At 42.9% G+C, this 57671-nt stretch carries 56 protein-coding genes and 1 riboswitch (2 of these 57 running past the window's edge); of the genes, 27 read left to right on the top strand and 29 right to left on the bottom strand.

From position 1 onward, the window contains the following. From AACS92_RS18545 to sanA, 4 genes are all read left to right on the top strand, one after another. A protein-coding gene (locus AACS92_RS18545; protein ID WP_099109167.1) for a CidB/LrgB family autolysis modulator crosses the window boundary here: on the top strand, positions 1-93 show its 3' end. The gene continues 603 nt to the left of window position 1, outside the view; 93 of the gene's 696 nt are visible here — the last part of the coding sequence; its start codon lies off the left edge, out of view; its stop codon occupies positions 91-93. A gap of 160 nt (positions 94-253) precedes the next feature. After that, positions 254-1138 (top strand): cytidine deaminase, encoded by an 885-nt coding sequence (gene cdd / locus AACS92_RS18540; protein ID WP_099109166.1) that lies wholly within the window; start codon positions 254-256, stop codon positions 1136-1138. Positions 1139-1386: 248 nt separating this feature from the next. Further along, entirely contained in the window at positions 1387-3084 is a 1698-nt protein-coding gene (locus tag AACS92_RS18535; protein WP_099109165.1) for an NAD-dependent malic enzyme, read from the top strand. Positions 3085-3230: 146 nt separating this feature from the next. Continuing rightward, positions 3231-3953, top strand: coding sequence for an outer membrane permeability protein SanA (gene sanA, locus AACS92_RS18530; protein WP_099109164.1), 723 nt, complete (start codon positions 3231-3233; stop codon positions 3951-3953). A 33-nt stretch (positions 3954-3986) separates the two neighbouring features. Here the strand turns inward: sanA and yeiB are convergent, their stop codons facing one another. The 3 genes from yeiB to AACS92_RS18515 all read right to left on the bottom strand — a co-directional run bounded on the left by yeiB (position 3987) and on the right by AACS92_RS18515 (position 7181). Then, positions 3987-5150, bottom strand: a complete 1164-nt coding sequence (gene yeiB, locus AACS92_RS18525) for a DUF418 domain-containing protein YeiB (protein ID WP_099109163.1) — start codon at positions 5148-5150, stop codon at positions 3987-3989. A gap of 15 nt (positions 5151-5165) precedes the next feature. Beyond that, entirely contained in the window at positions 5166-5834 is a 669-nt protein-coding gene (folE, locus tag AACS92_RS18520) for a GTP cyclohydrolase I FolE (RefSeq protein WP_099109162.1), read from the bottom strand. 207 nt (positions 5835-6041) lie between these two features. Next, on the bottom strand, positions 6042-7181 hold the full coding sequence (locus tag AACS92_RS18515; RefSeq protein ID WP_193756890.1) for a YbfB/YjiJ family MFS transporter: 1140 nt from the start codon (positions 7179-7181) through the stop codon (positions 6042-6044). 252 nt (positions 7182-7433) lie between these two features. Here AACS92_RS18515 and moeA point away from each other — a divergent pair, with 252 nt between their 5' ends. Both moeA and moeB read left to right on the top strand, forming a co-directional pair. Continuing rightward, entirely contained in the window at positions 7434-8675 is a 1242-nt protein-coding gene (moeA, locus tag AACS92_RS18510; RefSeq protein WP_099109160.1) for a molybdopterin molybdotransferase MoeA, read from the top strand. Positions 8676-8687: 12 nt separating this feature from the next. After that, positions 8688-9443 (top strand): molybdopterin-synthase adenylyltransferase MoeB, encoded by a 756-nt coding sequence (gene moeB / locus AACS92_RS18505; RefSeq protein WP_099109193.1) that lies wholly within the window; start codon positions 8688-8690, stop codon positions 9441-9443. 39 nt (positions 9444-9482) lie between these two features. Here moeB and AACS92_RS18500 read toward each other — a convergent pair whose 3' ends face one another. Further along, a complete protein-coding gene (locus tag AACS92_RS18500) occupies positions 9483-11078 on the bottom strand; it encodes an ABC-F family ATPase (protein WP_099109159.1) in 1596 nt (531 codons plus the stop codon). 276 nt (positions 11079-11354) lie between these two features. Between AACS92_RS18500 and AACS92_RS18495 the strand changes: the two genes are divergently transcribed. Together AACS92_RS18495 and AACS92_RS18490 are read left to right on the top strand one after the other, a co-directional pair. After that, a complete protein-coding gene (locus tag AACS92_RS18495) occupies positions 11355-11498 on the top strand; it encodes a hypothetical protein (protein ID WP_241537907.1) in 144 nt (47 codons plus the stop codon). A 31-nt stretch (positions 11499-11529) separates the two neighbouring features. Then, the gene (locus tag AACS92_RS18490) at positions 11530-12147 is read left to right on the top strand and encodes a short chain dehydrogenase (RefSeq protein ID WP_099109158.1); all 618 of its coding nucleotides are present in this window, start codon (positions 11530-11532) and stop codon (positions 12145-12147) included. 77 nt (positions 12148-12224) lie between these two features. Here AACS92_RS18490 and AACS92_RS18485 read toward each other — a convergent pair whose 3' ends face one another. The 4 genes from AACS92_RS18485 to AACS92_RS18470 form a co-directional block, all read right to left on the bottom strand. Continuing rightward, positions 12225-13442, bottom strand: a complete 1218-nt coding sequence (locus tag AACS92_RS18485; protein ID WP_099109157.1) for an MFS transporter — start codon at positions 13440-13442, stop codon at positions 12225-12227. A gap of 330 nt (positions 13443-13772) precedes the next feature. Further along, the gene (locus AACS92_RS18480) at positions 13773-14057 is read right to left on the bottom strand and encodes a GNAT family N-acetyltransferase (RefSeq protein ID WP_241537906.1); all 285 of its coding nucleotides are present in this window, start codon (positions 14055-14057) and stop codon (positions 13773-13775) included. Next, positions 14050-14241 (bottom strand): hypothetical protein, encoded by a 192-nt coding sequence (locus AACS92_RS18475; RefSeq protein WP_241537905.1) that lies wholly within the window; start codon positions 14239-14241, stop codon positions 14050-14052. The genes AACS92_RS18480 and AACS92_RS18475 overlap by 8 nt, the downstream gene beginning before the upstream one ends. A gap of 14 nt (positions 14242-14255) precedes the next feature. Beyond that, positions 14256-14720 carry a GNAT family N-acetyltransferase gene (locus AACS92_RS18470; protein WP_099109156.1) on the bottom strand — a complete coding sequence of 155 codons (465 nt, stop codon included), beginning with the start codon at positions 14718-14720 and terminating at the stop codon, positions 14256-14258. Between the two features lie 274 nt (positions 14721-14994). Between AACS92_RS18470 and rhtA the strand changes: the two genes are divergently transcribed. The 3 genes from rhtA (at position 14995) to AACS92_RS18455 (ending at position 17094) form a co-directional block, all read left to right on the top strand. Continuing rightward, a complete protein-coding gene (gene rhtA, locus AACS92_RS18465; RefSeq protein WP_099109155.1) occupies positions 14995-15885 on the top strand; it encodes a threonine/homoserine exporter RhtA in 891 nt (296 codons plus the stop codon). Between the two features lie 197 nt (positions 15886-16082). Further along, positions 16083-16589, top strand: coding sequence for a DNA starvation/stationary phase protection protein Dps (dps, locus tag AACS92_RS18460; protein WP_099109154.1), 507 nt, complete (start codon positions 16083-16085; stop codon positions 16587-16589). A gap of 283 nt (positions 16590-16872) precedes the next feature. After that, a complete protein-coding gene (locus tag AACS92_RS18455; RefSeq protein WP_045969765.1) occupies positions 16873-17094 on the top strand; it encodes an alkylphosphonate utilization protein in 222 nt (73 codons plus the stop codon). A 58-nt stretch (positions 17095-17152) separates the two neighbouring features. On the opposite strand, the gene dinG is transcribed toward AACS92_RS18455, so the two are convergent. After that, positions 17153-19285, bottom strand: coding sequence for an ATP-dependent DNA helicase DinG (gene dinG / locus AACS92_RS18450; protein ID WP_099109192.1), 2133 nt, complete (start codon positions 19283-19285; stop codon positions 17153-17155). Between the two features lie 264 nt (positions 19286-19549). Between dinG and AACS92_RS18445 the strand changes: the two genes are divergently transcribed. Further along, positions 19550-19720 carry a hypothetical protein gene (locus AACS92_RS18445; RefSeq protein WP_169926606.1) on the top strand — a complete coding sequence of 57 codons (171 nt, stop codon included), beginning with the start codon at positions 19550-19552 and terminating at the stop codon, positions 19718-19720. A gap of 79 nt (positions 19721-19799) precedes the next feature. Further along, positions 19800-20642, top strand: coding sequence for a 3-mercaptopyruvate sulfurtransferase (gene sseA / locus AACS92_RS18440; RefSeq protein WP_099109191.1), 843 nt, complete (start codon positions 19800-19802; stop codon positions 20640-20642). 281 nt (positions 20643-20923) lie between these two features. On the opposite strand, the gene AACS92_RS18435 is transcribed toward sseA, so the two are convergent. From AACS92_RS18435 to rhlE, 4 genes are all read right to left on the bottom strand, one after another. After that, positions 20924-21172 (bottom strand): GlsB/YeaQ/YmgE family stress response membrane protein, encoded by a 249-nt coding sequence (locus AACS92_RS18435; protein WP_099109153.1) that lies wholly within the window; start codon positions 21170-21172, stop codon positions 20924-20926. Between the two features lie 648 nt (positions 21173-21820). Next, positions 21821-23095, bottom strand: a complete 1275-nt coding sequence (locus AACS92_RS18430; RefSeq protein ID WP_099109152.1) for a bifunctional O-acetylhomoserine aminocarboxypropyltransferase/cysteine synthase — start codon at positions 23093-23095, stop codon at positions 21821-21823. A gap of 420 nt (positions 23096-23515) precedes the next feature. Continuing rightward, positions 23516-24487, bottom strand: a complete 972-nt coding sequence (gene dusC / locus AACS92_RS18425) for a tRNA dihydrouridine(16) synthase DusC (protein ID WP_099109151.1) — start codon at positions 24485-24487, stop codon at positions 23516-23518. A 4-nt stretch (positions 24488-24491) separates the two neighbouring features. Continuing rightward, positions 24492-25826, bottom strand: coding sequence for an ATP-dependent RNA helicase RhlE (gene rhlE, locus AACS92_RS18420; RefSeq protein ID WP_099109150.1), 1335 nt, complete (start codon positions 25824-25826; stop codon positions 24492-24494). A 271-nt stretch (positions 25827-26097) separates the two neighbouring features. Between rhlE and cecR the strand changes: the two genes are divergently transcribed. The 6 genes from cecR to AACS92_RS18390 all read left to right on the top strand — a co-directional run bounded on the left by cecR (position 26098) and on the right by AACS92_RS18390 (position 33141). Then, positions 26098-26775 (top strand): transcriptional regulator CecR, encoded by a 678-nt coding sequence (gene cecR, locus AACS92_RS18415; RefSeq protein WP_099109149.1) that lies wholly within the window; start codon positions 26098-26100, stop codon positions 26773-26775. A gap of 49 nt (positions 26776-26824) precedes the next feature. Next, a complete protein-coding gene (gene hlyD / locus AACS92_RS18410) occupies positions 26825-27814 on the top strand; it encodes a secretion protein HlyD (protein ID WP_099109148.1) in 990 nt (329 codons plus the stop codon). Between the two features lie 9 nt (positions 27815-27823). Continuing rightward, positions 27824-29560, top strand: a complete 1737-nt coding sequence (locus tag AACS92_RS18405; RefSeq protein ID WP_099109147.1) for an ATP-binding cassette domain-containing protein — start codon at positions 27824-27826, stop codon at positions 29558-29560. After that, on the top strand, positions 29557-30735 hold the full coding sequence (locus AACS92_RS18400) for an ABC transporter permease (protein ID WP_099109146.1): 1179 nt from the start codon (positions 29557-29559) through the stop codon (positions 30733-30735). Before AACS92_RS18405 ends, AACS92_RS18400 begins: the two co-directional genes overlap by 4 nt. Before the next feature lie 12 nt (positions 30736-30747). Then, the gene (locus tag AACS92_RS18395; RefSeq protein ID WP_099109145.1) at positions 30748-31854 is read left to right on the top strand and encodes an ABC transporter permease; all 1107 of its coding nucleotides are present in this window, start codon (positions 30748-30750) and stop codon (positions 31852-31854) included. 276 nt (positions 31855-32130) lie between these two features. Beyond that, entirely contained in the window at positions 32131-33141 is a 1011-nt protein-coding gene (locus AACS92_RS18390; protein WP_099109144.1) for a hypothetical protein, read from the top strand. 331 nt (positions 33142-33472) lie between these two features. On the opposite strand, the gene AACS92_RS18385 is transcribed toward AACS92_RS18390, so the two are convergent. From AACS92_RS18385 to moaA, 6 genes are all read right to left on the bottom strand, one after another. Next, positions 33473-33958, bottom strand: a complete 486-nt coding sequence (locus tag AACS92_RS18385; protein WP_099109143.1) for an NUDIX domain-containing protein — start codon at positions 33956-33958, stop codon at positions 33473-33475. A 92-nt stretch (positions 33959-34050) separates the two neighbouring features. Beyond that, positions 34051-34761, bottom strand: a complete 711-nt coding sequence (locus AACS92_RS18380) for a Bax inhibitor-1/YccA family protein (RefSeq protein ID WP_099109142.1) — start codon at positions 34759-34761, stop codon at positions 34051-34053. 203 nt (positions 34762-34964) lie between these two features. Next, the gene (gene moaE, locus AACS92_RS18375) at positions 34965-35423 is read right to left on the bottom strand and encodes a molybdopterin synthase catalytic subunit MoaE (protein ID WP_099109141.1); all 459 of its coding nucleotides are present in this window, start codon (positions 35421-35423) and stop codon (positions 34965-34967) included. A 2-nt stretch (positions 35424-35425) separates the two neighbouring features. Then, positions 35426-35671 carry a molybdopterin synthase sulfur carrier subunit gene (moaD, locus tag AACS92_RS18370; protein ID WP_099109140.1) on the bottom strand — a complete coding sequence of 82 codons (246 nt, stop codon included), beginning with the start codon at positions 35669-35671 and terminating at the stop codon, positions 35426-35428. Continuing rightward, positions 35668-36147 carry a cyclic pyranopterin monophosphate synthase MoaC gene (moaC, locus tag AACS92_RS18365; RefSeq protein WP_099109139.1) on the bottom strand — a complete coding sequence of 160 codons (480 nt, stop codon included), beginning with the start codon at positions 36145-36147 and terminating at the stop codon, positions 35668-35670. The genes moaD and moaC overlap by 4 nt, the downstream gene beginning before the upstream one ends. A 33-nt stretch (positions 36148-36180) precedes the next feature. Beyond that, positions 36181-37173 (bottom strand): GTP 3',8-cyclase MoaA, encoded by a 993-nt coding sequence (moaA, locus tag AACS92_RS18360; RefSeq protein WP_193756889.1) that lies wholly within the window; start codon positions 37171-37173, stop codon positions 36181-36183. Continuing rightward, positions 37160-37355, bottom strand: a riboswitch (molybdenum cofactor riboswitch). It overlaps the preceding gene by 14 nt. Positions 37356-37636: 281 nt before the next feature. Between moaA and yvcK the strand changes: the two genes are divergently transcribed. After that, positions 37637-38545, top strand: coding sequence for a uridine diphosphate-N-acetylglucosamine-binding protein YvcK (gene yvcK, locus AACS92_RS18355; protein WP_099109137.1), 909 nt, complete (start codon positions 37637-37639; stop codon positions 38543-38545). Between the two features lie 95 nt (positions 38546-38640). Here yvcK and uvrB read toward each other — a convergent pair whose 3' ends face one another. From uvrB to bioB, 5 genes are all read right to left on the bottom strand, one after another. Then, positions 38641-40674, bottom strand: a complete 2034-nt coding sequence (gene uvrB, locus AACS92_RS18350) for an excinuclease ABC subunit UvrB (RefSeq protein ID WP_099109136.1) — start codon at positions 40672-40674, stop codon at positions 38641-38643. A 692-nt stretch (positions 40675-41366) separates the two neighbouring features. Then, the gene (gene bioD, locus AACS92_RS18345; RefSeq protein ID WP_099109135.1) at positions 41367-42053 is read right to left on the bottom strand and encodes a dethiobiotin synthase; all 687 of its coding nucleotides are present in this window, start codon (positions 42051-42053) and stop codon (positions 41367-41369) included. After that, positions 42043-42846 (bottom strand): malonyl-ACP O-methyltransferase BioC, encoded by an 804-nt coding sequence (gene bioC / locus AACS92_RS18340; RefSeq protein WP_241537904.1) that lies wholly within the window; start codon positions 42844-42846, stop codon positions 42043-42045. Before bioC ends, bioD begins: the two co-directional genes overlap by 11 nt. Then, positions 42830-43984 (bottom strand): 8-amino-7-oxononanoate synthase, encoded by a 1155-nt coding sequence (bioF, locus tag AACS92_RS18335; RefSeq protein WP_099109190.1) that lies wholly within the window; start codon positions 43982-43984, stop codon positions 42830-42832. The genes bioC and bioF overlap by 17 nt, the downstream gene beginning before the upstream one ends. Beyond that, a complete protein-coding gene (gene bioB / locus AACS92_RS18330) occupies positions 43984-45024 on the bottom strand; it encodes a biotin synthase BioB (RefSeq protein ID WP_099109133.1) in 1041 nt (346 codons plus the stop codon). Before bioB ends, bioF begins: the two co-directional genes overlap by 1 nt. Positions 45025-45133: 109 nt before the next feature. On the opposite strand from bioB, the gene bioA reads away from it, so the two are divergent. Together bioA and AACS92_RS18320 are read left to right on the top strand one after the other, a co-directional pair. Beyond that, complete coding sequence (gene bioA, locus AACS92_RS18325) at positions 45134-46414, top strand: adenosylmethionine--8-amino-7-oxononanoate transaminase (RefSeq protein ID WP_099109132.1); 1281 nt, start codon at positions 45134-45136, stop codon at positions 46412-46414. Between the two features lie 189 nt (positions 46415-46603). After that, positions 46604-47182, top strand: a complete 579-nt coding sequence (locus tag AACS92_RS18320) for a hypothetical protein (RefSeq protein WP_099109131.1) — start codon at positions 46604-46606, stop codon at positions 47180-47182. A gap of 86 nt (positions 47183-47268) precedes the next feature. Here AACS92_RS18320 and pgl read toward each other — a convergent pair whose 3' ends face one another. Then, positions 47269-48255, bottom strand: coding sequence for a 6-phosphogluconolactonase (gene pgl, locus AACS92_RS18315; RefSeq protein WP_099109130.1), 987 nt, complete (start codon positions 48253-48255; stop codon positions 47269-47271). A gap of 273 nt (positions 48256-48528) precedes the next feature. Here pgl and AACS92_RS18310 point away from each other — a divergent pair, with 273 nt between their 5' ends. Next, positions 48529-49344, top strand: a complete 816-nt coding sequence (locus tag AACS92_RS18310) for a pyridoxal phosphatase (protein ID WP_099109129.1) — start codon at positions 48529-48531, stop codon at positions 49342-49344. Between the two features lie 61 nt (positions 49345-49405). Here the strand turns inward: AACS92_RS18310 and modC are convergent, their stop codons facing one another. From modC to modA, 3 genes are read right to left on the bottom strand one after another with little or no spacing between them, the layout of a single operon-like run. Continuing rightward, on the bottom strand, positions 49406-50470 hold the full coding sequence (gene modC / locus AACS92_RS18305; RefSeq protein WP_193756887.1) for a molybdenum ABC transporter ATP-binding protein ModC: 1065 nt from the start codon (positions 50468-50470) through the stop codon (positions 49406-49408). Further along, positions 50464-51156: a molybdate ABC transporter permease subunit gene (modB, locus tag AACS92_RS18300; RefSeq protein ID WP_099109127.1), complete on the bottom strand. Its 693-nt coding sequence runs from the start codon at positions 51154-51156 to the stop codon at positions 50464-50466. The genes modC and modB overlap by 7 nt, the downstream gene beginning before the upstream one ends. A 17-nt stretch (positions 51157-51173) precedes the next feature. After that, on the bottom strand, positions 51174-51956 hold the full coding sequence (modA, locus tag AACS92_RS18295) for a molybdate ABC transporter substrate-binding protein (RefSeq protein ID WP_099109126.1): 783 nt from the start codon (positions 51954-51956) through the stop codon (positions 51174-51176). Positions 51957-52324: 368 nt separating this feature from the next. On the opposite strand from modA, the gene AACS92_RS18290 reads away from it, so the two are divergent. Further along, a complete protein-coding gene (locus AACS92_RS18290; RefSeq protein ID WP_304440761.1) occupies positions 52325-53548 on the top strand; it encodes an MFS transporter in 1224 nt (407 codons plus the stop codon). A 113-nt stretch (positions 53549-53661) separates the two neighbouring features. On the opposite strand, the gene AACS92_RS18285 is transcribed toward AACS92_RS18290, so the two are convergent. Next, a complete protein-coding gene (locus AACS92_RS18285; protein WP_099109125.1) occupies positions 53662-53802 on the bottom strand; it encodes an AcrZ family multidrug efflux pump-associated protein in 141 nt (46 codons plus the stop codon). A gap of 229 nt (positions 53803-54031) precedes the next feature. Between AACS92_RS18285 and modE the strand changes: the two genes are divergently transcribed. From modE to AACS92_RS18270, 3 genes are all read left to right on the top strand, one after another. Next, entirely contained in the window at positions 54032-54868 is an 837-nt protein-coding gene (gene modE, locus AACS92_RS18280) for a molybdenum-dependent transcriptional regulator (RefSeq protein WP_099109124.1), read from the top strand. Between the two features lie 297 nt (positions 54869-55165). Then, entirely contained in the window at positions 55166-56650 is a 1485-nt protein-coding gene (modF, locus tag AACS92_RS18275) for a molybdate ABC transporter ATP-binding protein ModF (protein ID WP_099109123.1), read from the top strand. 234 nt (positions 56651-56884) lie between these two features. Further along, positions 56885-57671, top strand: the 5' portion of a protein-coding gene (locus AACS92_RS18270) for a CPBP family intramembrane glutamic endopeptidase (protein WP_099109122.1). 44 nt of this gene lie beyond the right edge of the window; only the first 787 of its 831 coding nucleotides appear in the window; its start codon is at positions 56885-56887; its stop codon lies off the right edge, out of view.

Genomic DNA, 57671 nt, shown 5'->3' with positions numbered 1-57671 from the left:
GCATATAGTTCACTGGCACTGATGACTTGCGGAGTTATTACTTCGCTGGTGGCACCGTTTTTGTTTCCTGTGCTACTACACCTGTTTAGCTAGTAATAATCATCAGAAAACTCGTTCAGATAGTAAAAATTTGACATAAGTTACTAAAATAATATTTTTGTTACAGAAATTTCATGAATTATATGGCATGCATCACATTACAAACCTGAGCACTCATCCTAGAATAACCTTTAATTAATTTGGAGATTATTTTATGCAAGCTCGTTTTCATGCTATCTGGTCAGAAATCACGCCTGAATTGCAAAAGGCGTTATTGCCCTATATTGGTAATGACGATTTTCCAGCTATGCTGACAGCAGAGCAGGTGGAGTCAATTAAGCAGACCTGTGGCCTTGATGATCATGCACTGGCACTGGCCCTGCTACCACTCGCTGCGGCCTGTGCCATTTCCCCTATCTCAAACTTTCATGTTGGTGCTATCGCACGGGGAGAGAGCGGCAACCTCTATTTTGGCGCAAATATGGAATTTACAGGTGTTGCATTGCAGCAAACTGTTCATGCCGAACAATCAGCCATCACTCATGCCTGGTTACGTGGCGAGAAGAAACTGGTATCCATCACCATTAATTACTCTCCCTGTGGTCACTGCCGACAGTTTATGAATGAATTAAACAGCGGAACACAGCTGGAAATCTGTTTACCTGATCGCCCACGCCTGACACTGGCCGATTATCTGCCAGAAGCATTTGGCCCACGTGATTTATCTGTCACTCAATTTCTGCTGGATAACACTCACCACGGCTACCAGCTCGATGCTGAAGATGAACTCGTTCTGACTGCATTAAATGCAGCGAATCAGAGCCATGCACCCTATAGCCAGTCCCACTCCGGTGTTGCCCTGATAGATGAACAAGATCGTGTTTATACTGGTCGCTATGCAGAAAATGCGGCATTTAATCCAAGCTTGCCACCTTTACAGGCAGCGCTAATATTAATGAATATGTCAGGAAGTGATTGCCATTCGATCAAGCGGGCAATACTTGTTGAGGGGCAAAATGGTCACCTGTCCCAGTGGAATGCAACCGAAGCTACTTTAAATTACCTCGGCTGCAAACAGACGGAACGCCACACATTCTGACCACCCTGCAAGGTTTTTGGGCAAAAGTGAGAAATTAAATAACATTTAATTAGCCAATTCTGTATGTTATCTCTCATTTTTGCTCATGATAAACATATTTAAGTAACATTTACTGTACTTATTTTTTTATCTTCTTAGGATCTATACACAATGGATTTCAAGATGCGTCACAGCCAACAAAGAGGCAACTTGAAAGACGAAGTATATGTAGCCGATTTTGTTATTGATTAGTCCAAAGAGTAAGCATCATGGAACTGGAACACGAAAGTAAACGTCCTCTTTATATTCCCTACGCTGGCCCCATCCTGTTGGAGTTTCCCCTGCTAAACAAAGGCAGCGCCTTTACGGAAGAAGAACGCAGCAATTTCAATCTGCATGGCTTATTGCCTCAAGCGGTTGAAACAATAGAAGAGCAGGCAGAGCGTGCCTATCGCCAATACCGCGATTTTAAAAATGACGCGGATAAACATATTTATTTGAGGAATATTCAGGATACCAACGAAACTCTTTTCTACCGGCTCCTTGACGCACACCTCAGTGAAATGATGCCTATCATTTATACACCAACCGTCGGTGAAGCGTGCGAACATTTTTCTGATATTTACCGCCGTGCCCGTGGTTTGTTCATCTCCTACCCGAACCGGGCTTATATTGATGACATGCTGCAAAATGCCACCAAACAGAATGTCAAAGTTATCGTTGTAACCGACGGTGAGCGTATTCTGGGGCTGGGTGATCAGGGAATTGGTGGCATGGGTATCCCTATCGGTAAATTATCGCTATATACCTCCTGTGGCGGGATCAGTCCTGCTTATACCCTGCCTGTCGTGCTGGATGTAGGTACAAACAATCCGCAGCGCCTGAACGACCCGCTCTATATGGGCTGGCGCCATCCGCGCATTACCGGCAAAGAATATGATGATTTCGTCGATGAATTCATTCAGGCAGTAAAACGCCGCTGGCCGAATGTTCTGTTGCAGTTCGAAGACTTTGCTCAGAACAATGCCATGCCATTGTTGACCCGCTATCGTAATGATCTTTGCTGCTTCAATGATGATATTCAGGGGACTGCTGCTGTTGCTCTTGGCAGCCTGATTGCTGCCAGCCGTGCCGCAGGCCGTCAGCTGAAAGATCAGACAGTCACCTTCCTTGGTGCGGGTTCTGCTGGCTGTGGTATTGCAGAGCAGATTATCGCTCAGATGAAATCAGAAGGTTTGAGTGATGAGCAGGCTCGTGCCCGTGTATTCATGGTCGACCGCTTCGGGTTACTCACTGATAAGCAACCGAACCTGTTAGATTTCCAAAGCGTACTGGTTCAGAAAAGCAGCACTCTGCACTCATGGGATGTCGACAAAGACAGCCTGTCATTAATGGATGTTGTCCGTAACGCCAAACCGACTGTTCTGATTGGTGTTTCTGGTCAGTCAGGCCTGTTCACTGAAGAAATTATCCGTGAAATGCATAAGCACTGTGAGCGCCCGATTGTCATGCCGTTGTCTAACCCGACATCCCGCGTAGAAGCCCGTCCGGAAGACATTATTAACTGGACGGAAGGTAAAGCGCTGGTTGCAACAGGCAGCCCATTCTCACCAGTACAGTATGAAGGTCAGGAATTCCCGATTGCCCAATGTAATAACTCCTATATCTTCCCGGGTATCGGATTAGGTGTTATTGCTTCAGGAGCCAAACGTGTAACAGATGACATGTTAATGGCAGCAAGCCGCGCATTGGCAGATTGCTCTCCTCTGGCGCAAACAGGCTCTGGCCCACTACTGCCATTGATTGATGACATTCAGGATGTTTCGCGCAAAATAGCCAAAGAAGTGGCGAAAAAAGCCCAGATTCAGGGTGTCGCAACGGTCACGTCAGAAGACGCTTTGGAAGAAGCAATTGAGCGTAATTTCTGGAAACCAGAATATCGCATCTATAAACGTACATCATTCTGATAATCTTAATGCCTGCCAGTATTTTCGGCAGGCATTTATCCCACAAAGCATATTTATATTAATGTGGTTAATCCAACACTTGCTTCAATATTCCAAGTAAAGTAGCCTTTAATGACTTGTTCATGGTTATATAAAAGGCAAAAATAATGTGGAAGCATCTAATTACCAGCCTAATCCTCATAATAGCTGTTTTTATACTATCAGCTATTATGCTTGATCGCTGGATCAGCTGGAAAACGGCTCCCTACATTTTTGATGACCTCAGACAACTTCCAGAACGAGAAGTGGGCATGGTTTTGGGTACATCCAAATATTATAAAGCCGGCGCATATAACCAATATTATTTCTACCGTATTCAGGGAGCTGTTAACGCCTATAACAGTGAAAAAGTTAAATATCTACTATTAAGCGGAGATAATGCCCAACACAGCTATAATGAACCCAATACGATGCGAAGAGATCTCATTAAAGCAGGTATTCCGGCCTCTAAAATTGTGATGGATTTTGCAGGCTTCCGGACCTTAGATTCGGTTGTCAGAACTCGAAAGGTATTTGATACCAATGACTTCACCATTATCACCCAGCGCTTCCATTGTGAACGCGCTCTCTTTATTGCGATGCACATGGGTATAGAAGCGCAATGTTATGCTGTTTCTTCCCCTAAAAATATGATGACGATACGTTTTCGTGAAGTATTTGCCCGCCTTGGCGCCTGGGCTGACCTGTATATCTTAAAACGAGAACCCCGTTTTCTGGGGCCTTTAACCCCCATTCCCAGCCAGCAGATCGCCCCTACAGGCATTGAAGGCTATCCTGCGGTATCACCAGAAGAGTTACAGGGGATGGAAACTAGGAATCGTAGCAAATAAGAGCCTATTAACGGAAAATAGGCTCTTAATCGTTTAAAATCTCTCTTGCAGTTTTCTGGTCAGTACCCGCCAGAGTTTTTCAGCAGGTCCTTGCTGATAACGTTTTAACCACCAGCAGGCAAACCCGATATTACATCCCCAAATAAAAGGGACGAATATTAACAATTCCCAGCGAGCAAATTGATTAAACAGCCCCAAATGATAAAAAAGTGTGGTGCAAATTAAAGTTTGCATTAAATAGCAGCTCAGCGCCATTCTGCCAACCTGCTGTAGCCAGAAAACTACTCGACAACGGGATATAACCGGCCAGAACCCATAAATCAGCGCCACATACGATAATGCGATAAATGGTGTCGCTAATTCAGTGATGGTCTGTCGGATAGTCCAGGCAGTGAAGTAGCTATAAGGATATAAATACAATACTGACAGGGCGAGAGAGTGAATCAACAAGCCAATGACAAACAGCCACAGAGCCGCACGACGATAGTGATGAAGGCTGTACATGCCCTTCAGCCAACCATTACGTAATAGCATTGCGCCGCAAAGCATAGTTCCAATTATCTGCCAGCTATATTGCACAATAGTCACTATCATTACACCGCTGATCTGATTGATACGGTGCTCTATCGCCACTAACCCACCATGGGTTTTCCAGTAACTTTCATGCAAAATATCCTGCTCTAACGGATGCCAGAAAGTACTGTTTTCCTCTACCGGAAATAGCCCCAATAGATAGAACATCATCAGTCCAAATAAATAAAAGACAATGCCCTGTTTGAATAAATTGGGCCACTTATTGATCCAATGTAATACCAGAAGGCCAGCCAGACCATATGACAGCAGGATATCGCCATCCCAGAGCAAAATTCCGTGCAATAAACCAATAACCGCCAGAATCACTAACCTACAACGATTCCAGTAGCAATCCCGCTGCCTCAATAATTCAAGTGATGCGCCAAATAACAGCGTTAAAATAAATAAAAATTTTCCCTGAGCAAATGTGTTCAGGGCAGACCATGTTAATACATCAGAAAACAGAACATCGGCTTTATAAAAGAGATTAGTATAAGCGGCATAGGGCAACGCAAAGCCTGAGATATTCAGTAACAATATGCCCAGAACAGCAAAACCACGCACGCTATCAAGCACTGCAATCCTGTGGCTCGCTGCTCCACTATTTAATTTACTACTTGTCATAGTAATGCAGGTTCATCACGATAAGTGCAAATGGCGCACGGCACGCAAAAATTCCTGTCGTGTATTTTGACTGGACTTAAACAAACCGCCAAGAGATGTGGTCGTTGTGGTACTGGTAGCATCACGGATACCACGCGCCTTTACACAGTAGTGCACAGCATCAATAGAAACAGCAACATTATTTGTGCCAAGCAGAGCCTGAAGTGCAATCAAAATTTGCTGAGTCAATCGTTCCTGTACCTGTGGGCGTTGCGCAAAAAACTGGACGATGCGGTTAATTTTCGATAACCCAATCACTTTATCCTTAGGAATATAAGCTACAGTGGCTTTCCCATCGATAGTCACAAAATGGTGTTCGCAAGTGCTGGTCAGTGTGATATCCCGCACTGTCACCATCTCATCGACTTTCATTTTATTTTCTATCAGCGTGATTTTCGGAAAATTCCTGTAATCCAAACCTGAAAATATTTCATCCACATACATTTTTGCAATACGACTCGGCGTATCCGCCAGACTGTCATCACTCAAATCGAGGTTTAACAGCTTCATAATTTCTGTCATGTGTTCCTCAATGCGGACTTTTCGCACTTCAGGCTCTAAAGTCTGTTCACGCAGTGGGGTTTCAAGACCACGCTCAACCAGTGCCGAATGCACCAGCGCGGCTTCTGTACTTAAGGATGACATCGAATTCTCCAAAGATAATACTTCCATTACATGATATCCATTGATGGGACATTTGCTCATATTGTTACCACGAACAACTATATCAACATTGAATATTGAATAGCTATACCTGCCAACATTCAAATTGTAGCCTGACAGGCTATATACTGACCCCCATCAGGGCAGGCGCACAATATACCTGCACAGTACCAATGCGCCAAATCAGGATTATTTATAAGAGGTTTTATTGCGATTAAATACCAGCAATCCCGCAATAACCAAGCCAATAAATGCAATATAGAGCGCCGGTTCCAATTTACCGGTCAGCCAAGTCGAAATAGCTGATAGCATCGGCCCGACCAATTGCCCCAGCGCATAACCGGTGGTTAATAGCCCGGCCATATAATGAGTATGGCTGGGAGCCAGTTCGCGCCCATACAACAATGCCAGCTGCACCACACACATAAAACCACCTCCCACCAGAAATGCGCCGATAACAAGGCCACTGATTCCGGGTACAACTTCTGCTACCAATATACCCAGTGCCTGAAGCCAGAGTGTGATAGCCAGACGAATTTGTGCTGTTGAAATATGACGCAACAGAATTCCCATCGCAATACCGATGACAGATGCTCCTCCGAATATCGGCCAGACAAACTGTGCAAACAAGCTACCGGGAAAACGTTCTGAAGCCATTTGAGAAAGAAATGTGGCGGGTAGAATATAGCCAAATCCGGCAAGGGTGTAACTCCATACCAACCGCTTAATTTCAGGAGTTAAAGCAAGTTTTTGCATTGCAGTTTGTGGTCGATGTAATTCTCCCCGGCGTGGTAAATAGCGACTGGCATAAACACTACACAATAGCGCCAGAATGCCATAAATAACCCATGCCTGAGCCGCATTCATATCCCACGATTGAATCCCAACCGCCAGCACTCCGCTGACCAGAATACCAATCCCGGTTCCGGCAAAGACCGCGGCACTTAACCCCGGGCGATTCAGCTTTGCCAGTTCATCGTTTGACCATGCAGCAACCAATACCAATGTCCAGCCACTCGCCCAGCCAATAAAAAAGCGGGCAATGCTGTGTAATAGCGGGCCGTCGAGCAGGGCTGACAGAAGTGTAATAATGACTGCCCCCCATAAACCTGCCCACAAACGATATTCCACAAACCGTTTCGCCCGCATCGCATCGTAAGAACCGGCAAAATAGCCAAGGTAATTAAATGCCGCCACAATCCCGGCTTCCGTCAGCGTGAATTGTGATTCAGCAATCATCAGTGGAACTTGTGGCGTGAAGGTAAAGCGCCCTATTCCCATCGCAACAACTAAAGCAAGAAAGCTGCTCAATGCGATTTGAATAGCCAGATAGTTACTATTATCAGATGTTGTAATTTGGTTACTCATAGTGATTAAATTTTCATGTAATCGTTTGTTTTAATTGTCGTAATTTAGTTATAGCAAATCATGGATATGATATACATCTTTTATTAGTCAATCCGCACCGCTTTCTTTTATCCTTCAAGCAGTAATCTGGAATCTATTCGGTATAACAATTTCCCATTAAAAGGATCTTTGCCATAATGCCACCATGCTATTTGCCGCACATTGGGAGTTATCATGGATCATTGTTATACCTCAGGCTTAATTTCACTCGAACAGGCGTTAGAAAAACTACTGTCCCAGACCGCCCCTCTCTCCGAAACCGAAACAATCAGCCTGATACACTCAGCAGGCCGCATTACTGCCACAGATATTATTTCCCCAATTAATGTTCCACCGTTTGATAACTCAGCGATGGATGGCTATGCCATTCGCCTTGCCGATTTGAACGAAACACAGGCGTTACCGCAAGCCGGGAAAGCGCTGGCTGGTGTTCCATTTCAGGGGGAATGGCCCGCAGGTACCTGCATCCGCATTATGACTGGCGCCCCCATCCCCACAGGTACAGATGCCGTTGTTATGCAAGAGCACACAGAAACAACGGAAACAGGCATCCGGTTTACACATCCAGTTCGTCAGGGGCAGAACATCCGCACTATTGGCGAAGATATTGCCCAAAATACAGCAGTCCTGCCACAAGGCATTAAATTATCTACAGCACAATTGCCTCTGCTTGCCTCGCTGGGGATTGCAAAGGTTGAAGTGTTCCGCAAATTAAAAGTTGCTGTTTTTTCTACCGGCGATGAACTACAAGCCATTGGTGAGCCACTACAAACCGGGCAAATTTATGACACAAACCGTTTTGCCGTTCGCCTGATGCTGGAAAAACTGGATTGTGAAGTTATCGACCTCGGTGTCATTCCGGATGATCCTGATGCCCTGCGCCACGCTTTTATTCAGGCTAACGACCTTGCTGATCTGGTTATCAGCAGTGGTGGGGTTTCCGTTGGTGAAGCCGATTACACTAAACAGATTCTGGATGAGATGGGCCAGATTAGCTTCTGGAAATTAGCCATTAAACCCGGTAAACCTTTTGCTTTCGGCAAGCTGGAAAAAGCGTGGTTTTGTGGCCTGCCGGGCAACCCGGTATCCGCGGTTCTGACCTTCTATCAGTTAGTACAGCCTCTGATTGCACACTTGTCCGGCTTCAGTTCATGGCTGCCCCCTCTTCGGCTTAATGCCAAAGCGGTTACACCGCTGAAAAAATCGCCCGGCAGATTGGATTTCCAACGCGGGATAGCGGTATTAAATGAACAGGGTGAATTAGAAGTAAAAACAACCGGTCATCAGGGTTCCCATATTTTCAGTTCATATAGTCTCGGCAATTGTTTTATTGTACTTGAACGGGAACGCGGCTCTGTTGCAGCGGGGGAAACAGTACAGATAGAATTTTTCAACCAGCTGCTGAAAAATCAATAAATGATTAAAGAAATGATTAGTGAACTCACAGATAAAGAAATGCTTCGTTACAATCGGCAGATTGTCCTGCGGGGTTTCGATTTTGACGGTCAGGAAAAATTAAAATCATCCAACGTGCTGATAGTCGGCTTGGGGGGGCTCGGCTGTGCCGCTTCCCAATATCTGGCCGCAGCGGGGATTGGAACAATCACATTATTGGATTTTGATACCGTTTCCCTGTCTAATTTACAGCGCCAGATCCTGCATCGTGATGAGCGTATTGGTATGGCTAAGGTTCATTCCGCTGCGCTGACGCTGCGGGAGATAAACCCGCATATTACTGTCCGTCCCGTTGAAGGATTATTAGATGATCCAGCTCTAAGCGAACTGATTATCCAGCATGATATTGTGCTGGATTGTACCGACAATGTTGCCATTCGCGAACAGCTTAATCGTTTATGTTATCGGCATAAAACGGCTTTAGTTTCCGGGGCTGCCATACGGATGGAAGGACAATTGTCAGTCTTTACCTATCATGAGAAAGAACCCTGTTACCGTTGTCTGAGCCGATTATTCGGTGAAAATAGCCTGACTTGTGTCGAAGCGGGTGTAATGGCACCACTTGTGGGTACAATTGGCTCATTACAGGCTATGGAGGCAATTAAGCTGCTGACTCAATACGGGAAAGTTGCTCGAAGCAGAGTTATACTGTTTGATGCGATGACAATGCAGTTTCGCGAAATAAAACTGCCTAAAGATACGCAATGTGAAGTGTGCGGCAGTAAATAAGGATTGACCCCGTTAAACGGGGTCATCTGATAAGCAGGATTATTGCGCAATTCCCTGACTTCTCAGATACTCATCATAAGTACCTTTAAAATCAACGACCTTATCAGATTTTATTTCCAGAATACGGCTGGCTAATGAGCTGACAAAAGCACGGTCATGAGAAACAAAAATCAGCGTACCTTCATAAAGCTCCAGTGACAGGTTCAGTGATTCGATAGATTCCATGTCCAAGTGGTTGGTCGGTTCATCCATAACCAGAATATTTGGCTTTTGCATCATCAGCTTGCCAAACAACATCCGGCCTTTTTCACCACCGGATAAAACTCCGACTTTCTTCCTGATATCATCCTGATTGAACAATAAGCGCCCCAGTACACTGCGTACTGCCTGCTCATCATCACCTTCACGTCTCCACTGGCTCATCCATTCAAACACAGTCAGGTTACCATCAAAATCACTGGCATGATCCTGTGCATAATAGCCAATAGTACTATTTTCAGACCATTTAACCGTACCGCTGGTTGGTTCAGTTTCGCCGATCAGTGTTTTCAGCAGTGTCGTTTTACCGATACCATTCTCACCAATCACCGCCATTTTTTCGCCAACTTCCATCAGCAGGTTCAGGTTTTTAAACAGCGGGCCATTGTCATAACCTTTCGTCAGACCTTCTAGCTCCAGTGCATTACGGAACAGTTTTTTCTCTTGATCAAAACGAATATAGGGGTTCTGACGGCTGGAAGCCTTCACTTCTTCTAACTGAATTTTGTCAATCTGACGGGCACGTGAAGTTGCCTGTTTGGATTTAGACGCATTAGCGCTGAAGCGGCTGACAAACGACTGCAATTCTACAATCTGCGCTTTCTTCTTAGCATTATCTGCCAACAGACGTTCGCGTGCCTGAGTTGCCGCCACCATATACTCATCATAATTACCCGGGAACTGGCGCAGTTCACCGTAATCCAAATCAGCCATATGCGTACATACAGTGTTCAGAAAGTGACGGTCATGGGAAATAATAATCATGGTACTATTGCGATCATTCAGTACTTGTTCCAGCCAGCGGATAGTATCAATATCCAGGTTGTTGGTTGGCTCATCAAGTAACAGAACATCAGGATCAGAAAACAGCGCCTGAGCCAGCAGGACACGCAATTTCCAGCCCGGAGCAACTGAACTCATCAAACCATAGTGCTGCTCTACCGGAATACCCACACCAAGTAATAATTCACCGGCACGGGCTTCTGCGCTGTAGCCATCCATTTCACCATAAGCAACTTCCAAATCAGCAACACGATAGCCGTCTTCTTCGCTCATTTCTGCCATGGCATAAATACGGTCACGTTCCTGTTTCACTTCCCACAACTCTGTGTGGCCCATGATAACTGTATCCAGTACCGTATATTCTTCAAAGGCAAACTGATCCTGACGTAATTTACCCAAACGCTCATTCGGATCGAGGCTGACATTACCGGAGGTCGGAGCTAAGTCTCCTCCCAAAATTTTCATAAAGGTTGACTTACCCGCACCATTGGCACCAATCAGACCATAGCGGTTGCCGTTACCGAATTTAACAGAAATGTTTTCAAACAGAGGCTTACTGCCAAACTGCATAGTGATGTTGTTTGTACTTAACACAACTTTTGCTCTTAAAGTGAATAAAAAGGGAATTTGGAAAAATCGATAGTTGCCTATTATGCCACAATAAGAAAAAAGTATCGCCAGAATGCTTCTACAGCGCGCGTCAAAATCCATAATCTGAGCATTTCTATATCCAGCATAGGATATCAGGAATAAATTTTCCTAATGTAACAATATAAATTATCGTCCATAAAGACATAGAATAAGCAAAAAGGCTATTATAAAATCGAACGGATATTGGCTATTCATAGATAAATATACCGGAAAAATAAAATGCAGAAAATCAGATGGGGTATTATTGGTTGTGGTAATGTAACAGAAGTAAAAAGTGGCCCCGCTTTTTATAAACTGGAAAATTCAGAATTAATTGCTGTCATGCGCCGAAATTCAGACTTAGCAAAATATTTTGCCATCTAGCATATTGTCATTCAATTACGGAGTCATAAATATGAAAATATTAGTGATAGGAGCAACAGGAAATATAGGAAAACACATTATCAGTAACATTAAAAAATACCATCCTTTGTTGGCTGATAACCCTACAGAGCTTGAGATTATTCAAGCCAGCCGTAACTCACCTGAATATTCGCTTGATGTGTTTGATAATCAACAATTAGATAATTTTTTATCTAAAAATAAAATGTTTGAAGCTATTATATGTGCATTTGGTAAAACCAACTGGACGAAGCCAGAAAGCCTGCGTGATTATGAGGAAAGCATCAAGAATAAAGCATTCGGTCAGATTAATGTTGCACTCCAAGCCTTAAAATACATTAAACCCGGTGGTTCAATTACTTTAACATCAGGTATTGTCGGCAAAATAATGTCACCTAATGGTTCTCAAACTGCCGTAACCAATGGGGCTATTGAAGCTTTTGTCCGCTCAGCAGCTACTGAAATCACAGATGCCCGAATTAACGTAGTCAGCCCCAAATTATTGGATGAATCATTTACCAATTACGCCAAATTTTTCCCCGGGCAGGAGACCTGTACAGGTGAACAAATAGCGAAAGGCTATATACGCAGTATTTATGGCCAAGAAACAGGTGTGGTAATTGAAATATAGGTGTGAAATATAAATTCCGGGTGATTAGCGATTATAAAAATCGCTAATCACATTTTCTTTTTAAACACTTTTCAACATTAAGCCGCATCAAGTTTTTCATTTTTACCGATTATTATTCCCAAAATCCCTTGGATTGCCAGAACAAGGAAAAGCAACCACAGAACAAGAGTCCAGGAAGAGGTAAAATCATGAATATAACCAGAAATAAGTGGCCCACAAAATGCAATCAAATAACCGATTGATTGCATCATTGAGTTTGCTTTCGTAATATTAGTCGTATGATTAAAACGCAGCAGTGGTAACAAGAATGCAACTCCGGTACAAATACCTGCCCCAATCCCCATGATCATGACAGCAACAGGAATTAAATGTTTTTGACCATAAATAAATAAAATAATCCCCAGCATGCCAATAATAGGGTTAATAACAAACATGAATTCTTGTCTTTTTATTTTATAGATATAAAAGGCAGTCAATGTCGCAAAAGGTATTGCTACTAATGAGAATAGCGCAGCATAAGATGCTGCCTCAGTCTGGCTCATTCCATAAGAACTGATAATTTCGGGGAACCAGGCAGTAATAATATAAAAGTTAAACGATAACACAGAGAAATAAACAGCCATCATCCAGCATGAAATGCTTGACCACGGGTTAATCACCTTCACAGGTTTATCGTCATAATCATTACGGGCATTTGGGTTACTAACTGAATTTTTTTGTTTTCTATCGGAAAAGAACAGAATAAGGAGCACTGAAAATATGGGAATTAGTACCCAAATCCAGGAAACTTCATTCCAGGAAAAACCCAGCATATGCTTAATCGGTAACGTCAGACCGGTCGCCATTGCCGGCCCCAGATACAAAGATGCCGTATAGGATGACGACAGAAGAGCAACCCTGTTACTACCCAGACTTTTAAAGAATGAAGGTAATGCAATATTTCCCAGTGCAATGGCAAACCCAAACATAACGGTAGAAGCCAACAACAATATCAGAGAACTATTTAACCTTAGAATGTAAGCAACAATAGCAACCACAAATGTCATTAATAAGGTTTTATACAACCCTATTCTTCTTTCAAAATAAGGTGTTAAAGGAGAAAAAAAGAAAAAACACAGCGGTGACAGCGATGTTATTAAACCAAAGGTAGAATAGTTTATGTTTAAATCGTCAATAATTTCCTGAGACATTGGCGGGATATAAGATATTGGTACTCTCAACCCCAATCCCGCAATCATGATAAAGAGCAATAATTTGAAGATAAAGCTATTATTAAAGTGTTTCCCTATATTCATTATTTCACCACAGAAGTTTGAAGGCTTATCGTATTTTTAATTAAAAAGTTTCAGGATATACGAAATAAACTTACTGCATAACTAGTTTTAAATTCTGGCAGACAAACCTTCATTTAGCAAGCGTCCAGAGAATTATCTATACTCAATGGATTTCAATATGCATCGTGGCGGCAAAGGAACTCATTCTCGGGAGCATAGACAACTATGTGACCGAGAATGAATGAGTGCGGCCAACAAAGAGGCAACTTGAAAGACGAAGGGTATATAACTTCCACTACAAATTTTCATTATAAGATAACTCTCTGTTCATTTTTAAAGAGAAGTTCACAGTTAACAAATTTTATTTTCTATAATAATTTCTGCCAACATCTCCTCATACTCTTCACAATAACCTACTTCGGTAAAACCAAAACGCTGATAAAACTGGCTATGACGTTGACTTGTTTCATCATAACAGACAGATATTTTGTAGCAATCAGCATATTGCTTCATTTCATCCAGTAATAATTTCATCGCAAGACTGCCAATTCCTTTATTCTGATGAGATTTGTCAATCATCATCCGATAAAGATTATACTCATTTGGCTTTCCTTCATTAACACAACGTTCATACATACATAGCAAAACCGATAATTTCTTCACCAAGACAAATTGCTCTTGGCCTACAGTATTGATTAAACTTTGATTCTGCAATTGACTCTGAATTTGGTGCAACAAACTGCTCCTGTCCAGATTCAACTTCGAGAGACATCACTTCTCGATAATTATTTTTATCTATATCTACTAAAGAAATCTTCACATTTAACTCCATAATCACAATGTAATAGCCATTAATTTATTGATTTCTTTATAACCTTCTCTTTCATAAAATTTTGTTGCCGAAATATTTTCAGATAAAACAGTCAGCTCCAAATGAGTAAAATTATTTTCCTTCGCCCACTTTTTCATTTCCGCTAATAATTCCTGACCAATACCCTGACCTCTCACATCTGGGCTGACAAATAAATCAATAACATAACCATATTCCCTTTGAACAAGGCAATTAAATGGTGGTGTCTGCTTTTTTTGTGCGATGCAAAAACCTTTTATATTTCCACTATTATCGTCTGCTACTAATAAATTAAAGTTATCATCACTAAGAGTGGAAATAATAAATGCCCTGTCCTGTTCAACCTTTTTCAGCCTTTCAGGCTGCAACTCAGCCATTTCTCTGAATAATGTTGTATAAAGTAATAAAATAGCATCAAGCTCCTGCCCAGAAGCTGCTCTGATTAACATATCATTTCTCCTGAAAATCATGGTCTATTTATATTTAAGGAATAGCATAATAATCAAAGACGATAAAACCATCAACGAATTCTACCACTCTGCTTTTATACGAGGATATCGCTTTCATAATATGTGGATTAAGAGGAATTAATAACTATACTTCATGCTTATTCTTTTACACGTCAGCCTAGCGCTCATAAGACATAATCATGTTGTATTCTGTCTATTTCACTGCGAAGATGGCACTTCTAAAATAACATGTTGTAATTGAGGTTTTCTGTAAATGTCCTTTTCTAAACATCGGGCTGCATCATTTTCTCTGCTTCCGATATTTTTATTATTAATTTCAATGACATCAATTCAGGCTGGTGCATCATTAGCTAAAACAGTATTTCATGTCATTGGTGCGCCTGGTGTGACTGCTCTGAGACTTGCGCTGGGAACCATCATTTTATTCCTGATTTTTAAACCCTGGCGTCTGAAATTTACGCGTTCATCTCTCACTCCTCTTCTTGCTTACGGCATTTCACTCGGTGGAATGAATTATCTGTTTTACATGGCATTATCCAAAATTCCCCTTGGTATTGCCGTTGCACTTGAATTTACCGGCCCACTGGCTGTCGCTATGTTTTCCTCACGCCGTCCCGTGGATTTTCTTTGGATCGTATTGGTTATTGCCGGATTAGGTTTTCTGTTACCTATCGGTGATAACGTCAGTACTCTTGATCCTGTCGGCATTTTATATGCACTGGGAGCGGGCGTTTTCTGGGCACTTTATATTATCTTTGGCCAACGGGCTGGGGCAGGTTATGGTGCAGCTACAGTTTCTATCGGCTCATTAATTGCTGCTGTTATTTTTTTTCCGGTGGGATTAATCCAAACCGGCCCGGCACTTCTGTTTGATGCCTCATTACTGCCTATTGCTCTGGGCATCGCTATCTTATCGACTGCACTTCCCTATACATTGGAAATGATCGCCCTTACACGTTTGCCAGCCAAAACATTCGGTACGTTAATGAGTCTGGAACCAGCATTAGGTGCCTTATCCGGTATCATTTTCCTGAATGAGCATTTAACCACAACACAGTGGCTCGCCCTTCTATGCATCATTTGTGCTTCAATTGGCTCTACTACAACCATGAAACAGAAAACTAAACTAGAAAAAGTTGAATAAAAACGCAAGATTATAGGAAACCACCTATGAAAACCGAAAGGTACTGACACCTTTCGGTTTTGACTATTACCAAGATTAATTACCGATGTTTTTATTAGCTATCAATTCGATAGCATAAAACGATATGACGTCTGCTCAATGTTCAGCTACTTTTAATATATCCCATGTCATTAGTTTAAATTAAGGGAGCATTACAAATGAGTACTGCAAAATTTGTCAGAAAAAGTTCCTCCAAACTGATTTATACCCGTAATAATATCAGTGAGGGAGTGAAACAAAGTTCAATTTATGCACTAAATCATATGGTCATCCAGTTTACTGACCTGTCTCTGATGACTAAGCAGGCACACTGGAATATCCGTGGTAGAAACTTCATCGCCATCCATAAAATGCTGGATGACTTCCGTACTACACTCGTTGATCATCTCGATACCTTTGCCGAGCGTGTCGTGCAGCTAGGTGGAGTGGCATTAGGTACACTTCAGGAAGTTCACAAAGGAACTCAGCTGGAAAGTTACCCAACGGGTATTCACGATGTACAGGATCACTTAAAAGCACTGGCTGATCGTTATGCTATTGTTGCTAATGATATCCGTCAGGCTATTGGTGATGCGGAAGACGAAGATACAGCAGATATGTTCACAGCAGCTTCCCGTGACCTCGATAAGTTTTTATGGTTTCTTGAAGCCAATATTGAGCACTAAGATAAAAACACCATCATCATACACACTGGATTTCAAGATACATCGCTGCCGCAAGGAAGTTCATCCCCAGGAGCATAGAGCTATGTAACTGGGGTGAACGAGCGCAGCCACCAAAGAGAGAATTTGAAAGACAAAGTGTATAGGCCGTTATTACGGCCTTTTTTATTATAAAAAACATCTAAAATAGAAGTTATAACCTAAAAAATCAGACTAACCTTTAAAAAATTCATTTTTCTCTCTATAATCCCGTCTGCTTTAAAAATAAACATGAGGACAATATACAATGGATATCGAAGTTAAAGATTCCAACGGTGCCCTGCTGAATGATGGTGATTCAGTACAAGTTATCAAAGATCTGAAAGTTAAAGGCACCTCTAAGACGCTGAAACGTGGCACATTAATTAAAAATATTCGCCTTACCCACCGTGAAGACGAAATCGAATGTAATGCTGATAAAATCAAAGGGTTAGTACTGAAAACCTGTTTCCTGAAAAAAATCGGATAAATAACAGTTATCAGCCTAACTTTGCCTTAAGGATAAATAATATTAACTTTTATATTATTTATCCTTTTTTCATTTTCAGTAATATTTCTTCCGAAGGTATATCTGGTTGTTCAATCGGAAAAACAGGCAATGCCCCCAACAAACGGGAACCATAACGCTTGGTCAGCAACCTTTTGTCATAAATTACCACATCACCATGGCACTCATGACTGCGTATAAGTCTTCCCACTTGTTGAATAAGACTGAAAGAAGCACTCGGCAAGCTCTGCACTTCAAAAGGATAGCGTTTCAGGGATTTAAGCCACTCACTTTCGGTGATAATGACGGGGTTTGTGACAGGCGGAAAAGCAATTTTATGGATGTGTACCTGTGAAAGGTAATTACCTTTCAAATCCAGTCCTTCAGCAAAAGACTGCAATCCAACCAGAACACTGGGCTGCCCTTCGTCAATACGTTTGCAATGGGTTTCCACCAGCCGATATCGTGGTTGATCCCCCTGCACCAGTAACATCAGCCGTAAATCTTTTACAAATTGGAGAAAACCCTCCATCGCACGTTGGCTGCTAAACAGCACTAACATTCCCTGATGAGCACCCAACAGTATTTGCGAACGGAAATAACGCGCCATTTCCTCAAGGTGTTGCATTTCATTATGGATTGTAGGCTCCAGCGTCATTCGCGGAATAATCAGACGCCCTTGGCGAACATGTTCAAAAGGGGAAGCCAAAGTAACAAAACGGTCATCATAATTTTCATGCAGTCCCGTCAGCTCCTGAATACGGGAAAAGCTGCTAAGAGAGCGCAATGTCGCGGATGTTACGACAATATGAGGAATGTTTCGCCACAATAACTGAGTTAATTGTTCACTGACCCGAATCCCCGCGCAGTGAAAGTAAAGATGTGACTGATTCTTCTCATAACGGCGTGTCAGCCACTTTGAGATAGGAGCATGGGAAGATTCTTCCTGCGAAGCCAGACGCCACAGCTTTGCCATATTTTCGAAATAACCCAGTGTCCTGCTAGTCAGCAAGATAGCGCGATGCAACCTGACAATATCCTGTTTCGCAGTTTGATCGGTAAGATCATTTAGAATCGCTTCAGATAAGCTACGTAGGCCATCAGTCAGTTTAAATAGTGTCTGACAGCACAGCAGTAAATTATCCGGTAATTTTCCCAGTTCAAACAAGTATTCTTCTGCATCCCCTCGTTCGGGCAATAATGCCTGTGTGATATCAGCCAGCTCCCTGAAACACTCGCGGATTTTTTCACAATAAGCCTGCAAACGGTTTATTTCAACCAAAGCAGGCGGTTTTGCCGGACGGAACTGAAGCAAATATTGCTCGACATGACGGACAAAGGAATCCAACTGCCCATTCAACTGAAATAGCGTAATCTCTCCTTCCACCTCCAGTGAATCCCTTGCAACATCCGGGATATGATGACCTTCATCCAGAACCAGTAACATATTTTTAGCTTCCGGCAGGACGGATTCACTTTCCAATGCCGCCATCACCAAAGAATGATTGGCAACGACAACATCAGCATCTTCAATCTCCCTTCGGGCCAGAAAGAATGGACAACGATGATAAAACTGACAGTTACGGGCCAGACAGTTCATCTTATCAGTACTGACCTTTGACCATAGCGAATCCGACAATGCCAGTTGATGATGATCCCGCAAACCATCCCAGCCAAAAGTAGAGTAATCATTGCGTAACCTGCGACACAGTTCTCGTTCTTCACTATTCGCAACAGCAGTCTGATCTTCCACCAGCAGCATTAAATCAATTTGCTCCCCCTCAGCGGCACAAATAGCTTCCAGATTACGCGGACAAACATAACGTGCGCGACCAAAAGCCCCGGTGAATTTCAAATCCGGGATGATTTTTCGTAATAGCGGTAGATCCTTACTGTAAATCTGATCCTGTAAAGCCACATTAGCAGTACTCACGACTAATGGCTTCTGCTCAGCCCGACTGACGGCAATCCCAGGAATAAGGTAGGATAATGTTTTTCCTACTCCGGTGGGCGCTTCTATGACCAAATGCCGCCCTTCATCATCTGCCAGTGTTTTCGCCACTTCTGCAATCATCTGACGTTGGGGAGCCCTTGGAATGAAGCCATCGATGTGGGTAGATAACGCCTTATACCATTGACTGATTTGATTTTTTATTGAACTGGAAAGTGCCATATATTTTGCTGCATGAGAATTATCACCCCATTCTCCCACAGAGTTACCCTCAGATCAGCCTGATATCGCGATTATTGGGAACAGCTTTCCAGCTTTTTTACAGAAAAAACCAGAAAGTCGCTTATTGCTTGTCTGGAGTGTAGAAGCCGATATACTTCTATACCCGTTGTCTTTCAAGTTGTCTCTTTGTTATTGGCGGCGATGCAACTGGAAATCCATTGGGTATAACCTTCTACATGACTAAGAATTTTATCGAGAACAAAGATGAAAAAGATCCTGCTTGTTATTATCGTACTATTCACCCTCGGTTCTATCGGAGGCATTATTTTAGCAGGAATGAACATGTATAACCGTTCAACCGCCTCAGCAGAAGAGACACAACAAGTACAGCAAGAAACGGTACATCAGGAAAACGTACAATCCGGGCAACAGTAATAGCCGATATACCCTCAGACTTATTGCAGTACCCAATTTAGTAGTATAACGCACGGAATATCCAATGACGGGGAAGCTTATGAACAGTCAATATTTTGTTACTCCACAATGGCTAAGCGAACATCTCAATGATGAGAATATTGTTGTTATTGATGCCAGTGCTCCCATGCCAACTGAATCCATTGATTATCAGCAGAAATGGCTGGAGAAACATATACCGGGTTCCGGCTTTTTTGATCTTGATAAAATAGCCGACCTTCAGAGTCCATTACCACATATGCTCCCTGCTCCGGAAACTTTCCAAAAAGCCGTTAGCGAAATGGGAATCAGTGAAAATCACCTGATCGTCATTTACGATCAGGGAAATATGTTTTCTGCACCACGGGCATGGTGGACATTTAAAACTTTTGGCGCAAAAAACATCCGTATTCTTGAAGGTGGTTTACAAGGCTGGCAACGGGCTGGTTACCCAACTGAATCGGGAGCAGTCAGCCACCATGCGCAGGTATTCAATATCCATTTTTCTCCCGAACATGTCATTTCCCGGCAGCAGATCCTTGATATTCTCCATAATGAGGAGGAAAAAACACAAGTGGTCGATGCCAGATCAGTAGAGCGTTTTCAGGCCAGAGCACCTGAGCCACGCCCGGGTTTAAGAATGGGCCATGTTCCCGGTTCAAAAAATGTCCCGTGGACAGCGCTACTTGAAAATGGACATTACAAATCTCCGGATGAAATTAAACTTATCTTTAAACAACAAGGTGTCGATTTGGATCAACCCATTATCACTAGTTGTGGCTCCGGGATGACAGCAGCCGTTTTAATACTGGGGCTTGATATAATTGGTCATAAAAAAATAGCATTATACGATGGTTCATGGGCTGAATGGGGAGCTGATGATAATCTCCCATTAGAGAAATAATAATATACTTGAGTGGTTGAGCTGTTTCACACTGGTAAAAATAATTTAAAAGATAAAAGTTATATAAACAATGGATTTCAAGATGCGTCGCGGCGGCAAGGGAGTTAATCCCCAGGAGCATAGATAAACCGTATGTTTATAAAAACGGAGACCGGAGTGAGTGAGCGCAGCTAACAAAGAGGCAACTTGAAAGACGAAGTGTATAAAGGGCATCAAATTATCATGCCCTTTTTCTATCACTCATCTTAAATCTATTATTAAGATTAATAAGTACCATTAAATTAATTAGAAACTTTGTGATATATAAACAGGACAACCAGTGCACCAATAACAGCAATGGCAAAACTTCCCAAATTAAATCCATCTACTTTTCCCATGCCAAAAAATGTACTTATATAGCCCCCGACAACTGCACCAATAATCCCTAAAATCACCGTCATAATGATACCGCTGCTATTATCACCCGGCATAATCCACTTCGCTATGATCCCGGCAATTAAACCGAAGATAATCCATGACAGAATACCCATACTCAACCCCCTGATTTTATTAAATATACCATTTTATCTCAAACCACCTCTTTTTGGCTGGCTTCATTTTCCCTGACCGCATAATTATCTATGCTCTCGGGAATAAATGCCCTTGACGCCGCGATGCAGCTCGAAACTCTGGGTATATTGGGTATCAATAAGAGCTAACGCCCTGATGAGATTTTACTGAGAATGTCTTAACTGCATGCCCTAATTTAAGACACTAACTAAAAAAATTGCAAATAGTAGAAAGCTGTCAGTTTATGAATAATCATAAGGAATGATAGGGTTCAGTTAAATAAAAATATGTCGTTAATTAATTTAATATCATTGTTTTTTTTGATTAATTAAACATTTCCTCAGATATTTAAAAATCGAATTAATCGAAAAATAGTCCGGACATTATAATTATATGAATTCTATATACCCGATAAAAAAACAATGTGCGGATGCCATCGGAGTAGGCAAATATAGCCACTCATCCTCGGTATGTGGTTATGAATATAGAATCGTCAGTTTTTTGCAGGATTACTGAGAGGCTCCTGCCTCTCACCAGAGGCCAGCTTTTGGCTGGACAAATTCATTCATGACGAATTTGTCATTCCTTCGCCACTACAACATAGCTTGCAATTCGTTGGTATATTTCAATTATTTTGCCATATCCAATGCTTGTGCAAGATCTGCAATAATGTCATCACTATGCTCAATGCCGATAGATAAACGGATCAAATCTCGTGATGCGCCGGCTTTTATCAACTCTTCTTCATTTAATTGACGATGAGTTGTAGACGCCGGATGACAAGCCAATGATTTAGCATCACCAATATTAACCAAACGTGTAATCAGTTGCAGAGCATCAATAAAACGTGTCGCTGCTTTTTCCTCTCCCTTAATACCGAAAGATAAAATAGCAGAAGGTTTCCCTCCCATATAACGTACAGCCAAATCATATTCAGGGTGTGTCGGTAGCCCGGCGTATTTAACCCAGGATACCAAAGGATGTTGTTCCAGATATTGAGCAACTTTCAAGGCATTTTCAGTATGACGTTCCATACGAAGAGCGAGTGTTTCAAGGCCCTGTAGAATCAAAAAGGCATTAAAAGGGGAAAGGGACGCACCAGTACTACGCAGCTGCCCAACACGACAACGGGCAATAAATGCTGCTACACCAAAATGTTCGAGATAATTTATACCATGATAGGCAGGATCTGGCGTATTCAAAACAGCAAAACGATCCTTATAGTCTGCCCAAGGAAAATTGCCCGAATCAATCACTATTCCACCAATAGAATTTCCATGACCACCAATATACTTGGTCAGGGAATGTACGATAATATCGGCACCATGTTCAAACGGACGACACAAGTAAGGTGTTGCAACGGTATTATCGGCAATAAGTGGAATACCGTGCCGATGAGCAATATCAGCGAATGCACGGATATCAATAATATTCCCGCTTGGATTACAGATCGTTTCACAAAAAACGGCTTTGGTTCTTTCATCAATCATCGATTCAAGAGCTGCAAGATCGTCATGATCAACAAAACGGACTTCAATCCCAATATTTGGGAAATTATGTGTCATTAAGTTATAAGTTCCGCCATACAATTTTGCTACAGAAACAATGTTATCTCCCAGGCCAGTAATTGTCTGAATAGCATAGGTGATTGCTGCCATGCCAGAGGCAACAGCAAGTGCACCCACTCCTCCTTCTAAAGCAGCAATACGTTTTTCCAGCACATCATTAGTCGGGTTCATAATGCGGGTGTAAATGTTGCCTTCAACTTTTAAATCAAATAAATCAGCGCCATGCTGTGAGTCATCAAAGGCATAGGACGTTGTTTGATAAATTGGGACTGCAACTGCTTTAGTTGTAGGATCAGGAGAGTAACCGGCATGAATGGACAGTGTTTCTAATTTCATTGGCATTTCCTTCATTGAATTACAAGTAAGGTCATAGTGAAATGGACATTTCTCAGGCCCGCTTCAGCATCCAATGATGAATAACATCAGCAAAACATGAAGAAATGTCTCACGGAACAAATGATCAAATTTGTGACAATCCAGCTGACTGATGTGGTCAATTCAGACAATTTGCTTATGAAATATTCAATATGTATACACAATATCTTTCAGGCTACATCGCGGTAGCAAGGGTGTTCATCCCCGAAAGCATAGATAACCGTCTGTCTATAAAAAAGGTGACTGGGGTGAATAAGCGCAACCAGCAAAGGCGCAACCTGAAAAACGAAGTGTATAGCATCTTTCAGAATAGAGAACAATAACGATAAAAATAACATCATTATCATTGTAGAAACTGATAGGGACCTGAGAATACGTCAACTAAACCGCTGCGTTATCAACCAAATACATGTCGTTCTCTACAACTCGAGAAATCATTTCAGCTATAGCCGATGACGTTTTTAATGCCCTGACTTGCACAAATAGCTCCTCAGCTTCACGGTATTCTCTACGTAGATAACCAAGCCATTGCTTAATACGGGCGACATGATATAAACCGGTATCTCCTTGTTTTTCCAACAGGGTGTATTTCTGTAATAGCCGGAGCACACCATGCCACGGCATTTTCGGTTCATTAAATTTAATCACCCGGCTTAAATTCGGCACATGCAGCGCACCACGGCCAATCATCACTGAATCACATCCGGTGACTTTGAGACACTCCTGTGCACTTTGCCAGTCCCATATTTCTCCATTCGCAATGACCGGTATGGCAAGGCGACGGCGGATCTCGCCAATCGCCTGCCAGTTTATGCGTTCTGCTTTATAGCCATCTTCCTTAGTACGTCCATGCACTACCAGTTCAGTTGCACCTGCCTGCTGAACAGCATCTGCAATTTCAAACTGCCGGGAATCGGAATCCCATCCCAGACGTACTTTGACTGTAACCGGCAATTCTGCCGGTACAGCTTGCCGCATGGCTTTGGCTCCTCGGTAGATAAGCTCGGGATCTTTCAGTAAAGTAGCCCCGCCGCCATTACCATTGACGGTTTTGGAAGGACAGCCACAATTTAAATCAACTCCCCACGAACCCAATTCCACCGCTCTGACTGCATTTTCAGCCAGCCATGACGGATCTTGCCCTAAAAGCTGTATCCTGACCGGTGTTCCCGATGGCGTCCTGCTCTGGCGATACAGTTCAGGACACAAACGGTAAAAAGACCTTACCGGCAATAAGCTATCCACGATCCGCAGGAATTCCGTAATACAGAGATCGTAATCATTGACCTCACTAAGCAATTCCCTGACCAGTGAATCCAGAACGCCTTCCATCGGAGCCAGCAAAACGCGCATTGTATTACTCTCCTGCTACCGCTTTAGCTGGTCTGCGATTGCGAGGTTTCTGTGATGAGGCACTCTTTGGCCATACATTCTTGTTGCGTGAATGGCCATGATTTTGCCGGTTAGCGCCCTGTTTATCACCGGTACGCTGAGCTCGGGGCTGATTGCTGCGCCCGTTACGGCCATTCTGGATAGGCTCTGCTTTAATCGAAGGATCGGGTTCATAGCCGGGAGTGGTGATACGCGGAATTTCCCGTTTCAGCAAGCGTTCAATATCTTTCAATAACTTATGTTCATCAACACATACCAGAGAGATTGCCTGCCCTGTTGCTTCGGCACGACCGGTACGACCGATACGATGCACATAATCTTCTGCAACATTCGGCAATTCATAGTTAACAACATGAGGTAGCTGGTCAATATCCAGCCCACGGGCCGCGATATCCGTTGCAACTAATGCCCGTATCTGACCACTTTTAAAATCAGCCAATGCACGGGTTCTGGCACCTTGGCTCTTATTGCCATGAATCGCTGCCGCAGTAACACCATCTTTATTGAGCTGTTCTGCCAAACGGTTTGCGCCATGTTTCGTACGGGTAAATACCAGTACCTGTTGCCAGTTCTGGCTGCCAATCATATAAGAAAGCAATTCCCCTTTGCGTTTCTTATCTACAAAATGGACAGCCTGTTCAATTTGCTCAGAAGCTGAATTACGACGGGCAACTTCTACACTGACCGGATCACGCAGTAATTTGTTAGCCAGATTTTTGATCTCATCCGAGAATGTTGCTGAAAACAGCAGATTCTGACGTTTGGCTGGCAGTTTATTCAGTACCCGACGAATATCATGAATAAAGCCCATATCCAACATACGATCCGCTTCATCCAGGATCAGCATTTCCACGTGGGATAGGTCTACGGCATTTTGGTGTTCCAGATCCAGCAAACGCCCTGGTGTTGCTACTAAAATATCGACTCCACCACGCAATTTCATCATTTGCGGGTTGATACTTACCCCTCCAAATACCACAAAGGAACGTAGCCGGAGATATTTGCTGTAATTGCGGACATTTTCCCCCACTTGTGCCGCCAGTTCACGGGTTGGCGTCAGGATCAAAGCCCTGACCGGGCGACGCCCTTTAGATTGAATGGGAGATTCACTCAATAACTGTAAGATAGGCAAAGTAAAACCTGCCGTTTTCCCCGTTCCGGTCTGGGCACTCGCCAGTAGATCTTTACCGGACAACACAACAGGAATTGCCTGTTGTTGAATAGGGGTAGGCTCTGCGTATCCTTGTTCTTCAATGGCACGCAAAATATCAGCCTTCAAGCCGAGTGACTCAAAATTCATAAATAAGAAATACTCCAGACTTCACCATTCCTGATATCAATTCAGGGGCAGTTTTATGGGAAGAGAAAAGACGCGATAAAACGCTTAGAAATTACATAAACTGCAATGCACCATAGGTGCGGCATTATAACAGATATGTTTTTTCAAACAGCATGCAGCATAGGTAAATTTATGTCATCTTTACATCAGGATGCTTTAGTTTTAAAGTTAATCATACGATTGATATATTTATGACCATTTTAATGGCTCTTATCACAGGATATTTTCCAACATGGCAGCGAAAACGGCTCAGACGTCACGAGGCGAACAAGCTAAGCAACAACTTCTTGAATCTGCATTAGAGATTTTTGGTAAATCAGGTCTGGAAGGCGCAACTACCCGTAATATTGCCCAACACGCAAAACAAAATATCGCCGCCATTGCTTATTATTTTGGCTCTAAAGAAGGGCTATATCTTGCTGTCGCACAACATATTGCCGACAGATTAAAAGCAGAGTTTTCCCTGCTGATTGCATCTATTGACCAATTTTTTATCACAATGCCTCAACCTTATCCGCAAGAACAGATACTGGCATTTATTCATCAGGGGCTGATTAGCTATAACCATCTCATTTTCGATAAAAGCAGCCTTAATCTCAGCCGTATTATGTCGCATGAACAATTGACGCCTACAGAAGCTTATAGCGTTATTCATGAACAGGGACTTGCTCCGATTTATTCCCGCCTGAATAAACTCATTGCCCATTATATCGGTGCTGATGAAGGTCACGTTTCCACCCAAATCCACACACATGCCTTATTAGGGGAAATCCTCTCCTTCCGGTTGGCACGGGAAGCCCTATTACGTCAGACCGGCTGGGATAATATTGGTACCCGAGAATATGAGTTAATTAATCAGGTCTTAACTCAACATATTAATATATTACTTAATGGACTGAGGAAAAAATAACCACCCGCAGGACGATTCGAAAATTTAATAACGTATAAGGGATAGTAGTATGAACACTAAAAAGTTTGCTCTTGTCCTATTAGCGATCATCATTATTACTGCTGTCATTGGTATTTACTATTATCAGGAACGAAATGACAAAGAGTTAACCCTGTATGGCAATGTTGATATCAGAACAGTCAACCTTGGGTTCCGGGTCAATGGCAAGCTGGAAACCCTGCAAGTGGATGAAGGAGATACCATCACCGCAGGCCAGCTTCTTAGCCAGCTCGATAATTCTCCCTTTATTAATGCCCTGAATCAGGCCAAAGCCAACCGCGATGCCGCTAAGGCAAATCTTATAAAAGCAGAAGCAGGTTATCGCTTAGAAGAAATTGCACAAGTGCGGGCTGAAGTTGCCCAAAAAGAATCCGCATTCCGCTTTGCTGATAGTTTTCTGAAGCGACAGCAGGAATTATGGCAACGCAAAATGATTTCAGCCAACGATCTGGAAAATGCGAAAACCGGGCAACATCAGGCGTTGGCCGCTTATCAGGCAGCCAAAGATAAATTACGTCAGTTTGAGGCTGGGAATCGTAAAGAAGATATTGCTTCAGCCAAAGCCCAGTTCGCTCAGACTGAGGCGGCAGTCGCTCAGGCTGAACTCAATTTGCAGGATACTCATCTTCTTTCCCCTTCCGACGGAATTATCCTTACCAGAGCCATTGAGCCGGGCACAATTCTGGCCGCCGGCAATACGGTCTTTACGCTATCACTGACTAATCCTGTCTGGATAAGAGCATACATTGATGAGCCGAATCTCAATCAGGCAACAGCAGGACGAAATATTCTGATTTATACCGATGGCCGAAAAAATCAGCCTTACCACGGCAAAATTGGTTTTGTTTCCCCGACCGCAGAATTTACCCCGAAAAATGTTGAAACTCCCGACTTAAGGACAGATTTAGTTTATCGCCTGCGTATTATTGTCAATGATCCGGATAAAGAGCTAAAGCAAGGAATGCCCGTTACGTTGCGTTTTACTGACTCAGACAAGTAAGGCAACAATATGACCAGTTCAGCCTATACAATAAAACTGAACGGTGTGGAGAAAACTTTTCCGGGGTTAGAAATTCCGGCGGTATCCCAATTAAATGCTGAGTTGTTCGGGGGATCTGTTACTGGGCTTGTCGGCCCGGATGGAGCGGGAAAAACCACACTGATACGAATGTTGGCCGGGTTACTGAAGCCAAATCACGGCACTATTGAAATAATGGGGCTTGATCCCATTAAAGACAGTGTCGAAGTTCGTTCTAAACTGGGCTATATGCCCCAAAAATTTGGCCTGTATGAAGACTTAACCGTACAGGAAAACCTCGATTTATATGCAGATCTGCGTAGTGTAACCGAAAAAGAGCGACAATCCACTTTCCGGAAGCTACTGACTTTTACTGATTTAACCCGCTTTACTGACCGACTGGCAGGTAAGCTCTCCGGCGGGATGAAACAGAAACTAGGTCTGGCCTGTACATTGGTCGGCAGCCCCAAAGTGCTCTTGCTGGATGAACCCGGCGTGGGTGTAGATCCCATTGCCCGACGGGAATTATGGCAAATGGTGCATGAGCTTGCCTCTGATGGCATGCTGATTTTATGGAGCACCTCTTATTTAGATGAAGCCGAACTTTGCCCTGATGTTTTATTGCTGAATCAGGGTGAATTGCTTTATCGCGGTCAGCCGCAAAAACTGACTCAGGGTATCGCCGGACGCTCTTTTCTGCTTGATATCAAACCAGACTCCCGCCGGAAAATTCTGCAACAGGCACTCACGTTGCCACAAGTCACCGATGGCGTGATTCAGGGCAGATACCTTCGTCTTATTTTAAGAGCCGGCGCTGACAGTACTGAACTAGGTCAGCAAATAGGACTGCCTGATATCAAACTTTTTGATGCGGAACCACGCTTTGAAGATGCTTTTATCGATTTACTGGGTGGCATCCCTTCCCGCCGTTCAGAGCTGGCAGAAATCATGCCGCAGATCCCGCCAAATCCGACAGAAACCGTAATAGAAGCGCGTGATCTGACAAAAAAATTCGGCGACTTTACTGCTACAGATCATGTGAACTTTCAGGTAAAACGAGGTGAAATTTTTGGCTTGCTGGGGCCCAATGGAGCAGGAAAATCGACGACATTCAAAATGATGTGTGGATTGATGCTTCCGACACATGGCAATGCACTGGTATTGAATATGGATTTAAAAACCGATTCAGGTCAGGCTCGTCAACACCTCGGTTATATGGCACAAAAATTTTCACTCTATGGTGATTTAACCGTAGAGCAAAACCTGAAATTCTTTTCCGGCGTTTATGGTCTGAGTGGTCGCCATCAAAAGAAAAAAATGGCAGAAATGATCAGTGCTTTTAGCCTGAAATCCATTTTGCAGCAAACAACCGACAGCCTGCCACTCGGTTTTAAACAACGGTTGGCCCTTGCCTGCGCTCTGATGCATGAACCCGATATTCTGTTTCTGGATGAACCGACATCAGGTGTTGATCCACTGACACGTCGTGAATTCTGGTTACACATCAATGGGATGGTGGATAAAGGTGTTACCGTGATGGTCACGACACATTTCATGGATGAAGCAGAGTATTGTGACCGTATCGGTTTAGTTTTTCGCGGAAAATTAATTGCAGCAGGTACACCTGACGAATTGAAGCGACGGGTATCAACGACAGAGCGCCCTAACCCTTCAATGGAAGATGTTTTTATCGACCTCGTGGTGAATTACGATAAGGAGCCGCAATGAGTCGTAATGAAGAAAATCATGCTGAACAACCCCCCAAGACTCAAAAAGCAGTCAGTTTTTCATGGCGGCGACTAAAAGCACTTTGTATTAAAGAAAGTAAGCAGATTATACGTGATCCCAGCAGTACCTTAATTGCTGTCGTGATTCCACTTATGCTGCTGTTTATTTTCGGTTACGGGATTAATCTTGATTCCAGTAAACTTCGCCTCGGTATCTTGATGGAGCAACAAAGCAAAGATGCACAGGAACTGGTTCATGCATTCACCGGGTCACCTTATATTGATGCCACGATCAGCAATAACCGCCAACTTTTGATCAATAAAATACAGGCCGGTGAAATTCGCGGCATTATTGTTATCCCGGTCAATTTTGATGCACAGCTTGCCCGGGTTAGTGATCATGCTCCAATTCAGGTGATCACAGATGGCAGTGAACCTAATACAGCCAATTTTGTACAGGGTTATGCTAAAGGGGTTTGGCAAATCTGGTTACAGCAACGAGGGCAAAATCAGGGAACCTCAACAATCCCACTCATTGATATGCAAATCCGTTACTGGTTTAATCCGGCTGCAATCAGCCAGCATTTTCTTATTCCCGGTGCGATTTCAATTATCATAACAGTCGTTGGAGCAATCCTGACTTCTCTAGTTGTCGCTCGCGAATGGGAACGGGGTACGATGGAGGCTCTTTTATCCACTCAGGTTACCCGAACCGAATTATTGCTTTCCAAATTACTGCCCTATCAGGTTCTCGGCTCTTTCGTCATGGTACTTTGCATGGTTTTTGCCGTCTTTATTATGGGTATTCCTTATCATGGTTCGCTCTGGATACTGGCTTTGATTTCCAGCCTGTATCTCGCTACTGCTTTAGGGATGGGGTTATTAATCTCGACAGTGACCCGTAACCAATTTAATGCGGCAATGATTTCCCTTAATGCTGCTTTTTTGCCAGCCATTATGCTGTCCGGCTTTGTATTTGAAATAAATAGTATGCCGTTGTTAATTCAGCTCTCTACTTATATTGTTCCTGCCCGTTATTTTGTCAGTAGCTTACAGACTCTCTTTTTGGCGGGTAATATCGGTACCGTTTTAATCACAAATTTGCTGTTTTTAATTGCCAGCGCTATCGTGTTTATTGGCCTGACTGCATGGAAAACCCGCCGACATCTGGATTAAAAAGGAAAGAACATGTTTCATCGCCTATATACACTCGTCATGAAAGAATTACAGTCTCTCCTGCGAGATCCTCAGACACGGGCAACGCTGATCCTGCCCGTTATTTTTCAGATGATACTGTTTCCGTGGGCTGCAACTCTGGAAGTTAAAAATGCCACTATCGCAATTTATGACGAAGATAAAGGGCAGGTATCCATCGAACTGACCCAACGGTTGGCGAAATCTAAAGCCTTTCCTGATCTGATTATGCTGAACAGCTCTCAGGAGATTCGACCGACACTGGATAATCGTGATGCCTTGCTATTAGTTCGTTTTCCACAAAATTTCAGTGCTAATATTGCCAGCCATTCCCCTACTTCCATTCAGGTTCTGCTTGATGGACGTAACTCAAACAGCGCGCAAATTGCTGCCAACTATCTTCAACAGATTGTGATGAACTATCAGAAAGAGTTACAGGGCAATATGCCGGGGATAAATAACAGCGAACTAATTATTCGCAACTGGTATAACACCAATCTGGATTATAAATGGTTCGTGGTTCCGTCTCTGGTTGCCATGATAACAACCATTGGCGTCCTGATCGTTACCGCTCTTTCCGTTGCCCGTGAGCGAGAACAGGGAACATTGGATCAATTGCTCGTTTCCCCTCTTACCACATGGCAAATTTTCATTGGTAAAGCTATTCCGGCGTTAGTGGTAGCAACAGTGCAGGCAAGTATCGTTTTGCTGATTGGAACATTGTGTTACCAAATTCCTTTTTCAGGCTCACTACTTCTGTTTTACGGCTGTATCCTGATTTACGGGCTATCGCTGGTCGGGTTTGGCTTACTCATCTCCGCTATTTGTTCGACACAACAACAGGCCTTTATCGGCGTTTTTGTATTTATGATGCCTGCCATCCTTCTTTCTGGATATATCTCTCCCGTTGAAAACATGCCCATCTGGTTACAGGATATAACATGGATAAACCCGATCCGGCACTTTACTGACATCACTAAACAGATTTATTTGAAAGGCGCTAATTTTTCGGTGATCTGGCACAGTCTATGGCCTTTACTGGTGATTATTGTGACAACAAGTGGAATTGCTTATCGGTTATTCCGGAGCAAAATTGCGTGATGTTATTGTTCATACTATGGGTTGATACATGTAATTTTTCGCCTATACTTAGTACTGATAGGTTTCGTATTTTTCTTCGCAATATTTAACCATATAGGCTTTTATAATAATTAAGGTATATCCCATATCTACATATTTTTATTTATAATAAAAAACATCACATTGAAAAATATAAATATAACTTACACTTATTACTGAAATCTGTTCCAGAAAAAATAATCATTCTGTATAAGAACAAAATACAGTATTTAAAAGAATAAATTAAAGGAGATATTTATGGGCAATATTAAAAATTTTCACTGGCATGGAGTAAACGATATTAACATAAGAATAAACCATATAAACAAAAGTAATACAGCCAGTATTTTTGCTAATAAAAGAAATATGATATCTGTAACAATAAAGATTCAGCCAACTGATATTTATGGTAAAACTATTTTAATCCCAAGCAGCTTACTGTTAAAACATATTTATCTTATTGATCATCATACTGAAGAAAAAATAACTTATAAAGCAGCAGGAAATGATCCTTTTACATGGTCATATACCGATGACCCAAATGAATTTACAGCAATACCAGGAAGTTCATCTTATATTGTTCTAAAACCAGATAAAAAATCAGAGAATAGTGTGATTTTTTATGTATATTGCTCACCATCAGCTATAAATCAAGTTAAAAAAATAGCTGTTTTAGTGAAAACACCTAGATATGAATATACTACTGCTCATCAGGAAAAAAAAGATGCATTTATTCAATTAACATCACTCAATGAAATATATTACCACCTATCTGATTTAGAAAGTAATGAAGTCCTTATCACAACTCACTCTGAATGGGATGATACTTTCTTCTGGAACCAATTCAATACATACGTATCGCTTAAACAAAAAGATAAATATGGAAAACGGAATATCATAAAATTAGAAAACTTTGGTGGTATGCTCGATTCTGTTCATCAACTTTATCATCTGGATACTGGGTATTCTCGTTACTATTCCCATTTTCTCTGGTCATTAGGCGAGTATACAACGGTATCCGTAGGAAATACTAAATGGTTTGATTTAAATATTACACATCCTATAGATATAGAAATTAGACAAATAGCTAATGCTCTTTGTTTTACCGTCATTTTTATGGGATTCGATTCAATTGGTAAATCACAGGATACTTGGTACGACATGTATATAAAAATCTATGATCAATTCGGTAATAATGGCACTTTCGATATCGTACCGAGAAATGATAACCATCAAGAAAAACTTAAAATCCATCTTGCAGATCATTGAATAATAATCATTAATTATCTGATATACTAAATTAACTTTAAAATATAGAAATTAAAGTCTAAAAATTATCTATCAGCTGGATAGCCACCCCCTGTATTTTCCGGATAAAATGGCATAAAAAATGATGAAGGATTTCACGGAATGTTTTTTATATTCGGAAATAAATATTGTTTCGTACCTGCTCAGGCATGTACTTCCATAACTGCTTAATCGGTTGAGATTAAGGCTGTAGTGAGGTATAAGGCATATGAATAAGTCAATTAATTTTATTGTTGGTAATACTACCGTGACTATTTTGTGATTATATGTTCATCCAACCTTTTTATCAGCCTTAATTCACATCCCCTAAATAGATAGGAAAATCAGCAGAAAAACGCTTTTCTACAATCAAGGAACGTAGGACCGCAGGAAATAAAGGCAAGTTTATAACATCCTTCAAATTGACCCATTGAGCACCTATTTGATCCCTGTCTGCATCGATATCTCGATTATGAATTTCGGGATTTTTATCGGCAAGCGAGGCAAGAAAAATCAATTCAGTTTGATGGACTTCTTTATCAAACTCAGCAAATTCATGATTACTGCCTATATATTCTCTAACAAATACCAGCCGTGACGGTTCAATCTTATATGCAGTCTCTTCAAGGCACTCTCTAATTAAGGTTTGAGTCAAGGTTTCTCCAAACAGTTGCCCTCCACCTGGCAAGGTATACCATTCATCTGAATCTGATTTATATCTGACGAGTAAGATCTGCTCTTTGTGGAAAATGATAGCTTTTGCTGAAATACGAATAGTGGCAGCACTACTTTGATTCACAAATAACACTCCGATAAAAAGGAAATTTTAGCAAAAAGGCCCTGCTAAACAGGGCCTGTCACACATCAGAACAGTGAAGGAATTTTCAGCAATTAGCGACGGTCGCCCAGAATGCGCAGCAGCATCAGGAACAGGTTAATGAAGTCCAGATACAGGGTTAATGCGCCAGTGATAGAGTATCTGCGCATATTCTCTTTATCATTAACATCCAGCTCAGCACCCATTTCTTTCAGTTTCTGAGTGTCGTAGGCAGTCAGGCCGGCAAAAACCAGTACACCAATATAGGTGATTGCCCACATCAGAGCCGGGCTTTTCAGCCAGATATTGACCAAAGAAGCCAGAACGATACCAATCAACCCCATAAACAGGAAGCTGCCCATACCACTCAGGCTACGCTTGGTGGTGTAACCATAAACGCTCAACGCACCAAACATCGCCGCCGAGATGACAAAGGTGCTGGCAATGGAGCCGCTGGTATAAACTACAAAAATGCTGGATATCGTCAGCCCGGTCAGCATGGAATAGAGCATAAATAGCCCGGTAGCTACGGCACCACTCATTTTATGTACCAAACCAGACAGCACAAACACCAATGCTAGTTGTGCAATGATCAAACCATAAAAAACGATGGAGTTACTGAAGATGGCATATAAGATTTCTGGTGTATTTGCTACATACCATGCAACAAATGCAGTTAACAACAGACCACAGGTCATCCAGCCATAGACCTGTGCCATATAAGTTTGTATACCTGAGCCAGCTTGCTGGACAATCGAACCGTTGGAACGTTGATATCGGTCCATGACGAGTACCTTTTATGACAATGTTGAAGGATTAAGACTGTTTAACAAAAAACAATCTGTTTCAAATGCTATACATTAGCATAGAACATGAACAAAACCATCTGCCAATTAATCACAATTTTAGTGATATATGATTTATCTACCCGCTTTTAGAGATAACTCGCAAAAGGCCTCATCAATATGTTTTTTATGATCTTATCTCACTACGTAAACCAGCGTTCTGCCGCTTCCTGATCGCTTTTTCTTGCTTCTACCCAGCGTTCCCCAGTGTTAAGGGATTCTTTTTTCCAGAAAGGGGCCTGCGTTTTTAAATAATCCATCAGAAATTCGGCAGCAGCAAACGCTGTACTGCGATGTGCCCCCGTTACGCCAACAAATACAATTTCATCCCCCGGATGTAGTTTTCCAATACGATGAATAATATTGATCCGCTGTAAGGGCCAACGTTGGCGGGCTTCATCAACAATTTTATGCAGCATGTTTTCTGTCATGCCCGGATAATGTTCCAGAGTCAGCGCCTGAACATTATCACCTAAATTGTGATTACGAACTTTACCCGTGAAAGTCACAATCGCGCCATCTTCATCAGATTGTGCCAGCCATTGGTATTCCTCACCGACATTAAACACCGCTTGCTGGATACTGATTCGTGTCTTTTCCATCGTTAGCCTCCGGTGACCGGCGGGAAAAATGCCACTTCATCACCGTCATTCAGTGGGTGTTCCGCGTGAACAAACGCTTGGTTCACGGCTGCCAGCAATTTCCCATCCTCCAATGCCAGCGCCCAACGTTCACCTTTTTCAAGTAGCGACCTGCGAAGGTGCGCCACCGTTGGATAATCATTCGGTAATTCAAGAGAATCTGTGCCTACCAGTTCCCGTACCTGTGCGAAAAACAGAACTTTTATCATTTTTTCACCTTAAAATTTCCTGACTTCCCACCACTTTTTTCCAGCAAACGAACCGGCCCGATAACCATATCTTTTTGTACTGCTTTACACATATCATAAATGGTCAAAGCTGCCACAGAAGCCGCTGTCAGCGCCTCCATTTCTACCCCTGTCTTCCCTGTCAGACGGCAGCAGGATTCAATTCTGACCCGGCTGTGTTCTGTTTGTGCTTCTAATTGAACTTCAACTTTACTAAGTAACAAAGGATGACACAGTGGAATTAGTTCCCATGTCCGTTTTGCTGCCTGAATGCCGGCAATACGCGCGGTTGCAAAAACATCCCCTTTGTGATGATCACCGGAAACAATCATAGCCAGTGTTTCAGCCTGCATTTCGACAAAGGCTTCAGCTCTGGCCTCGCGTACTGTTTCTGTTTTGGCAGAAATATCCACCATATGAGCTTCGCCGGATGTATTGATATGAGTCAGTTGAGACATTCTCGCTCCTGAAAAATAAATTGAGCCGTTAAATTAACCACCAATGAAAGAAAGATTAGGGGTGATACCACTATCTCCCTGATGCAAAAAGTGAGTTTCACGCTTATGCCTCAACCCACCCTGTATGCGTAATTTCAAATCGTTGAGAGATCCGTCATCAGATAGCAAATCACGCAATGGGATTCCCTGTTCACCAAACAGGCATAAATGAAGATTACCAATGGCAGAGACACGCAGGCGATTACAGCTTTGGCAGAAATTCTTCTCATACGGCATTATCAGACCAATTTCGCCCTGATAATCCGCATGTCTGAAAACCTGAGCCGGGCCGTCACTACGTTCTCGTTGTTGCAGTTGCCAGCCCTGTTGGAGTAAGCGGCTACGTATTACATCACCGGAAAGATGATGGTGCCGGAAGTGTTCACTCCCTTCTCCCGTTTCCATTAGTTCAATAAAACGCAATTGAATCGGACGGTGTTTTATCCAGTCAAGGAACGCTGGCAGGCAGGTATCATTGATATTTTTCATTAATACCGCATTCACTTTGACTGTGCTAAAACCTGTTTCAAAGGCTGCATCAATGCCACGCATAATCTGAAAGAATTTATCCTGCCCGGTAATAGCGTGAAACTGGCGAGGATCAAGACTATCCACACTTACATTAATCGCTGTAAGCCCCGCTTCCTTCCAGCGGGTCACATCGCGCTCCATCCGGTAACCATTCGTCGTAACCGCAATTTTTTTAATCTGCGGGTTTTCATGCACTGCTGCGATTATGTCGCAAAAATCACGGCGCATAGTGGGTTCGCCACCAGTCAGACGAATTTTTTCGGTACCTAATTCTGCAAAAGCGCGGCTAACACGATGGATCTCCGGCAAAGTAAGAAATGATTTGTTGAGTTGATTGCTGCCAGGCTGGTAGCCGTTAGGCAAACAGTATGTGCAACGAAAGTTGCATACATCAGTAACCGATAACCTCAAGTAATAAAACTTGCGGGAAAATGTATCGATAAGTTGTTCCACTATAACACCTTCCAATCATGGGGGATGCAAGCATTTCTGCCTTGCACCCTGGTGACTCAGGAGCCACGGCCAAAGCATCATATCGATGTGGTATTAATTTGATAGAACAATTTACGGTAGAATCAATTAATAAAAAATTTATACAACAAAGACTTAGACGCAGAGGCTAGGGGTTAATTTCAAATTTAATCATCATATGAATCGTGACATACGTGACTAAACCTTGCTGTGGGATTCTACCCCTTAAATTAGAAAAAAGCTAACGACAATCTCGATATATATTTTATTATACAAAGAGTTACAAAAAACCATCAGCATCAGCCTATTGTTACTTATTCATTCTGTTTATATCCTGAAATACTTGATAAAAATCGCATAAAATCATGGTGATTGCTAAAAGCATCACATTTTATGGTAGATTATATAAAATTTACTCAAGCACATTTAATTCAGTAGCAGGAACCCTATGCGAAACCGAACATTAGCCGATTTGGATCGTGTGGTTGCCCTTGGCGGTGGTCACGGACTTGGGCGCGTTATGTCATCTCTCTCCTCCCTTGGTGCCCGCCTGACTGGTATTGTCACAACAACAGATAATGGAGGTTCAACAGGGAGAATAAGGCGCTCAGAAGGCGGTATCGCCTGGGGTGATACCCGGAACTGCCTTAACCAGCTGATCACGGAGCCGACTGTTGCTTCAGCTATGTTCGAATACCGGTTTGGCGGTAGTGGCGAATTAGCCGGACATAATCTGGGCAACTTAATGTTGAAGGCTTTAGATCATTTAAGCGTCCGCCCTCTTGAGGCAATTAATCTGCTCAGAAATTTGCTGAAAGTAAATGCGCATTTGATCCCTATGTCCGAACAAGCCGTTGACTTAATGGCAGTGGATGCTCAGGGCTATGAAGTGCATGGAGAGGTGAATATCGACCAGCTGGATTGTGTTCCCAAAAAGTTGATGCTTTATCCCCATGTCAGCGCCACCAAAGAAGCTCTGGAAGCGGTTGAACAGGCTGATTTGATCTTGATAGGCCCGGGCAGTTTCTTTACCAGTTTAATGCCATTATTGTTACTGGAAGATTTAACCCAGTCCCTGCGACGCAGCAATGCCAATATGATTTATATCGGTAATTTAGGGAAAGAACTCAGCCATGCGGCGGCCGATCTTTCATTGAAAGAAAAACTTGAGATGATAGAGAATACAATCGGGCGCAAAATGATCAACGCAATCATTGTTGGCCCACGTACTGATATCAGCCAGTTAGATGACCGAATTGTTACACAACAGGTCTTAGAGGCACAGGATGTTCCTTATCGCCATGATCGTGAACTATTACGACAAGCAATAGAAGATACACTGCAAAAACTGGGCTAATAATACAGTTATTGGTTGTAGCAGTTTCACTGATGGAGAGTGTTCTATTTGACTCTCCATTTTAGTTAACTATTAATCAGCTACCGATAATAATCTCAGGAATTAGCGATAAACTGTGCTCTCAATGCCTGAACCTGATCGCGCATATTAGCTGCCTGCTCAAATTCAAGATCCCGCGCATATTGATACATTTTTTCTTCCAATTCACGGATTTTGTTTTCCAATTCCTTCGCAGATAATTTATGGAAATCATCAATCCCCAAATCAGATTTGCTTCTATTTTTGGTTCTGCTTTTTCCTTTGCCATTACTAGGCTGACCAAGTTGCAGGATATCGCCAACTTTTTTATTCAACCCTTTTGGCACGATACCGTTTTCTTCGTTAAATGCCTGTTGTTTCACTCGGCGCCGTTCTGTTTCATTGATGGCTTTTTCCATAGAAGCAGTAATTTTGTCGCCATACAAAATGGCTTTACCATGTAAGTTACGCGCAGCACGTCCAATCGTCTGAATCAGTGATCGCTCTGAACGCAGGAAGCCCTCTTTATCTGCATCCAAAATGGCTACCAAAGAGACTTCCGGCATATCGAGACCTTCACGCAGCAAGTTGATCCCCACCAGCACATCAAATTCACCCAAACGCAAATCACGAATAATTTCGACCCGCTCGACGGTATCAATATCAGAGTGAAGGTAGCGCACCCGCTCCCCGTGTTCTTCCAGATATTCAGTTAAATCCTCAGCCATACGCTTAGTCAGAGTGGTGACTAATACACGTTCATTTTTAACCGCCCGAATACGGATTTCAGACAGCAAATCATCCACCTGAGTTGCTACCGGGCGGACTTCAACTTCAGGATCAATCAGACCCGTTGGGCGTACCACCTGTTCGACCACTTCATTACCGGATTTTTCCAGTTCATAATTGCCGGGGGTTGCTGATATATAGATGGTTTGTGGTGCCAGCGCCTCGAACTCTTCAAAACGCATCGGGCGGTTATCCAGTGCTGATGGCAGACGGAAGCCGTATTCCACCAGCGTCTCTTTACGGGAACGGTCTCCCCGATACATAGCACCAAGCTGTGGAACGGTGACATGGGATTCATCCACCACCAGCAAGCCATCTGCAGGCAGATAGTCAAATAAAGTCGGAGGGGGTTCACCCGGCGCACGACCAGACAGATAACGGGAATAGTTTTCAATCCCGGAGCAATATCCCAGTTCATTCATCATTTCGAGATCAAATTGTGTTCTCTGAGTGATGCGCTGCTCCTCCAATAACTTATCTGAAGCCAGAAGGACTTTTCTCCTGTCAGCTAACTCAACTTTAATCTCTTCTATCGCCTGAAGGATACGTTCACGAGGTGTTACATAGTGCGTTTTAGGATAAACCGTATAACGGGGAACGTTATACTCAACCTGCCCCGTCAGTGGATCAAACAGGGAAAGCCGTTCAACTTCATCGTCAAACAGTTCAACACGTAAGGCATGTTCATCAGATTCAGCCGGAAAAATATCAATGACTTCACCACGCACACGGAATGTTCCCCGCTGGAATGCCTGATCATTGCGCGTATATTGCAGTTCAGCCAAACGCCGCAGGATAGAGCGCTGATCGATCAGCATCCCATTTGTCAGATGAAGCATCATTTTCAGGTAGCTATCAGGGTCACCTAGACCATAAATAGCGGAAACAGAAGCCACAACAACCACATCTCTTCGCTCCAACAGAGCTTTGGTCGCAGAGAGGCGCATCTGTTCAATATGTTCGTTTACAGAGGCATCTTTTTCGATAAAAGTATCAGAGCTGGGTACATAGGCTTCGGGTTGATAATAATCATAATAAGAAACGAAGTACTCTACAGCGTTTTCCGGAAAAAACTCTTTCATTTCACTATAGAGCTGAGCTGCCAGTGTTTTATTAGGAGCCAGAACCATTGTTGGCCGATTCATGTTGGCGATGACATTGGCAATCGTAAACGTTTTACCTGAACCCGTGACTCCCAATAATGTCTGATGGGCAAGACCATCTTCCAGCCCATCCTGTAGTTTACGGATGGCTTCTGGCTGATCACCGCCAGGTTCGAAATCAGAATGCAACCTGAATACTTTGTTCGTTTCTTTACTCATCTTCCACCCGATAACATTGCACAGCTCTATCCTTATTTATTTCCAAGCCATAGCCCGAAAATACACAAGATATATACGCTAACCAAAACGTTCTTATAATACTGGATAAAAAAACAGCTTCAAGTGGGTTAACAAAATAATATTACCGTCCCACTTAAAAGCTGCACCTGAAAAGAAATAACATAACTAACATATCACATTAAGTGATATTAACCTTTAGTTAACATTATGTGGGCCTATTTTTATCCCCAGACAGTCTTTTTGTCTTTTTTATTTTCGTATTCGTTATTGAAATGATAAAGCAGGGAATGGCAAAGAGATAGTAAAAGGAATTGATTTTATATAACCAGTTAATTTTGAATGGAAAAAAATCAAAGGAGAGAATAACAGCAAATCTTGCGCAAGCCGCGTATTATCTTGTGTCAGACCACTTGTCTAAACCTAATGCACAAGGTTATCCACAGGAACAGTGGATAACTCAACAAATCCTATTAACTATGGGAAGTTGCGGAGTTATCCCCTATTATGGATTTTCTCAATAACAGAGTGTTTTCATGCTATTTTAGAGTCGATTTACGTTATTTTTTGTTCAAAAATAGTGCGAAAATTGCCGAAATAGAGTGGATTCTATACTAACATTTCAGCAGCCCCACTAATCCCTACTGGGATTTTAACCAACATCGTTTAAACAATTAGTTAACCAATAAATCAATGTTTATATATTTCCCTACGTCATGGCGTTCTACTTCCAGCCCACTCATATGGGGGATCACACCAAGTAATTGAGCCGGCATCATTCTCTTCAATGTCGCCAGATATTCAGCCTGACGCCTGCCGGGTGGCTCAATTTCATTCGCAACCCAGCCTGCTAATTTCAGCCCGGAATCCTGAATCGCTTTTGCTGTTAACGCTGCATGGTTAATACAGCCTAATTTCACGCCTACTGCTAATATTACAGGCAGCTTTTCCTCAATCACCCAATCAGCAAAAGTGTTATTCTCAGATAGCGGTGTATACCAACCTCCGGCTCCCTCAATGAGTACCCAGTTTGCTTTTGCTGATAATTCACTCAGGCCTTGTGACATCACAGAAAACTCAATAGGCTGATTGAGTTCAGCACTGACAATGTGAGGAGATGTAGGTTCAATAAACGCTAACCGATTAACCTCCTGATAGGTAAGAGGTACGGAGCTGTTATGCAATAACGCCAGAGCATCCCCGTTACGTATACCTTCAGAAGTGAGTTCACAGCCTGATGCAACCGGTTTATAACCCGCAGTCTGATAACCTTTTTCATTAGCCGCCTGTAATAAAGCACAACTGACAACCGTTTTACCCACTTCAGTATCAGTTCCGGTAAGAAAGTATTTACTTGTCACAATAAATAACTCCAAAAACAATTTGATAGCTTAATGGGTAATCCCCATTATTTTTGGGATAAGCTTCTGAGAGCGCATTCATGCGTTTTCTTGTCATCAGCCCCTGCTGACGTCCATGATGAAGGTGTGTGGCTCCAATTCCTTTTAGAGAATTTAATAGAGGCAGCAATTGCGGATAACGCTGATTGTATTGCTGGTGCCTGATTTGGCTCCGGTACGACTGACATGCATCTGCAATAGCCTGTAAAGGCAAAAACTGGTTAATGTGTCGGTAATCATCAACTTGTTTCCATGCTGCTTCCAGCTCCCAGAGCGATCCCTGTGCCAAGGTGGAAAATAAGATAAGCCCGCCGGGACGGGTTACGCGATGGAACTCCTGCAATACCCGAGGCAGTTCATTGCACCACTGCACCGCTAAGTTACTGAAACAGACATCGACACTGTTATCAGCCAGCCCCAGGTTTTCAATATCACCTTGCAGATAATAATCAGCAACCTGCAACCCTTTGGCATGACTTAACATACCGGCAGACAGATCCAGTGCGATAACCTGTTTACCCTTCTGTTTCCAGTGTTCACTGAAAAAACCCGTTCCACAGCCAGCATCCAATACCCAATTACCGGTATCTTCTGGCTGTGCCATTTTCATCAGATATTCACCTGTTTGTTGCTGTAGTTTCGCAGTGGCATCATAGCGCGAAGCCGCTCTGCCAAAAGCGCCCGCAACTGCCTGTTTATCAACACAGGTTTTAGTAAAACTGTTTTTAACAATACAGCTAGCGGTCAAATCCACGTAAAGCCTCCAGTAATACATCAATATCCTGTTGGGTGTGATCCGCCGTCAACGTAATACGCAAGCGAGCACTATCCGGTGAAACTGTCGGAGGCAAAATGGCTTTTACCCATAGGTTTTGTTGTTTCATTGTTTCGGATAAGGCAATACAGCGTTCATTATTACCGATGATCACAGGCTGAATAGCGGTTTCAGAATCCGTCAGAGAAAAAGATAAATTTTGTGCTTCACGACGAAAATACTGGATATTATTTTGCAGACGCTGGCGCAATTCATCTCCTGCCCTAATCTGGCGCGTGGCCTCGGAAAGTGCAACTGCCTGAGCCGGTGGCATAGAAGTGCTGTAAATCAGGTGTCGGGAATATTGAACAAAGTATTCTGCGGTCTGTTCATCACACAATACCGCAGCCCCGCTCAAACCAAATGCCTTACCAAAAGTAACGATTAAGATCTCCGGCTTAACATTCTGTAACCAGCAGCTTCCCCTTCCCTCATCACCATAAATACCAATACCGTGGGCATCATCCACCATCAACCAGCTACCTGTAGATTGTGTCGTCTGGGTAATTTCACTGAGTGGTGCGCAGTCCCCGTCCATACTAAAAACACCTTCTGTCACCACCAGTGTTTTACCTGCACATGATTTGCCTAAATGCTGTTTTAGCGAAATCGGGTTATTATGCAAAAAGCGTCGAAGCTGAGCCGGTGAATGCATAGCCGCCTCCATCAGGGAGGCGTGGCTCAGGCGATCAGCAATAATGCGATCCTCTTTTTCCATCAGAGCCGCTATCACGCCCTGATTAGCCGAATAGCCAGAAATAAACAGCAAGGCACGGGAATAACCAAGCCACTCCGCCAGTTGTTGCTCTAACGCATGGTGAGCCGAGGTATATCCGGTTACATGCCCTGAACCACCACTACCGACACCATATTGTTCAGCGCCTTGTTGCCACGCAGCAATAACCTCAGGGTGCTGGCTTAATCCGAGATAATCATTACTGGAAAAGTTCAGGTATTGTTGCCCATCAGAGGTGTAGAGGTGCCGCCCATTTGAGCTTTGATGAGCCTGTCTGCGGCGCCATAAGGAGGTGTCCCGACGTTCGGCCAATCGCCGGGAAAGAGAATCTGACCAGCTCATCATATTGCCGCATTATAGAATTGTTCGTTGTCAGCATTATTAATGATGGCTTCTGTCAGGTGTTGCTGCTGCTGTTTGTCACCAAATGCTATTTTTGTCTGTTGAGGGTTAATGCCCAACCTACGGAACAATTGCAAATCTTTGTCTTCGCCCGGATTCGGGGTAGTCAGTAATTTGCAGCCATAAAAAATGGAGTTAGCGCCTGCCATAAAACACATAGCCTGTGTCTGCTCATTCATCTGCTCACGCCCCGCAGATAAACGGACATGAGATTTCGGCATCATAATACGAGCTACAGCGATAGTGCGGATAAAATCAAATGGATCGACTTCTTCATTATTTTCCAGCGGTGTTCCTTTCACTTTTACCAACATGTTAATTGGAACACTTTCCGGTGGTTTGGGCAGGTTTGCCAGTTGCACTAACAGAGCTGCACGGTCACGAATTTCTTCACCCAGTCCTACAATGCCGCCAGAGCACACTTTAATACCTGCATCCCTGACATTTTCCAGTGTATCCAGCCTGTCCTGATAACTGCGCGTAGTAATAATATTGCCGTAAAATTCCGGTGAGGTATCCAGATTATGGTTGTAGTAATCCAGACCTGCTTCTGCCAGACGCTGTGCCTGAGACGAGTTCAGCATTCCCAGTGTCATGCAGGTTTCCATGCCCAATGACTTAACTTCCTGAACCATTTTTTCCAGATAAGGCATATCCCGTTCGTGTGGGTTTTTCCATGCAGCACCCATACAAAAGCGGGTCGAACCTGCATTTTTAGCTTTACGGGCAGATTCGATAACTTTCTCCACTTCCATCAGGCGTTCTTTTTCCAGACCGGTTTTGTAACGCGAGCTCTGTGGACAATATTTACAATCTTCAGGGCAGGCTCCTGTTTTTATTGAAAGAAGTGTACTGACCTGTACCTGTTGCGGATCAAAATGTTCACGATGTACTTGCTGTGCTTGAAACAGTAATTCAAAAAAAGGCATATCAAACAGGGACTGAGCCTGCTTAATTGTCCATTGTTGACGCTCACTCACAATAACTTCTCCAGCATGAAATAAAACATGAAATAAAAGTTGTCAGTTTAAATAACGCCGCTATCATGTCAACCAAAACTAGATCTAAAAGGTTTACAACTAATTTATTATGAATCCTTCAGATATTGAATTTGACCTGCGCCACATCTGGCATCCATATACATCTATGAGCAACCCGCTACCGACTTATCCGGTCGATTCTGCCAGTGGTGTTGAACTGGTATTATCAGATGGGCGTCAATTAATTGACGGTATGTCTTCATGGTGGGCGGCAATTCACGGCTACAATCATCCCGTACTTAATGAAGCCGCAAAATCACAAATTGATAAGATGTCCCATGTGATGTTTGGCGGCATTACTCATCCACCAGCAGTAGAATTGTGTAAACAACTGGTAGCAATGACGCCTGCATCGCTGGAATGTGTTTTTCTGGCCGATTCCGGCTCAGTTGCCGTGGAAGTTGCCATGAAAATGGCTTTGCAATACTGGCAGACAAAAGGGCAACAACAGCAGAAAAGACGACAAAAATTCCTGACACTGCGTCATGGTTATCATGGTGATACTTTCGGAGCCATGTCCGTTTGTGATCCCGAAAACTCTATGCACAGTCTGTATCAGGGCTATCTTCCCAATCATTTGTTTGCTGATGCCCCACAATCCCGCTTTGATGGTGAATGGCAACCAGAAGATATCTCTTCTTTCCAGCAATTATTGTTACAGCATCACGATGAAATCGCGGCCGTTATTCTGGAACCCATTGTTCAGGGAGCGGGTGGAATGCGGATCTACCACCCTGAATACCTGCGTCAGGTGCGCAACCTTTGTGATGAATACCAAATTTTGCTGATCGCAGATGAAATCGCCACCGGCTTCGGGAGAACCGGCAAGCTATTTGCCTGTGAACACGCAAATATAGAACCAGATATTTTGTGTTTAGGTAAGGCTCTGACAGGCGGCTATATGACTTTATCCGCAACATTAACGACCCGCCATGTTGCCGAAACCATCAGTCAGGGTGAAGCAGGCTGTTTTATGCATGGCCCGACATTTATGGGGAATCCGCTGGCTTGTGCCGTTGCCGGAGCCAGTCTGAAATTACTCACTGAAAGCCCGTGGCAACAACGCATTCACTCAATTGAATCCGTCTTAAAAACAGAGTTATTGCCTCTGAAATCATATAATTCGGTTGAAGACGTCCGGGTATTGGGTGCTATTGGTGTGGTAAAAATGAAACAACCTGTTGATGTAGCGGTACTACAGCGCCACTTTGTCCAACAGGGAGTCTGGATCAGACCATTCGGACGTTTAATTTATTTAATGCCGCCTTATATTATTCAGCCTGAGCAGTTATTGAAACTGACAAACGCTATTGCTGATGCGGTAATTTAATTATTAACGGCAGCATTGATAATAATGCTGCCGCTGTTATTTATTATAAAAATAACAGCCTATTTATTAGTAAAAGTCAATTCCTGATAAATATTGGCAATCAATTAAATGCATTCTTTCTCATCCAAAGAAAATATTTTTGTTATATTCCACTCAGTCTTATTTACTTTAATCAGAGAGGAATACACTATGAATCAGGAAAAATTGTCCGTACCTTCTAATGAAGAAATGGAAGCTATATTTAAACAATCTCAAGATATTTATGAAAAAGAACAATTACATTATGAGGCTATAGCAAAAGAAAAGCCTGAGCTTGCTAATCTGTTTGGGGGAATTCCTGTAATAAACCCACCAATTTACCCTATTCCCGTCATTAAAACGGCAGAGTATGTTAGCGGATATTTTAATATTAACACCTATCATCAGATTGGAAGCTATCCATTCATTCAAGTATCATCTTATCCTGTTTTAATTGGCAACAATCCACATACAAGAAGAAATGCTAATTTCAACGGATATATTTATGGCAGCTATAACATGCCACAAATAAATCTTAACAACCTTTATCTTAGTGGAGTAGTTCATCACACCAATACAATCATAAACACACCACTTAATTTTCAGCTTTTTATTTACCCACAAAAAATCCACCTGCGGTTATTTAAAGGAAATGTTTATTTAGGTGATTTAATTTCTGTATATCAGCATAATATATTGGTTACATACCCTATCGTTTTCTCCGGAATCGGAACTTTTAATTTCGTCTAAAATAATTTTTAAATCCAGATTTACTTTTTCTGCATATTACAGAAAAATGATTAATGGCCGCGCTAAAAATCTGCGCGGCTTTTTATTTATAGTGCCAGTACCGTTACCCACATTGGGCCTTTACCAACCGGATAACGCGCCAACTGAGTAAGTTTTCCGGTGTATTTATCAATACCGGATACGGAAATATGATCTGATTTTTGTCCAGAGGCAATTAAGAAACGCCCGCTGTGATCGATAGCAAAACCACGGGGCTGGCTTTCTGTTGGATAATGCCCTGCCAATGTCAGATGATAACCATCTTCTGACACGATAAAGTGGCTGATAACACTCTCAGAGCGCTCACTGGTATAAAGATGGCGGCCATCAGGTGTGATGTGAATATCCGCAGACCAGCGAACAGCCGAGAAATCAGCAGGTAACGAATCAACCGACTGCACAATCCGGTATTTTTCCCATTTACGCAGTACTTCAACGGTTGAATCGAGTTCATTGATGCAATAAATCGCTTCTTTCTCAGGATGAAAAGCCATGTGGCGTGGCCCAGCGCCGGCTTTTGTCGTAATTTCATCAGCACGACGTTCTGTCAGATATCCATACTCATTCAGATCAAAAATACGGATATGATCTTCCTTCAGACATGGGACCAGTAACTGATGGTTTTCCCGATCAATATTGGCAGAATGTGGCGCTTTCAGTCCTTCTACAACTTGAATAGGTGCTTTAGCAATGCCTTTTTCATCAATAGGATGGACACTTAAATTATTGAAGCTATAGGAAGCCGAAAATAAAAAACGCCCTGCTCTGTCCGTTGAGATATGTGTCGGACTTCCCGGTAATGGGGCAATGGACTGCTGCTCCAATCGTCCGTCAGCACTGATTTTATAAGTTACGATGCTGAACTGAGGGCGTATCCCAACATATAAATGCTTTCCATCAGGATGGATGACCATTGGCTGTACTTCGCCCGGCACACTGACTGTCTGGAGCAGTGAAAGTTCTCCGACAATATTCAGGGACCAGACGTGGATCTGACGACTATTCGGGCTCGCTGTATAAACTACTTGTTTCATTTTCTCTCCTTAAAGCTCCATCACTATTTTATTGATCTGCAATGATTCCTGAAAAGATATGTCTGTTAAACTGTATACACTTCGCCTTTCAAGTTGCCTCTTTGTTGGCTACGCTCGCTCACCCCAGTCACATAGTTGTCTATGCTCCTGGGGATTTATTCTCTTGCTGCCGCGACGCACCTTGAAATCCATTGTGTATATAATTATCAGTTTAACTGCTTTTCATTAACATATAATATTTGTTGAAATCATCAACAGCTTAGAGGCTAATTCATGTCATACCGCGTTATCGCACTGGATCTGGATGGAACGCTGCTCGATCCACAAAAAAATATTCTGCCAGAATCGCTCGCGGCTCTAAATGAAGCCCGTCAAGCGGGTATTAAGGTTTTGATCGCCACCGGCCGCCATCATGTTGCCATCCATCCGTTCTATCAGGCGCTTAAGCTCGACACTCCGGCGATTTGCTGTAACGGGGCTTATTCATATGATTATCAGGCTAAAAAGGTTCTGGCCGCTAATCCTCTCTCTATTCAGGAAGCCTCTCAAGTACTTTCTTATTTACAGGGCACTGAAATTGATCATCTGATGTATGTTGATGATGCTATTTTATATGAATCTCCACATACCGTTACCCGAACCCTTGCATGGTCAGATTCTCTGCCTGAGCATCAGCGCCCTACTCTCCTGCATATCAACAACTTTCAGGAAGCACTGAATAATGTCAATTTCATCTGGAAACTTGCCACTATGTCCCCCGATTTGGCGAAATTACGTGAGGTCAGTGAGCAGATCAGGGAAGAAGTCGATCTGGAGTGTGAATGGTCATGGTTTGATCAGGTCGATATCGCCAAAAAGGGCAATAGTAAAGGGCTGCGTTTACAGCAATGGGTTGAATCACAAGGGATGAGTATGAAAGATGTTATTGCTTTTGGCGATAATTTTAATGACATCAGTATGCTGGAATCCGCAGGTTTGGGGGTTGCGATGGGAAATGCCGTTGATGATGTCAAAGCGCGGGCAGATCTTGTTACCAAAGATAATGTTCAGCCCGGTATTGCAGAAGTTATCCGAAAATATGTGCTTTAACTTGTTTCACTCTGGAAGGAGCATAAGTCACCCGTGCTCCTTCCATTCCACTATATTCAGTTTATAAGTGCTGATTTAACGCAATACTTTTAATTTGCGCATACAGCCATTGCCCTTCACGCAGATTAAGTGCTTCCCGTGCCCACGGAGTAATCCTTGCCCACAGATAACGGTCAGCCAGAGCAAGTTTGACATCAACCTGACCAGCATCCTCGAAAAATTCAATGACTTTTACCTGTAAGGTATTACGAATACTACTGCCTTTTGGTGGCTCTAATACTAAAGAAACATCGGAAGCATCAATGCGGATACGCAAATCAGTTCCCTCTGTGACATTAATTTCCGGTAACCAGAGAGCTTTATCAGCCACCGCCACTGCTGTCATGTGGTAACGCTGATGATGCTCCATCACTGTTACAGTTAATATACTGCTCAGGTTATCCTTTTGCAGCCACGGTCGCAGGATGCTGTTTGACCACACTTCTTCCAGTGTGCCTGCCATCCTGATTTTTCCTTTATCCATAACAACTACGTTATCAGCCAGATGGATAATTTCATCCAAATTGTGACTGACATACAGGATCGGAATTTTGATATCTTCAGACAATTTTTCCAGATACGGCAATAATTCACGTTTACGGGGCAGATCCAGTGAGGCCATAGGTTCATCCATCAGCAAAAGTTCAGGCGCCGTCAATAATGCCCGCCCAATCGCAACCCGCTGTTTTTCTCCACCAGATAAAGTTATTGGAAAGCGTGATAGCAGATGCTCAATACCAAGCAATTCCACAATTTTGCCAAAATGTGGCTGCATGTCTGGCGACATACCATATTGCAAATTTCCTTTGACCCGATAATGAGGGAAAAGCCGGGCATCCTGAAATACATAGCCGATTCGACGTTTTTCCGGTGGCAGAAATATTTTGTGCTCTGTATCTACCAGAATGCGTTGGTTTAAGATAATGCGGCCTTTTTGTGGCCGGGTCAGACCGGCAATGGCATTGATTAACGAGGTTTTTCCTGCTCCGGAAAGCCCGAAGATGGCAGTAATGCTTTCCGCTGGCAATGTGGTATCAATCTGCATATGCAGATCACCCATATGCTGTTCGAAATTTAATTCTAACATGCTGCCCCCAGCCGTTTTCTTCCCCAACGGGTCAGCCACTCAGACAGCAATAATGACACCAGAGCCAAAATTACCGCGATCACACACAAACGTGCGGCGGCAGTTTCTGCTCCTGGCATTTCAATTAATGTATACATGGCAAGTGGAATGGTACGAGTCTCACCGGGAATATTTGACACAAAAGTAATGGTTGCGCCAAATTCACCCAATGAACGGGCAAATGCCAGCACAGAGCCAACAATAATACCCGGCAATGAAAGTGGTAAAGTAATCGTGAAAAAGACCTTAAGTGAACTGGCTCCTAACGTGTGGGCCGCCTGTTCCAGACGAAGGTCTATCGCTTCCAGAGCCAGACGGATTGCCCTGACCATGAGCGGAAAGGAAACAACCGCCGAAGCCAGAGCAGCACCTGTCCAGTTAAATGCAAAGCTAACACCGAACCAGTCATAGAGAAATTCCCCGAATATACCGCGACGCCCCATACTCATTAGCAACAGATAACCAACAACAACCGGGGGTAAGACCAGCGGTAAATGGATAACACTATCCAGCAGGGATTTCCCGAAAAACTGACAACGTGCCAGAACCCATGCCATCAAAATCCCTAATGGCAAACTGAACAGCACTGCAATCCCTGAGACTTTCAGACTCAGTAAAATTGCCTGCCATTCATATTCACTTAACATCTCCAAAAGAACAGTTCCTACAGTGAATTAAAACCGTAACGTGTGAAAATTTCTACGGCTTCAGGGGTTTTAAGATAATCATAAAAATCCTGTACCGCTTGATTTTCATGACCTTTAATAATTGCAACCGGATATTCCACCGGTTTATGACTCTCTTGCGGGAATACACCAACAACTTTCACTTTTTTGCTGGCAACAGCATCAGATCCATAAACAATTCCCAGTGGCACTTCTTCACGCTCGACCAGAGCCATACCACTACGCACATTGTTAGTTCGGGCCAACAATGGATTAACTAAATCCCATGCTCCCAGATATTGCAGGGATTCTTTAGCATAAATACCAACAGGAACATGGTCAGGATCACCAACAGCCAGATGCTCTCCGGCCAGTAAAGAACTCCATTTTGTTTCCTGATTGATATCGATTTTATTCAGCTTACTCTTTTTAGGCGCAATCAGAACCAGTTGATTTCCCAACAAAGTATGACGAGTATCTTCAATAATGAGTTTTTTGCCCGAAATATAATCCATCCATTGTTGGTCAGCAGAAATAAACAGATCTGCGGGTGCTCCCTGTTCTATTTGTCGAGCCAGTGTTGAAGATGATGCGTAAGAAGCAACAACCTCACCTTGAGTATCTTTTTTATACTGTTCGGCAATATCGTTAAGTGCATTCGTCAATGATGCAGCAGCAAAAACAGTCACTTTTTCCGCAGCCCAAGTGTTGCTAACAAGAGCAAAAGACACTACAGCCCCGGCCAATAACTGATAAAAATTCTTTATTACGCGCTTTTTCATATTGTATTCCACTTATGATAACCAAAACGGTGCGCTGTATATAACAAGATACAACGTTAAATGAAAATACTATTCTGAGATTAATCGGCAAGTTGTGAGCTAGTTTTAGCTTTTGTATTAAGTTGATGTAAAGATTACTCAGAAAACACAAATAATCTTCAATATTGTCAATATAGTAATGTGGAGAAAAGAAGTTATATACAGTGCTATATCTCGTTGTATTATATATTTTTCATCTTTCAAGTTGCCTCTTTGTTGGCCACAATACAACACAAAATTCATTGAATATAACTGCTGATATGTGCCGGAACAGAGTGCATTTTTAAAGCGAAAAACATTCGATATTTTACATAAATGAGGGCTAACTTTTGTTACACACCACCCCATTACAAAAAGACATCACCAAAAAACGGTTGCTGACAATAGCTGGCTTGGGCTGGATGTTTGATGCTCTGGATGTCGGTCTCTTATCCTTCTTACTGGCCGCCCTGAAACAAGATTGGGGACTAAGCTCAGAACAGTTAGGCTGGATAGGTAGTATTAATTCGATAGGCATGGCCGTCGGTGCTTTTGTCTTTGGCGTGATGGCTGATAAAACCGGACGAAAATCAGCCTTTATTGTCACACTACTGCTGTTTAGTGTAGGCAGTGGCTTAACGGCATTGGTCACCACATTAGCAGCACTATTGGTTCTGCGTTTTATTATCGGTATGGGTTTAGGCGGAGAACTTCCTGTCGCGTCAACGCTGGTGTCCGAAAGCGTAGAACCCCATGAGCGTGGGCGTCTGGTTGTGATACTGGAAAGCTTCTGGGCCTTCGGCTGGCTTGCCGCGGCATTGATTGCTTATTTTGTTATTCCAAGTTATGGGTGGCGGGTTGCCATGTTGCTGAGTGCTCTACCGGCTTTTTACGCTATCTACCTTCGTTTGCATTTACCCGATTCGCCACGCTATACACAAATGTGCGCCCAGAAACCCCTCAATTCAATTATGCATAATATACGAGAAGTATGGTCGGCCGATTATCGTCGAGCAACTGTCATGCTGTGGGTTTTGTGGTTCTGCGTAGTATTTTCCTATTATGGTATGTTTTTGTGGCTGCCAAGCGTCATGATGCTGAAGGGGTTTAGCCTGATAAAAAGTTTCCAATATGTGCTAATCATGACACTAGCTCAGCTTCCCGGTTACTTTACTGCCGCATGGATGATTGAACGCTACGGACGTAAATTCGTTCTGGCGAGCTATCTAATGGGAACTGCTGTCAGTGCCTATTTCTTCGGTACAGCTGATAGTATTACCCAGCTTCTTATCTTTGGCATTCTGCTGTCATTTTTCAATCTTGGTGCCTGGGGAGCAATCTACGCCTATACGCCAGAACAATATCCGACAGCAATTCGCGCAACCGGTGCTGGTATGGCGGCATCAATTGGGAGGGTAGGCGGTATCATTGGCCCTTTGATGGTCGGTTATCTGGTAGCGATGAATTCATCGATCTCCCTGATTTTTTCCCTGTTCGGCTTTTCAATTCTGGTGGCTGTAGGCGCTGTGATTTGGCTGGGGAAAGAGACTCGCCAGACAGAACTTATGCCGTAATAAAAAATAAACCCTGTTTGAAATAACAGGGTTTTTCAACAATCTGCTCTCAGTATATGACTTCTTTAGGAAAAAAAAATCGCAGAGGCGCTGGCGATCAAATTCAACCAAAATTAGCGCTCAATACTTTGTGTTTCACTTTTAGAGATAAGGTTAAACAATTCACCCAACCCATAAATCAGCCCAAGAATGGCTGCCATGACAACAGGAACCATGACCAGTTCAAACGCTATACTTTTAATCAGTTCAAACATGTATACCTCATATCATGAATGACTATCATCGAATCGAACAATAAGCTGTGCCTGATTCAGCTTCACACTCATCCGGCAATGAACGCCCGGTAATGAAACAAAAAGCTTTACTGCACAGACAACAATTACGCTATTCTAGACAATAAAAAGGTAACAGTAACCGACGAAACGTGCGATTCTTACGGTTATTCTGTAGAAACTTTCAAATAGTTACCTGAAATGAATCACTATGCAAGCCGAAATATTATTAACTCTTAAATTGCAGCATCGGGTTTTTGCCGATCCCCGGCGAATTGAATTGCTGAAGCAGATAAAAATTACGGGTTCTATCAGTCAGGGAGCCAGACAGGCCGGTATCAGTTATAAAAGTGCCTGGGATGCTATTAATGAGATGAACCATCTGGCAGATGAGCTATTGGTTGAACGAGCAACCGGTGGCAAAGGCGGTGGTGGCGCTCAACTGACTCCTTATGGCGAACGCCTGATACAGCTTTACGGCCTGCTGGAACAAATTCAGCAAAAAGCATTCGATGCTCTCAAACAGGATTCACTGCCTCTGGATAGTCTGCTGGCAGCCATTTCGCGGTTTTCTTTACAATCCAGCGCCAGAAATCAATTTTTCGGTACAGTCGTTGAGCGGGATAATGGAAATATTCAGCAAAATATTGGTATCCTGCTGGCTGATGGCAAAACATCTATCCGCGCTTCTGTAACAGAACAAAGTGCTGAACGCTTAGGATTGATAAAAGGAAAAGAGGTGATCGCACTTATTAAAGCGCCGTGGATTACCTTACGCAAAGGAGCTACCGTTTCCTGCAACACGACTTTTTCCGGAGACATTAACTCTTTCGAAAACACCCCCGTTTTTGAAAATCAGTTATCCGGCCAAGTCAGCCAGATTGAGGCAGGAGCACAGTGCAGCGAAATTATCGTGAGTCTGAATAGTGGCGAATCTCTCTGCGCCACATTATCCAATCAAGAAATAGAAAATTTAGGTCTTCAACTAAATGATATTGTCACCGCTCTTTTTGGTGCTGATAAAGTGATTATTGCAGCATTAAATTAGATATATACCCTATGGATTTCGAGTTGCATCGCGGCGGCAAAGGAGTAAGTCCCCTGAGCATAAATAACTATGCGGCGACTGGGGTGAACGAGTGCAGCCAACAAAGAGGCAATTTGAAAGACGACGGGTATATTTGCCCCCGTCAGGGGCATCCGAATATTCCCCCTAACAATTAATATTCCCCCATCCCGAAATATAAATCCATAACGAATAACAGACGACTACTCATTGACATTGAACAGTATTCCGCTTATTTCTGTGATCCTTTAGTTGATGTTGCTTAAATAAGGAAGAAAAATGTCTGAATTGCAAGTATCGCAAGGTAGTTTCCGTTTAAGTGACACCCGTATCCTGAAGATACCGTCACTAAAAATCATCTCTGGGGAGAACTGGGCATTTGTCGGTTCGAATGGCAGTGGGAAGTCTTCTCTGGCCTGTGTTTTATCGAATGAATTAACCCAACTGACGGGTGAAATACATTGCTCGTTCCATACTCCTGTACGCCTCTCTTTCGAGCAACTTCAGCAACTGGTTGATAAAGAATGGCAACGCAACAATACAGACCTGCTCAGTGAGGATGAGGACGATACTGGACACACTGCCGCAGAAATCATTCAGCTTCACCATAAAGATAATGAATTGTGCCTTGAGCTATCCGCATATTTCGGCATTAAAGATCTGCTCTCACGCCGTTTCAAGTATCTTTCTACCGGTGAAGTGCGGAAGGTGTTGCTTTGTCAGGCATTAATGGCGGATCCAGACCTTCTTATCCTTGATGAACCTTTTGACGGATTGGATGCTTATGCCCGCACTCAGTTATCTCAGCTATTATCAACACTGGCCGAAAAAGGTATCACACTGATTTTCCTGTTAAACAGATTTAACCAGATCCCTGATTTTGTCGAGAGAATTGGTGTACTCGCCGATTGTCAGCTGATGCTATCCGGAGAAAAAAAGCACGTTTTGGCTGAATCTCTGGTTGCACAATTAGCACACAGTGAAAAACTAAAAAATATTCGGCTGCCGGAAACAGATGAGTACCGAATTGATGAGCAACTTCTCTCAGATCAACCGCTGGTATCAATGCAGGATGTTGTTGTTCAATACAATGATAAACCGATATTACATGGCCTAAGCTGGCAGGTTAATCCCGGTGAAAACTGGCAGATTATTGGCGAGAATGGAGCAGGAAAATCCACTCTTCTCAGCCTGATTACCGGCGATCATCCTCAGGGTTACAGTAATCAGCTAGTTCTATTTGGCCGCCAGCGAGGCAGTGGAGAAACTATCTGGGATATTAAACGCCACATTGGCTATGTCAGTAATAGTATTCACCTTGAATATCGTGTCAGTACCAGCGTCCGTAATGTTATTCTCTCCGGTTTCTTCGACTCCATCGGGCTTTATCAGGCTGTTTCAGATCGTCAACGACAATTGGCAAATGAGTGGCTGGCATTATTGGGTTTATCCGATGCAACTGCAAACAGTCCGTTTCATAGTCTGTCATGGGGTCAGCAACGCCTTGTATTAATTGCCCGTGCCTTAGTGAAACATCCGGCTTTGTTAATTCTTGATGAGCCATTGCAAGGGCTTGATTCACTCAACCGGCAGTTAGTCCTGCGTTTCATTGATATCATGATTAAAAATGGCGATACGCAACTTCTGTTTGTCTCCCACCATCAGGAAGATGCGCCAGAATGCATCACTCATCGGCTGAAATTTATTCCTGATGGCGATATTTATCGTTATGAAACCGAGCTGACTTTTAGCCCTCTTTTGTGATTTTCTAATATTCTTCATTTTTCAGGCCGTCTCTGACCGGAGGCCGGCCTGAAACCCATAAAATATTAATTCCTCTCTCAACTGATACTGAAGAGGGATAAATGTGTAACGTGTTCTATAAATATTTTTTTGATAGTCCCTATTATTTTTTTGAATTTTTTGTCTATTGCTATAAAATCCCGCCCTATTTTTTAGATCGTTTACCTATTTTTTTCAAAAAGAACCGAGAATTGTATGGGCTGGACTTTACTTGCCGCTTCGCTGGCACTGTTAGATATTCGCCAAAAAATCGCATTTTTCATTGCATTCTTAGCTATCGCTGTTGGGATCAGCACTCACATACTGGCCTACCCCGCGATCACCTCATTATTAATGATAAGTGTATTGGGTGTGGCGCATGTCTATTTCAATACCAAAAGGCATTTTATCGGTAAAAGCATTACCGAAGCCATGTTGGTTATCGTTAGTATTTTGTTATTTATACATTTTATTCCCGGTTTTCATAACCTGAAATATCTGGACAAAGTACAGGTTGGGCCACTCAGTGCACCTTTTTCTATGTACTTCAATTTTGACAAGGCACTGGTTCCTTTTCTTTTATTGTGCTGTATGCCAAGCCTATTCCGCTGTAACCCAGTAGTTAATGCTCCTGCTCACGGCTGGGCGTTGTTAATCGCAGCGATACCAGCATTATTAGGGCTTGCTACATCGCTTGGCGGGTTGGCAGTTGAACTCCACCTACCAAGTTGGTTTCCTGCCTTCGTTGTTGCCAATATTTTATTTGTATCACTAGCAGAAGAAGCCTTATTCCGTGGCTATATTCAACAAAAGCTCAGTCAGTGGATGAATCCCTATTTTGCGCTGATCATTACTTCTTTACTATTTGGTGCCGCCCACTTCGCAGGCGGTGGACTATTGATGGCCTTCGCAACACTGGCAGGCCTGATTTATGGTATAGCGTGGATGTGGAGTGGCCGTTTATGGGTAGCTGTCGGATTCCATTTTACCCTTAATGTATTAC

This window comes from Xenorhabdus sp. KJ12.1, assembly GCF_963876495.1.
Taxonomy (GTDB): domain Bacteria; phylum Pseudomonadota; class Gammaproteobacteria; order Enterobacterales; family Enterobacteriaceae; genus Xenorhabdus; species Xenorhabdus stockiae.
This window is presented reverse-complemented; position numbering and strand designations above follow the sequence as displayed.

Bases quoted from the DNA above. Each gene is read 5' to 3' on its own strand.
- dps (WP_099109154.1), top strand. From the start codon at position 16,083: ATGAGTACTGCAAAATTTGTCAGAAAAAGTTCCTCCAAACTGATTTAT.
- moaC (WP_099109139.1), bottom strand. From the start codon at position 36,147: ATGTCTCAACTGACTCATATCAATACATCCGGCGAAGCTCATATGGTG.
- AACS92_RS18480 (WP_241537906.1), bottom strand. From the start codon at position 14,057: ATGTATGAACGTTGTGTTAATGAAGGAAAGCCAAATGAGTATAATCTT.
- AACS92_RS18395 (WP_099109145.1), top strand. From the start codon at position 30,748: ATGTTTCATCGCCTATATACACTCGTCATGAAAGAATTACAGTCTCTC.
- AACS92_RS18390 (WP_099109144.1), top strand. From the start codon at position 32,131: ATGGGCAATATTAAAAATTTTCACTGGCATGGAGTAAACGATATTAAC.
- rhtA (WP_099109155.1), top strand. From the start codon at position 14,995: ATGTCCTTTTCTAAACATCGGGCTGCATCATTTTCTCTGCTTCCGATA.
- bioF (WP_099109190.1), bottom strand. From the start codon at position 43,984: ATGAGCTGGTCAGATTCTCTTTCCCGGCGATTGGCCGAACGTCGGGAC.
- AACS92_RS18380 (WP_099109142.1), bottom strand. From the start codon at position 34,761: ATGGACCGATATCAACGTTCCAACGGTTCGATTGTCCAGCAAGCTGGC.
- modF (WP_099109123.1), top strand. From the start codon at position 55,166: ATGTCTGAATTGCAAGTATCGCAAGGTAGTTTCCGTTTAAGTGACACC.
- AACS92_RS18470 (WP_099109156.1), bottom strand. From the start codon at position 14,720: ATGTTAATCAGAGCAGCTTCTGGGCAGGAGCTTGATGCTATTTTATTA.
- AACS92_RS18430 (WP_099109152.1), bottom strand. From the start codon at position 23,095: ATGAAATTAGAAACACTGTCCATTCATGCCGGTTACTCTCCTGATCCT.
- dusC (WP_099109151.1), bottom strand. From the start codon at position 24,487: ATGCGCGTTTTGCTGGCTCCGATGGAAGGCGTTCTGGATTCACTGGTC.
- AACS92_RS18435 (WP_099109153.1), bottom strand. From the start codon at position 21,172: ATGGGTATTCTGTCATGGATTATCTTCGGTTTAATTGCCGGGATCATA.
- sanA (WP_099109164.1), top strand. From the start codon at position 3,231: ATGTGGAAGCATCTAATTACCAGCCTAATCCTCATAATAGCTGTTTTT.
- cdd (WP_099109166.1), top strand. From the start codon at position 254: ATGCAAGCTCGTTTTCATGCTATCTGGTCAGAAATCACGCCTGAATTG.
- AACS92_RS18485 (WP_099109157.1), bottom strand. From the start codon at position 13,442: ATGAATATAGGGAAACACTTTAATAATAGCTTTATCTTCAAATTATTG.
- AACS92_RS18455 (WP_045969765.1), top strand. From the start codon at position 16,873: ATGGATATCGAAGTTAAAGATTCCAACGGTGCCCTGCTGAATGATGGT.
- pgl (WP_099109130.1), bottom strand. From the start codon at position 48,255: ATGAAACAAGTAGTTTATACAGCGAGCCCGAATAGTCGTCAGATCCAC.
- folE (WP_099109162.1), bottom strand. From the start codon at position 5,834: ATGTCATCCTTAAGTACAGAAGCCGCGCTGGTGCATTCGGCACTGGTT.
- moeA (WP_099109160.1), top strand. From the start codon at position 7,434: ATGGATCATTGTTATACCTCAGGCTTAATTTCACTCGAACAGGCGTTA.
- AACS92_RS18495 (WP_241537907.1), top strand. From the start codon at position 11,355: ATGCAGAAAATCAGATGGGGTATTATTGGTTGTGGTAATGTAACAGAA.
- AACS92_RS18320 (WP_099109131.1), top strand. From the start codon at position 46,604: ATGAATCAGGAAAAATTGTCCGTACCTTCTAATGAAGAAATGGAAGCT.
- modC (WP_193756887.1), bottom strand. From the start codon at position 50,470: ATGTTAGAATTAAATTTCGAACAGCATATGGGTGATCTGCATATGCAG.
- moeB (WP_099109193.1), top strand. From the start codon at position 8,688: ATGATTAGTGAACTCACAGATAAAGAAATGCTTCGTTACAATCGGCAG.
- cecR (WP_099109149.1), top strand. From the start codon at position 26,098: ATGGCAGCGAAAACGGCTCAGACGTCACGAGGCGAACAAGCTAAGCAA.
- yeiB (WP_099109163.1), bottom strand. From the start codon at position 5,150: ATGACAAGTAGTAAATTAAATAGTGGAGCAGCGAGCCACAGGATTGCA.
- AACS92_RS18285 (WP_099109125.1), bottom strand. From the start codon at position 53,802: ATGTTTGAACTGATTAAAAGTATAGCGTTTGAACTGGTCATGGTTCCT.
- AACS92_RS18445 (WP_169926606.1), top strand. From the start codon at position 19,550: ATGAAAAAGATCCTGCTTGTTATTATCGTACTATTCACCCTCGGTTCT.
- moaD (WP_099109140.1), bottom strand. From the start codon at position 35,671: ATGATAAAAGTTCTGTTTTTCGCACAGGTACGGGAACTGGTAGGCACA.
- sseA (WP_099109191.1), top strand. From the start codon at position 19,800: ATGAACAGTCAATATTTTGTTACTCCACAATGGCTAAGCGAACATCTC.
- hlyD (WP_099109148.1), top strand. From the start codon at position 26,825: ATGAACACTAAAAAGTTTGCTCTTGTCCTATTAGCGATCATCATTATT.
- AACS92_RS18400 (WP_099109146.1), top strand. From the start codon at position 29,557: ATGAGTCGTAATGAAGAAAATCATGCTGAACAACCCCCCAAGACTCAA.
- yvcK (WP_099109137.1), top strand. From the start codon at position 37,637: ATGCGAAACCGAACATTAGCCGATTTGGATCGTGTGGTTGCCCTTGGC.
- modA (WP_099109126.1), bottom strand. From the start codon at position 51,956: ATGAAAAAGCGCGTAATAAAGAATTTTTATCAGTTATTGGCCGGGGCT.
- AACS92_RS18535 (WP_099109165.1), top strand. From the start codon at position 1,387: ATGGAACTGGAACACGAAAGTAAACGTCCTCTTTATATTCCCTACGCT.
- rhlE (WP_099109150.1), bottom strand. From the start codon at position 25,826: ATGAATTTTGAGTCACTCGGCTTGAAGGCTGATATTTTGCGTGCCATT.
- AACS92_RS18490 (WP_099109158.1), top strand. From the start codon at position 11,530: ATGAAAATATTAGTGATAGGAGCAACAGGAAATATAGGAAAACACATT.
- moaE (WP_099109141.1), bottom strand. From the start codon at position 35,423: ATGGAAAAGACACGAATCAGTATCCAGCAAGCGGTGTTTAATGTCGGT.
- bioA (WP_099109132.1), top strand. From the start codon at position 45,134: ATGAATCCTTCAGATATTGAATTTGACCTGCGCCACATCTGGCATCCA.
- modE (WP_099109124.1), top strand. From the start codon at position 54,032: ATGCAAGCCGAAATATTATTAACTCTTAAATTGCAGCATCGGGTTTTT.
- dinG (WP_099109192.1), bottom strand. From the start codon at position 19,285: ATGGCACTTTCCAGTTCAATAAAAAATCAAATCAGTCAATGGTATAAG.
- AACS92_RS18310 (WP_099109129.1), top strand. From the start codon at position 48,529: ATGTCATACCGCGTTATCGCACTGGATCTGGATGGAACGCTGCTCGAT.
- AACS92_RS18405 (WP_099109147.1), top strand. From the start codon at position 27,824: ATGACCAGTTCAGCCTATACAATAAAACTGAACGGTGTGGAGAAAACT.
- uvrB (WP_099109136.1), bottom strand. From the start codon at position 40,674: ATGAGTAAAGAAACGAACAAAGTATTCAGGTTGCATTCTGATTTCGAA.
- modB (WP_099109127.1), bottom strand. From the start codon at position 51,156: ATGTTAAGTGAATATGAATGGCAGGCAATTTTACTGAGTCTGAAAGTC.